The organism is Shewanella sp. MF05913 (assembly GCF_059758095.1).
The window spans coordinates 1-53,218 of the sequence record NZ_JCAYNT010000027.1 but is presented as its reverse complement, the minus strand read 5'-3'; the positions used below and the strand labels follow the sequence as shown (position 1 = coordinate 53,218).

Annotated in this window: 51 protein-coding genes and 4 pseudogenes; 21 read left to right on the top strand and 34 right to left on the bottom strand. The window is 40.5% G+C overall.

Annotated features, from left to right (window positions below; translation table 11 throughout):
* The first annotated feature begins 851 nt into the window (after positions 1-851).
* The 3 genes and pseudogenes from AC19MV_RS21210 to AC19MV_RS21200 all read left to right on the top strand — a co-directional run.
* Positions 852-1,971, top strand: a pseudogene (locus AC19MV_RS21210) (ISAs1 family transposase).
* 153 nt (positions 1,972-2,124) lie between these two features.
* A complete protein-coding gene (locus tag AC19MV_RS21205; RefSeq protein ID WP_223418812.1) occupies positions 2,125-2,511 on the top strand; it encodes a hypothetical protein in 387 nt (128 codons plus the stop codon).
* Between the two features lie 221 nt (positions 2,512-2,732).
* Positions 2,733-3,003 (top strand): annotated as a pseudogene (locus AC19MV_RS21200) (IS66 family transposase); the annotation flags it as partial.
* Between the two features lie 215 nt (positions 3,004-3,218).
* On the opposite strand, the gene AC19MV_RS21195 reads toward AC19MV_RS21200, so the two are convergent.
* Positions 3,219-4,445 (bottom strand): hypothetical protein, encoded by a 1,227-nt coding sequence (locus AC19MV_RS21195; RefSeq protein ID WP_432339151.1) that lies wholly within the window; start codon positions 4,443-4,445, stop codon positions 3,219-3,221.
* 8 nt (positions 4,446-4,453) lie between these two features.
* Positions 4,454-5,455 carry a DNA-processing protein DprA gene (locus AC19MV_RS21190; protein ID WP_432339150.1) on the bottom strand — a complete coding sequence of 334 codons (1,002 nt, stop codon included), beginning with the start codon at positions 5,453-5,455 and terminating at the stop codon, positions 4,454-4,456.
* Positions 5,456-5,704: 249 nt separating this feature from the next.
* Here AC19MV_RS21190 and AC19MV_RS21185 point away from each other — a divergent pair, with 249 nt between their 5' ends.
* Together AC19MV_RS21185 and AC19MV_RS21180 are read left to right on the top strand one after the other, a co-directional pair.
* Positions 5,705-6,301, top strand: coding sequence for a tyrosine-type recombinase/integrase (locus AC19MV_RS21185; protein WP_498309860.1), 597 nt, complete (start codon positions 5,705-5,707; stop codon positions 6,299-6,301).
* Positions 6,302-6,479: 178 nt separating this feature from the next.
* The gene (locus AC19MV_RS21180) at positions 6,480-6,692 is read left to right on the top strand and encodes a hypothetical protein (protein ID WP_432339148.1); all 213 of its coding nucleotides are present in this window, start codon (positions 6,480-6,482) and stop codon (positions 6,690-6,692) included.
* Positions 6,693-6,821: 129 nt separating this feature from the next.
* On the opposite strand, the gene AC19MV_RS21175 is transcribed toward AC19MV_RS21180, so the two are convergent.
* Entirely contained in the window at positions 6,822-7,514 is a 693-nt protein-coding gene (locus tag AC19MV_RS21175) for a hypothetical protein (protein ID WP_432339147.1), read from the bottom strand.
* 544 nt (positions 7,515-8,058) lie between these two features.
* Between AC19MV_RS21175 and AC19MV_RS21170 the strand changes: the two genes are divergently transcribed.
* From AC19MV_RS21170 to AC19MV_RS21150, 5 genes are all read left to right on the top strand, one after another.
* Positions 8,059-9,108, top strand: coding sequence for a DUF2971 domain-containing protein (locus AC19MV_RS21170; protein ID WP_432339146.1), 1,050 nt, complete (start codon positions 8,059-8,061; stop codon positions 9,106-9,108).
* Positions 9,109-9,150: 42 nt separating this feature from the next.
* Entirely contained in the window at positions 9,151-10,155 is a 1,005-nt protein-coding gene (locus AC19MV_RS21165; protein WP_432339145.1) for a PIN domain-containing protein, read from the top strand.
* A gap of 516 nt (positions 10,156-10,671) precedes the next feature.
* On the top strand, positions 10,672-11,007 hold the full coding sequence (locus tag AC19MV_RS21160; protein WP_182680734.1) for an IS66 family insertion sequence element accessory protein TnpB: 336 nt from the start codon (positions 10,672-10,674) through the stop codon (positions 11,005-11,007).
* A complete protein-coding gene (tnpB, locus tag AC19MV_RS21155; RefSeq protein ID WP_182680735.1) occupies positions 11,004-11,354 on the top strand; it encodes an IS66 family insertion sequence element accessory protein TnpB in 351 nt (116 codons plus the stop codon). Before AC19MV_RS21160 ends, tnpB begins: the two co-directional genes overlap by 4 nt.
* An 80-nt stretch (positions 11,355-11,434) precedes the next feature.
* The gene (locus tag AC19MV_RS21150) at positions 11,435-12,937 is read left to right on the top strand and encodes an IS66-like element ISShes9 family transposase (protein WP_498309859.1); all 1,503 of its coding nucleotides are present in this window, start codon (positions 11,435-11,437) and stop codon (positions 12,935-12,937) included.
* Between the two features lie 378 nt (positions 12,938-13,315).
* Here the strand turns inward: AC19MV_RS21150 and AC19MV_RS21145 are convergent, their stop codons facing one another.
* From AC19MV_RS21145 to AC19MV_RS21100, 10 genes are all read right to left on the bottom strand, one after another.
* Positions 13,316-13,696: a hypothetical protein gene (locus AC19MV_RS21145; protein ID WP_432339154.1), complete on the bottom strand. Its 381-nt coding sequence runs from the start codon at positions 13,694-13,696 to the stop codon at positions 13,316-13,318.
* Positions 13,697-13,869: 173 nt separating this feature from the next.
* Positions 13,870-14,367, bottom strand: coding sequence for a hypothetical protein (locus AC19MV_RS21140; RefSeq protein WP_498309858.1), 498 nt, complete (start codon positions 14,365-14,367; stop codon positions 13,870-13,872).
* A 459-nt stretch (positions 14,368-14,826) separates the two neighbouring features.
* On the bottom strand, positions 14,827-15,189 hold the full coding sequence (locus tag AC19MV_RS21135) for a DUF3085 domain-containing protein (RefSeq protein WP_432339156.1): 363 nt from the start codon (positions 15,187-15,189) through the stop codon (positions 14,827-14,829).
* Between the two features lie 77 nt (positions 15,190-15,266).
* Positions 15,267-15,596, bottom strand: a complete 330-nt coding sequence (locus tag AC19MV_RS21130) for a hypothetical protein (protein ID WP_432339157.1) — start codon at positions 15,594-15,596, stop codon at positions 15,267-15,269.
* A 2-nt stretch (positions 15,597-15,598) separates the two neighbouring features.
* Positions 15,599-15,784 carry a hypothetical protein gene (locus tag AC19MV_RS21125; protein ID WP_182771559.1) on the bottom strand — a complete coding sequence of 62 codons (186 nt, stop codon included), beginning with the start codon at positions 15,782-15,784 and terminating at the stop codon, positions 15,599-15,601.
* Positions 15,775-16,566, bottom strand: a complete 792-nt coding sequence (locus AC19MV_RS21120; protein ID WP_432339158.1) for a PRTRC system ThiF family protein — start codon at positions 16,564-16,566, stop codon at positions 15,775-15,777. The genes AC19MV_RS21125 and AC19MV_RS21120 overlap by 10 nt, the downstream gene beginning before the upstream one ends.
* Positions 16,567-16,632: 66 nt before the next feature.
* Complete coding sequence (locus AC19MV_RS21115; RefSeq protein ID WP_182771557.1) at positions 16,633-16,794, bottom strand: hypothetical protein; 162 nt, start codon at positions 16,792-16,794, stop codon at positions 16,633-16,635.
* A 29-nt stretch (positions 16,795-16,823) separates the two neighbouring features.
* A complete protein-coding gene (locus tag AC19MV_RS21110; protein WP_432339159.1) occupies positions 16,824-17,585 on the bottom strand; it encodes a hypothetical protein in 762 nt (253 codons plus the stop codon).
* Positions 17,586-17,633: 48 nt separating this feature from the next.
* Positions 17,634-19,439, bottom strand: coding sequence for a BRCT domain-containing protein (locus tag AC19MV_RS21105; RefSeq protein ID WP_498309857.1), 1,806 nt, complete (start codon positions 19,437-19,439; stop codon positions 17,634-17,636).
* Between the two features lie 174 nt (positions 19,440-19,613).
* The gene (locus AC19MV_RS21100; protein ID WP_223418185.1) at positions 19,614-20,738 is read right to left on the bottom strand and encodes an IS630 family transposase; all 1,125 of its coding nucleotides are present in this window, start codon (positions 20,736-20,738) and stop codon (positions 19,614-19,616) included.
* A gap of 52 nt (positions 20,739-20,790) precedes the next feature.
* Between AC19MV_RS21100 and AC19MV_RS21095 the strand changes: the two genes are divergently transcribed.
* The gene (locus AC19MV_RS21095) at positions 20,791-21,054 is read left to right on the top strand and encodes a LexA family protein (RefSeq protein ID WP_223418192.1); all 264 of its coding nucleotides are present in this window, start codon (positions 20,791-20,793) and stop codon (positions 21,052-21,054) included.
* A gap of 776 nt (positions 21,055-21,830) precedes the next feature.
* Here the strand turns inward: AC19MV_RS21095 and AC19MV_RS21090 are convergent.
* From AC19MV_RS21090 to AC19MV_RS21070, 5 genes and pseudogenes are all read right to left on the bottom strand, one after another.
* The gene (locus AC19MV_RS21090) at positions 21,831-23,150 is read right to left on the bottom strand and encodes a methyl-accepting chemotaxis protein (RefSeq protein WP_498309856.1); all 1,320 of its coding nucleotides are present in this window, start codon (positions 23,148-23,150) and stop codon (positions 21,831-21,833) included.
* Positions 23,151-23,200: 50 nt separating this feature from the next.
* The gene (locus tag AC19MV_RS21085) at positions 23,201-25,744 is read right to left on the bottom strand and encodes an EAL domain-containing protein (RefSeq protein WP_498309855.1); all 2,544 of its coding nucleotides are present in this window, start codon (positions 25,742-25,744) and stop codon (positions 23,201-23,203) included.
* Positions 25,745-25,877: 133 nt separating this feature from the next.
* Positions 25,878-26,624: an IS21-like element helper ATPase IstB gene (istB, locus tag AC19MV_RS21080; protein ID WP_498309854.1), complete on the bottom strand. Its 747-nt coding sequence runs from the start codon at positions 26,622-26,624 to the stop codon at positions 25,878-25,880.
* 10 nt (positions 26,625-26,634) lie between these two features.
* Positions 26,635-28,185, bottom strand: a complete 1,551-nt coding sequence (istA, locus tag AC19MV_RS21075) for an IS21 family transposase (RefSeq protein ID WP_248065740.1) — start codon at positions 28,183-28,185, stop codon at positions 26,635-26,637.
* Positions 28,186-28,511: 326 nt separating this feature from the next.
* Positions 28,512-29,783 (bottom strand): annotated as a pseudogene (locus tag AC19MV_RS21070) (IS4 family transposase).
* A gap of 102 nt (positions 29,784-29,885) precedes the next feature.
* On the opposite strand from AC19MV_RS21070, the gene AC19MV_RS21065 reads away from it, so the two are divergent.
* The 3 genes and pseudogenes from AC19MV_RS21065 to AC19MV_RS21055 all read left to right on the top strand — a co-directional run.
* Positions 29,886-31,466, top strand: coding sequence for a methyl-accepting chemotaxis protein (locus AC19MV_RS21065; RefSeq protein WP_263149244.1), 1,581 nt, complete (start codon positions 29,886-29,888; stop codon positions 31,464-31,466).
* Between the two features lie 304 nt (positions 31,467-31,770).
* Entirely contained in the window at positions 31,771-32,715 is a 945-nt protein-coding gene (locus tag AC19MV_RS21060) for a thioredoxin family protein (RefSeq protein WP_498309853.1), read from the top strand.
* A 2-nt stretch (positions 32,716-32,717) separates the two neighbouring features.
* Positions 32,718-33,827: pseudogene (locus tag AC19MV_RS21055) on the top strand (conjugal transfer protein TraH); the annotation flags it as partial.
* Positions 33,828-33,848: 21 nt separating this feature from the next.
* On the opposite strand, the gene AC19MV_RS21050 reads toward AC19MV_RS21055, so the two are convergent.
* Entirely contained in the window at positions 33,849-34,112 is a 264-nt protein-coding gene (locus tag AC19MV_RS21050) for a LexA family protein (protein WP_223418192.1), read from the bottom strand.
* Between the two features lie 52 nt (positions 34,113-34,164).
* Here AC19MV_RS21050 and AC19MV_RS21045 point away from each other — a divergent pair, with 52 nt between their 5' ends.
* Together AC19MV_RS21045 and AC19MV_RS21040 are read left to right on the top strand one after the other, a co-directional pair.
* Positions 34,165-35,289 carry an IS630 family transposase gene (locus AC19MV_RS21045; protein WP_498309852.1) on the top strand — a complete coding sequence of 375 codons (1,125 nt, stop codon included), beginning with the start codon at positions 34,165-34,167 and terminating at the stop codon, positions 35,287-35,289.
* 95 nt (positions 35,290-35,384) lie between these two features.
* Positions 35,385-35,714 (top strand): hypothetical protein, encoded by a 330-nt coding sequence (locus AC19MV_RS21040; RefSeq protein WP_432338931.1) that lies wholly within the window; start codon positions 35,385-35,387, stop codon positions 35,712-35,714.
* Between the two features lie 39 nt (positions 35,715-35,753).
* On the opposite strand, the gene AC19MV_RS21035 is transcribed toward AC19MV_RS21040, so the two are convergent.
* The 7 genes from AC19MV_RS21035 to AC19MV_RS21005 form a co-directional block, all read right to left on the bottom strand.
* Positions 35,754-36,077, bottom strand: coding sequence for a hypothetical protein (locus tag AC19MV_RS21035; protein ID WP_498309851.1), 324 nt, complete (start codon positions 36,075-36,077; stop codon positions 35,754-35,756).
* Positions 36,078-36,080: 3 nt separating this feature from the next.
* A complete protein-coding gene (locus AC19MV_RS21030) occupies positions 36,081-36,821 on the bottom strand; it encodes a hypothetical protein (RefSeq protein ID WP_432338929.1) in 741 nt (246 codons plus the stop codon).
* Positions 36,822-36,871: 50 nt separating this feature from the next.
* A complete protein-coding gene (locus AC19MV_RS21025) occupies positions 36,872-38,074 on the bottom strand; it encodes a hypothetical protein (protein WP_498309850.1) in 1,203 nt (400 codons plus the stop codon).
* A gap of 281 nt (positions 38,075-38,355) precedes the next feature.
* Complete coding sequence (locus AC19MV_RS21020; RefSeq protein WP_498309849.1) at positions 38,356-38,577, bottom strand: PRTRC system protein C; 222 nt, start codon at positions 38,575-38,577, stop codon at positions 38,356-38,358.
* A 14-nt stretch (positions 38,578-38,591) separates the two neighbouring features.
* Positions 38,592-38,942, bottom strand: a complete 351-nt coding sequence (locus AC19MV_RS21015) for a hypothetical protein (RefSeq protein ID WP_432338926.1) — start codon at positions 38,940-38,942, stop codon at positions 38,592-38,594.
* A gap of 89 nt (positions 38,943-39,031) precedes the next feature.
* Positions 39,032-40,750, bottom strand: a complete 1,719-nt coding sequence (locus AC19MV_RS21010; protein ID WP_432338925.1) for a PRTRC system ParB family protein — start codon at positions 40,748-40,750, stop codon at positions 39,032-39,034.
* A 310-nt stretch (positions 40,751-41,060) separates the two neighbouring features.
* On the bottom strand, positions 41,061-41,288 hold the full coding sequence (locus tag AC19MV_RS21005; protein ID WP_182772869.1) for a hypothetical protein: 228 nt from the start codon (positions 41,286-41,288) through the stop codon (positions 41,061-41,063).
* A 176-nt stretch (positions 41,289-41,464) separates the two neighbouring features.
* Between AC19MV_RS21005 and AC19MV_RS21000 the strand changes: the two genes are divergently transcribed.
* Both AC19MV_RS21000 and AC19MV_RS20995 read left to right on the top strand, forming a co-directional pair.
* Positions 41,465-42,790 carry an AAA family ATPase gene (locus AC19MV_RS21000; protein WP_432338924.1) on the top strand — a complete coding sequence of 442 codons (1,326 nt, stop codon included), beginning with the start codon at positions 41,465-41,467 and terminating at the stop codon, positions 42,788-42,790.
* Positions 42,780-43,715, top strand: coding sequence for a ParB/RepB/Spo0J family partition protein (locus tag AC19MV_RS20995; RefSeq protein WP_432338923.1), 936 nt, complete (start codon positions 42,780-42,782; stop codon positions 43,713-43,715). Before AC19MV_RS21000 ends, AC19MV_RS20995 begins: the two co-directional genes overlap by 11 nt.
* A gap of 27 nt (positions 43,716-43,742) precedes the next feature.
* Here the strand turns inward: AC19MV_RS20995 and AC19MV_RS20990 are convergent, their stop codons facing one another.
* Entirely contained in the window at positions 43,743-44,129 is a 387-nt protein-coding gene (locus tag AC19MV_RS20990; RefSeq protein ID WP_432338922.1) for a hypothetical protein, read from the bottom strand.
* A 98-nt stretch (positions 44,130-44,227) separates the two neighbouring features.
* Here AC19MV_RS20990 and AC19MV_RS20985 point away from each other — a divergent pair, with 98 nt between their 5' ends.
* Positions 44,228-44,446, top strand: a complete 219-nt coding sequence (locus AC19MV_RS20985; RefSeq protein ID WP_432338921.1) for a hypothetical protein — start codon at positions 44,228-44,230, stop codon at positions 44,444-44,446.
* Here the strand turns inward: AC19MV_RS20985 and AC19MV_RS20980 are convergent.
* The 7 genes from AC19MV_RS20980 to AC19MV_RS20950 form a co-directional block, all read right to left on the bottom strand.
* Entirely contained in the window at positions 44,443-44,727 is a 285-nt protein-coding gene (locus AC19MV_RS20980; RefSeq protein WP_432338920.1) for a hypothetical protein, read from the bottom strand. The two genes, AC19MV_RS20985 and AC19MV_RS20980, sit on opposite strands and share 4 nt — an antisense overlap.
* Before the next feature lie 292 nt (positions 44,728-45,019).
* Entirely contained in the window at positions 45,020-46,108 is a 1,089-nt protein-coding gene (gene dnaN, locus AC19MV_RS20975) for a DNA polymerase III subunit beta (protein ID WP_182772873.1), read from the bottom strand.
* 358 nt (positions 46,109-46,466) lie between these two features.
* Complete coding sequence (locus AC19MV_RS20970; protein ID WP_432338919.1) at positions 46,467-46,778, bottom strand: hypothetical protein; 312 nt, start codon at positions 46,776-46,778, stop codon at positions 46,467-46,469.
* A gap of 67 nt (positions 46,779-46,845) precedes the next feature.
* A complete protein-coding gene (locus AC19MV_RS20965) occupies positions 46,846-47,841 on the bottom strand; it encodes a hypothetical protein (RefSeq protein WP_498309848.1) in 996 nt (331 codons plus the stop codon).
* Positions 47,808-48,749, bottom strand: coding sequence for a hypothetical protein (locus AC19MV_RS20960; protein WP_432338917.1), 942 nt, complete (start codon positions 48,747-48,749; stop codon positions 47,808-47,810). Before AC19MV_RS20960 ends, AC19MV_RS20965 begins: the two co-directional genes overlap by 34 nt.
* 10 nt (positions 48,750-48,759) lie before the next feature.
* A complete protein-coding gene (locus AC19MV_RS20955; protein ID WP_182771271.1) occupies positions 48,760-49,458 on the bottom strand; it encodes a recombinase RecT in 699 nt (232 codons plus the stop codon).
* A gap of 52 nt (positions 49,459-49,510) precedes the next feature.
* Complete coding sequence (locus AC19MV_RS20950) at positions 49,511-50,686, bottom strand: PD-(D/E)XK nuclease-like domain-containing protein (RefSeq protein WP_498309847.1); 1,176 nt, start codon at positions 50,684-50,686, stop codon at positions 49,511-49,513.
* Between the two features lie 212 nt (positions 50,687-50,898).
* Here AC19MV_RS20950 and AC19MV_RS20945 point away from each other — a divergent pair, with 212 nt between their 5' ends.
* Both AC19MV_RS20945 and AC19MV_RS20940 read left to right on the top strand, forming a co-directional pair.
* The gene (locus tag AC19MV_RS20945) at positions 50,899-52,239 is read left to right on the top strand and encodes a hypothetical protein (RefSeq protein WP_188924292.1); all 1,341 of its coding nucleotides are present in this window, start codon (positions 50,899-50,901) and stop codon (positions 52,237-52,239) included.
* Between the two features lie 14 nt (positions 52,240-52,253).
* Entirely contained in the window at positions 52,254-53,003 is a 750-nt protein-coding gene (locus tag AC19MV_RS20940) for a hypothetical protein (protein WP_182771274.1), read from the top strand.
* Positions 53,004-53,218: the final 215 nt, after the last annotated feature.

Here is a 53,218-nt window from a genome sequence, read left to right as displayed (position 1 = left end):
TTTCAAGGAGCTTTCTAATGACGGCTTGCTTATGCTCTTCTGGATAATGCTTCATTCATAACAAACTTACCGCTCCCTGTTTTATTTTTATGAAAAACTGAGGCGACAACTATCCTGACACAGGGGGCAATCGAGATATCTTTATCATCACCGAGGAAGATCTTACTTTCCTTGAAAGAATAGACCCAGAAAGAAATTGGAGAGATATAAATGATAACTTTTGTGTTTCTCAGGAATGGCACTTTACTTCTCACCAATATAGACGCTCATTGGCTGTATACGCAGCTCAAAGTGGATTAGTATCAATGGGCTCTCTTCAGCAACAGCTAAAGCATTTACTCAAAGAGGTTACCTTTTACTATGCTAATGGTGCAGAAAACTCTTCAGGACTATTTAGCCTTGGTGATAAACATATTGCAAAAGTATAGGCACTTAATAAGCCTCTTGCCGATTTTACTGCTCAAGCAATCAATATCTTATTCGACAAAGAACCACTACTTGGGCCTCTCGGGTTATCTCTTGATAAAAAAGGAGAAAAAGGACATACAAAAGAAGAACAAAACTCTATTTTATTAGAGAATAGAGCGCAAACAATGAAGAAATTTAAAACAGGACAACTAGCATATAAAGAGACTGCATTAGGTGGTTGTGCATCAACCCACCCTTGTGACTCCTTTCTAACACGCAGTTTCATATCCTGCCTCACCTGTGAACAAGCAGCTATCAAACCTTCAAAATTGAAAGAGGGGTGAGATCGCGAACGTTTTTTAAACAAAATACGCTATCGATTAAATCTTATTTGACCTAATACAGCGTTCGTGATCTTATACTCTCTTTTCAGGAGTATAAGCATGTATATCGAAGCCTTCACAAGCCACTTTAGTCACATCATCGACCAGCGCCAAACGGCCAAGGTACCATCCTTTAGAGGATATCTTATTTGTGAGCTTATGTGCCGTCATCGCAGGCGCTGAGGGTTGGGCAGATATACATTGTTATGCTGATGGTCATCTAGCGTGGTTTCAAAAGCACGGTTACTTAAAGGAAGGTGTACCTGCTGATGATACGATTGCTCGAATTATTTCTCGTATTGACCCAGATGAGTTTAGTGCATGTTTCATGCAATGGATGCAAGCCGTCCATAGTGCAAGTGATGGCCAACTTATTGCGATAGATGGAAAAACGTTAAAGCGTTCTTATCATCGTAATGACCGTTTATCAACGATACACATGGTCAACGCATTTGCTTGCGAAAATAAGTTAGTGCTGGGTCAGTTAAAGACCAGTGACAAATCTAACGAAATCACCGCCATTCCTGATTTGCTGCAACTCTTAGATATAAGAGAAAAACTTGTTTCCATCGATGCAATGGGATGTCAGAAGTCAATCGCCGCACAAATAGTTAAGCAAGATGGTGATTATCTACTTGCTGTAAAATCGAATCAAAAATCATTGCATGACGCGATAATGTCGGCTTTTTCCTCAGTCCGCAAAGCCCCTTTATCACCGCTAGCTATCGAGAACAAACACGGTAGAGTTGAAGCGCGAGCTTATCATGTACTTAGTGCAAATGAGCTTGAAGGTGACTTTAGTGAATGGCAGGGTTTACATTCAATTGGCATGGCGATGAGCTATAGACATTGCAATGGTAAGGGGGCATTAACCTATCGATACTATATAAGTTCGGCAGAATTACCAGAGCAGAAATTTGCAGATGCAGTGCGCTCTCACTGGTTTATCGAAAACAGTTTACACTGGGTTTTGGATGCTTCAATGGGTGAAGACCATTGCCAGATTTATCAAAATCATGCAGCAGAGAATTGGTCATTATTACGCAAACTATCGTTAAATATGCTCCGCTCAGAATCATCTAAGGGAAGTATCCCGATGAAACAAAAACGAGCATGGATGAAACCTGAGTATTTAGAAGAAGTGTTAAGGGCAGGATTTACCAGTTTGCTTGAAATTTAATCACTCATGCGGTCGCCCTGGGGATTACCGGATTAGTATTTTACAAAGGGAGGCGGCGGAATTAAATCCAAACTCTATAGAATACTATTCAGAAAAAGCTGATTTAGATGCATTACTTAAATTTGCCCAAAAAAATAATGTGAGGTTAACCAAATGAGCGCATTAGATAACTATTATTCAGCACTAGAAAGGCTAATAAACAATAAACCAAATGTTTTGAAAAATGGAGAATACAAAATCACTCAAAACTCGGTATGTTTAGAAGCTGGTGTAGGAATAGGAGCAATTAAACCGTCAAGAGGAAAGCATTATCAAACGCTAATTAACGAAATAAAAAAATCTGCAAAAAAATATTCCCCTCCAATGAGCAGAATTCAAAAACTGGAGCAACAACTTAAGAATAAAAAAGAAAAATTAATCATGAGTGAGGCTCTTTATCATCAGGTGCTAAACAGAGAATTAATGTTAATTCAAAGAGTAAAAGAACTTGAATCTCGCCTTTCAGAATTAATTCCAGAAGTAGTAAAACCTATCAGGTAATTTGAACCACGAAAAAAGTTACTTTATATTAAGGTAGAATATCTTGACATCGCACTCTAGCGCTTCAGACAGTTTGTATATCTTTTCGAATGTAGTGGTTTAGCAAAATTGGCCACTACTTTGTCGTCAATTGATGTGTTTGGCATAGAATACGTTATCAGAAAGTTCAGCTGTACTTGTTCATCGTAACTCGGAATTGTCCATTTTCAAGTTAGCGTGGCCGTTATACAGAAAATAGCCAACTTAATATCGACAACAACCGTGCAGAGCGGGCTGTGAAACCGTTTGTGATAGGGCGCAAAAACTGACTGTTTAACCACAACCACCGTGGCGCAGAGGCGAGTGCTATTTTGTACAGTATCATAGAAACGGCCAAAGCGAATGAATTCACCCCCGTCCGATTACATCGAACACTGCTTAGAGCAACTATCAAACCCTAATTGTGACCTCAACAGCCTCTTACCCTGGCAGGTTAAACTAGGCAAGCCGTAGTTTGCCGGACGCTTACAAAGCATTGGAGGTATATCTCGGGCTGCTCAGCCTGAGTGCCAACCAAATCCTCCGGTAGGTTGCATTCTCGTTCTAGGCGGGCAAGTCATTGTCGAAGGATTCACACAAAAAATTGGTGGCAACCATGCTGAGGTTGAAGCGATTAGTGCTTATGATGCCACTACAAACAACTCAATGAGCGGCTTTAAGTTTTAGAATTACGGCCAATCCCAAGAGAGAAATCTCTTGAACTGCTCTCCTAACTCTCCAGATGCATGATGGTCAACTAGATGTTGATGGTAGCCATAAGTTTTACCAGGAGGGGCGACAGTAAAGTTATTTGCAACATATGGATTAAACAACCCTAAGTTACCAACGGTATCTATATCCGTATTAATCGTTTTCAACCATGTAACCATAACGGTCTTCGCACCTGTTCTAGCAATATATTTTCGAGCAGATTCTAAAGAGTATCCTTTGGTACAAATGTCATCTACCAATAAAACTGTTTTCCCACCTTTTACAGGAGTGTTCTTGTAAGTCGTTTTAAAGTTCTTAATTGGCAAAGCGTTTAGCTTTATAGTATTCAGTTGATTTAAATGGTCTAAAGCTACACCTTGATTTCGAGCAGTTTGAGATTTCAAAGAAGTAGTGTGACGTTCAATAAGGTTGTGCAAATATCCTTTTCGGAAACACTTACCAAATGTCATTAAATCATCATTCATCTTATCATTACCGACACCAGCCCCATGACCAGGGTAAGCAGCAATATAATCAATTTTTTTATGTATTCCAGTAAAATACATACTAGTTACTAAAGCAGAAAGCCAGAAATCTGGATGCCCTGAACCAAATTTGGCAGCAGCTCGAGCATCTTCAGAGTAAGGCTTATACTGTTGGAGATAAGTGCTAAAAGGTGCTAAGCAATAGTATTCGAAATCACCATCAATAATCTCATGACTCCAAAAGTGCTCTCGTAAACAAAGCGTGTCAATAAATCGAGCAATTTGCTTCGGTTCTGAAAACTCAAAACCATAATCAGTACCCTTGTTGTACCAAGCTGCTTTTAAAAATAAAAGACCACCATTCACCGCTGTTCGCATGTCATTTTCAGTACTACCGATGTAAAGTGCTTCGGCATCCCCCCAACCCATCTGCTTCATAACATAAGCAGTAGAAGCAGCCTGTGGCTTAGGTGGCACAGCGTTATCCAGATGACGACTAAACACCATTAACTCAGGGAATCTCCCTTTCAAAGCCGCAAACAAACACTGACCATCACCGATAGTCCACTTCTGATTAGAAAGTAAACAAGGAGTAATGCCCTTCAATTTGAAAAAGTTCATCATCAATTCAACTTGCGCAAAAATACCTTTATCGATAGTTCCTTTATTCAATAAAACATCTTCAATGCTTAAGATAACGCCTTTAAGTTTTACTGCCATACAGACTCCTAATCTAGGTCAAATGGTAACTGCTGGACAGATTCTTGGTTGACGAAGTGAAACTCATCCGAATTAAAGTTGCGTATTATGTCCATTAACACACTTCCCTCCTGTGGAATCATGAAAACTTTTCCTTTTTCATAGGATTGCACCAGAAGTAACTCGTCCTTGTTATTAGTGCTTTTAGGTAAATAGGGCATCAATAAATGACGTCCAAAATCTTTTGTATACTTGACTGTATGAGCTGTCCCGCTTTTTATTTTCCACTCGACGGGGATAACAGCATTAGCAAGACCAGCTTGTATTCTGTTGCGCCTGACAAAGTTTTCAGCGCTGTAGCTTTGCTTTAAGAGATACTCAGAAACAATAGTTCCACCTTTCTTCAAAATTTCAGCACGAACTTTATCGGAGCCTTTGGGATAATTACTATCCATACCTGTACCAAGAACCGCCACTGTAGGGACATCAAACCGCATAGATTCTACGTGAGCCTTCTGGTCTACACCTTCAGCTAAACCGCTTACAGTAACGACATCTGAGTCAGATAATGCAGATGCAATATATTTGGTAAGCCAAAGGCCATCATCAGAAGTATTTCGACTCCCAACTATAGCTACTGACGGTTTGTAGAGATTGTTGATATTTCCTTGAACAAAAAGCCACATCGGTGGATTTGTAATTGCTCTGAGTTGAGGGGGAAAAGTATCTTGTTGATTAAAAATAACACCAATCCCTTGCTTACCAATACTTGATGCCGTTTCCAAGCCTATTGACCAGTATGCGCTTTGCATACGCTCCCAACCTTCAGCCTCGCTAATATCTTCTTGAGAGTAGGTTATACCTAAGGACTGCTCAAAGTATTCAACATCTTTTGAAAACAAAAGGTCATGAAAGCTAATTCCAGCCTTGGCAAGATTATTCAGCGTATGAAAACCGACACCTTTGATTGACTGTAAAGCGTAAAACGCCACAGCCTCAACTTTCCAACGCTTATGGCTAAAATCAGTCATCTGACAAGCCTCCCATGTTTCAATCATCCTCGTAAGTTAACATACAACAGATACCGTAAAACACTAGATAATCAGATTTTTAAATCTTTTTTGTGACTAACTATCCATAAGGTTGAATTGAAAAAATTTATTAGGGTTAGGGTAAATTTTTTAAAAAGGCAAAGTGAAAAAGTTGTTTCCCCAACTTACTTTTGTCCAACCCCTACTAACTATAATCATGATGACCAAGCAACCAAAAAGTAGGTCATCATGGTCATATTAAACCGTGGGCAACGAAGTGGCGTCAAAAAGCCTTTTCGGCTTGAAGAAATTTGGCGTATTCGTACTAGACTTGAGATTGAGAGTAATTTGATGCAGTTGGCACTGCTCAATTTGGCTATTGATAGCAAACTTAGGGCGAGCGACTTATTACCTTTGAAAGTATGCGATATTGCTTCTCAAGACCGGATATTTAATCGAGTTAAGCATATCCAACAGAAGACTGACATTGAAGTTCAGTTTGAAATCACCTCAAGAACCCAACAAAGTCTGATTAAATGGATCTTGCTTGCATCGTTAAGCGCAAGCGATTTTGTTTTCCCCAGTCCTAGATTAAAGCAACAGTCGATTAGCTACTCATACTATAGATACATTGTTAGGAAATGGGCATCCGATCTGGGATTAGATCCAAACCTATATGGAACCCACTCTATGAGGCGAACCAAGGCTACTCTTGTCTATGCAAAAACAAAAAATATTCGAGCAGTTCAACTTTTACTAGGTCATTCAAAGGTAGACAATACGATAAGATATCTTGGTGTTGAATTAGAAGATGCTCTATTACTTTCAGAAAGTACAGATTGCTAATATAAAATGGCCCTACAACCTAGGGCTACTTTATCAGCAAAAGGCAACGGGTTTATTACTGGCAAATCTTTGCCCCATTATGTGTTTCAAGCCATGCTTTACATTATGGCTAGCAACTCACTATGCTATACATTACCTAATGTATTTTTAGTCGAGAAACGGTAAATGAGTAAAAAAGTTGTTGCCAGAAAAAGAGCAGGTTCAGGATACTTCCTCTTACACAGCAGAAGATTATAAACTGGGTATTGAGCTTTCAGAAGTTCAGTACAAAGCTGCATTGAAAAGAATTGAATCTATATTCGATTCAGAGCCTGGGACTCTGGAATGTAAAGAGCTTGAAAAGCTGATCTCATTTGTCGAAGCTTATGAAGACAAGTATTACCCCATCTGATTTGACTCAGCCTCCATTAAGAGTTGCTACTCGAGTGGTGTATCTAGCTTGATGATAGGTAGTTGACCAAATTTTAGTAATGCTAAATTTGACGACTTTGATAGTGCCAAGTCAGATTTTAGCAAAACGTTACTCTAATTCCCCTGGACCAATACATCCATTATCAAAGTTCGGCTCTGCAACCGCTGAGCAGCGATTAGAGTTGGCTCTTAATAAATTAAAAAGATCGTCAGCATTTAACTTAACAGATTGAATTATAAGATCTCCGTTAGATTGTACTAGCTCAAATCGAACTTCTGTCTTTGGAATTTCAGCCTTACTGAACCCGTAACCAAGCATCTCCATAGAGCCTTCATATGACTGTAGTTCAGATAACAAAGGAATAATGTCAAAAATAACAAGTTTGCTACCAGGTGGAATTAATGCGTCATTGTCATTGCGAAGACGAACTACCGTAGCCCCCGCCAAATACTCGCTATCCATCCATGATTTTGTTAATACGGCAGAAGCGTCACCTCTATTTAACACTGTTACTCTTAAAGTAGTTCCGTCAACAGATGACGTTGATATAGTTGCTTTTGATATTGGCTCATGAAACAGCCTGTACATTTCAGGTATAACAATTCCAGTGATTGATAGGATTGCAGCTATAAGGGCAAGTGATATTTGCGATCCTGAGATGTATCTGCGCCAATCTTGATACGAATTGCATTTTGAACACAGTAATGCATCTTTTGGAATCTCATGGCGACACTGACTACATAGATAAGTTTCAACATCTATCGACTGATTAATGTCAGATTTTAACTGCTTACCTTGCATTATAGCGTCCCTTCTTTTGCTGTTTTCGTGATTTTAGACAAAGATAAGCCCAAGATTTCGTTTTCATCAATGTGACATATAAGTGTTGTAAGTCAATGTATTATTAGCTATCCCCTCCAATATAGTAAAATTTAGATTTATCCTCAAATGAGTTTTAAGCCGGCTTATCGAAGTCAACCTTTGACGCCAATGAAAATTTAATTTAGTTTTTAAATTTAGTCTGGTCAGGGCAAACTTTTATAAAAAAAATCTTCCAACAGGCTTTTGTCCATTTTCAAGTTAGAGTGGCCAACACATTTCTGCCCAAAACCATTCAGAGTAAATACTCATTCATCATCAATAGTGTGAATTTGCCTTAGAAAAATTTAGTTGAAGGTGTGTAATTCGTTTCTATATCACTAAATGGTTCTACTGCATTCAAACACATGACGTTGTGATTTAATTGATGGTCTATGTAATTGCAAGAGCATGAACTATAGAGCATTATGTGTGTAAATGGTGACTCTATGTTGCATAGGTAGGCTTACACTAAAGGGCAGAATAAATGCTTGTTAAGTATTATGGTTTGGTTTTCGATAATGGAACTAATCGTTGGTCACCACGAGTAGAATTTATATCAAACGGTTTATTTCGTATGACCCAGCCTAAATATCTTAACGATAAGGGGAGTGAGGCGAGACTATGGCCGTATTTTAATCAGTTTTCACCAGCGGATTATGCATGGGCCAAAAAAGAAGATGATAAAATGCAAACCGATTCTTCCTATGTCCCATCAAATGAAGAATTAGAAAACTTCTTTCTAAAACCGTGTGGCTCTCGATATGGAGACCATTTCCCGCATATGCTAGCTCAAGAAGGCTACAATTCAATGGAAGATTATGATCGGGAGCAACTGACTCAAGCGGCTGAAAGAATCAACTCATTTTTGGTTGAGGCACTAAGTTGTCAGTTAGGGGTTTTATCTCTGTCAAAGTCGGACACAAATGAACTTATGTGGACACATTACGCTAGTGAAGGGAAAGGACTAGCTGTTACTTTCAATGAGAATCATGCGTTTTTTAATCAATTTCCCCCGAAAGATGTTAGTTACACTCCAGATAAAAGAGCTTCTCTTACATATTACAAAGGTATGATGAGAATAAATGGTGTTCCGTTGAAAAATCTCCAGGTTCCGGACTTTGTTAATCCATTAGCAGTTATGCAATCTATTAGTAGCAATGGTATTGATGTAATTAATTTTTCGGAACGGCTACTATATTCGAAAGCCAAACAATGGTCTTCTGAAGATGAAACTCGAATTGTATGCCCTCTAATATTCTGTGACGAAAAAAAAGGACCAGTTATACAACCAGACTTTGGAGTTGAATTACCTAATGAACTCTCCCTTATGCTCCAAAGTTACTCTGAAATAAACCTCAAACGAATACCGTTTGATGCCTTTGAATCTATCATTTTTGGTTACAGTATGAATGAATTTGATAAATCAACTATCAGTGAGCTGGTAAGGAAAAATGAAAACTTGTCTCACTTGAAATTGCGCGTTGCAAAACACAATATTTATGGCGACATTGAGATCAGTGATCTTGCAGTGTAACAAGATACTTTAACAGCGGAAATTCATCATATTTGAGGTATTATGTTTTATTTATTTCTTGATACTTGTGTGCTTCTCGATATTTCAACGAAAAAACAAGATCTTCCTTTAGTTTCAGCATTGGAGGAACTGGTTGCAGCAGGCATGGCAAAATTGGTTGTAACAGATCTAGTAGCTGAAGAGTACGAAAGAAATAAAGAAGATGTTGCAAATAAGACAGCAAGACGACTTTCTCAAGAGTTCAAACAAGTTAAAGATGTTGTAAGAGAGTTTGCTGGCGAGAATCAGGAGCAAACTATTGAGGTATTAAATGATATTAATGCTCGACTTCCTCTCCTGACCGATGCGAACTACACCACAATTAACAGAGTAGAAAAGCTAATAAAGTCGGCGGAACGAATTGGTATTAGTGAGCGTTCAAAAATTGCAGCAGTTCAAAGAGGTTTAGATAAAAAAGCTCCATTCCATATCAGTAAAAATTCTGTAGCTGACGCTGTAATTATTGAGCAATTTCATGAGTTTTCACTGGGTATAGAATCAACTGATAGCAGTTATTTTATCACTCATAATCACAATGACTTTTCCGCCAAAGATCATAGAAAGCCTCATGCAGACTTTGACAGAATATTTAGTGAAGAAAACGTCTGTTACTTCAACAATCTGATATCAGCAATAAATTCGATCAACGAAGATATTTTAGCAGGTCTTAAGTTTGAGTATGACTATACCGAGGAGACAAGAGGTTTACGTGAAATCCTTGATGTAATGGACGAGTTAGTAGACAAAGTTTGGTATAACCGTCATCAGAACCGAATGTGGAAAATAGAGCATGGAGAAATCGAGGTAGTTCCAGAAGGTACTGAATGCTATGGAAATGATGTGATCCACGAGCATATCCTCGATGGAGCAATAAGAGCAGCTCAAAAAGTCGAAGATAGGTACGAGGATACAGGTCCTTGGTCAGACTTCGAGTGGGGAATGATTAATGGAAAGCTATCTGCATTACGTTGGATGCTAGGTGATGAGTGGGATATGTTAGACACTTAAGTTAGGCTGCAGAGTTAACAAAGTATTTAAGGTTTCAAAATACTTTTTCTAATCTGATAGAAATGATTTAGGACAATCCCCTAAATCGTTTTTGTCCATTTTCAAGTTAGCATGGTCAGCACATTTCTGCCCCATTCGGTGTTAGAAAAATCCAATTTAAACTTTGTTTGAACATCGTTACCGCTAACTTATGAAAACACCATCTTGAGGTAAATCTATTTACGATTAACATCAAAAATTTTTTCGATGTTTCGATACCAAACTGTTTTTTTGTACAGTTATAATTCATATTCGTTAAAAAAACAGTGTTGTTTCTCGTTATGTAATTGCGAAAACCCTCGGATGTACCTAAAGAATAATGTTGTGGAGCGATTTTTTGGTAGTTTGAAACACGATTGGTTATTAAAAGTACCACAGCCAACTCGTCAACATATGGTAACCGTCTAGCGAACCACACCTCGCATCGTTAATCTGCCTATTTGAAAATACCTGCTCAATGATAATTTGGAGTAGGTGATGAAAACATACAGAACTGCGGCACAGTGGCTAGGGTTACTTCAGCAGCGTAGCAATTTCAAAGGCACTAATGTTGAATTCTGCCAACATCATAATGTCTCGATTACCACTTATTATAAACAACGTACTTTACAGGCTGAGAACCAGCAAAAAACAACCTTGCCAACGCGCGCTACATCATCACGCTTTATTCAACTAAAACAAACCACCACTGACGTCTGCGAGCACACTCATCAAAATACACTGCAGTTTGATACCCGCACCGGCCAACTCACCCTACCTGCAGATTTAGCAACGACCGATATCGTTGCCATTATTAAAGGGCTAATGGCATGAAGATGTTTGTTGATGTGCCCACCGTTTATTTATGTGCCGATGTGGTCGATTTTCGAAAATCGATTAATGGGTTAGCCGCCTTAGTGGAAGCTGAGCTTGAACTCCCAGTGCTCAGTGGTGCGCTATTTGTCTTTTGTAATAAAGGCCGTGACAAGCTCAAACTGCTTTATTGGGATAATACCGGCTTTGCGCTGTGGTATAAGCGATTAGATAAACATAAGTTCAAATGGCCAAAACTCATGTCACCCTCCATGACATTAACCGAGCAACAATTACACTGGTTATTGTCGGGTTATGATGTCATTGGTCACAGCAAAATTGATGTCGCAGGTAAGCAACTACTTTAATATTTGCGATCGATTGATGATCATCAAAGGATGTTCATTTAGCACTGGAAACCCGCTGGTTACGCCTTAAAATAGGCGTCATGAAAAATGTACTCGCCCTTCAACAGCGCATTGCTGAACTGGAAAAACTGCTCGAAAATGAGCGGCAATTATCTTTACAAAAAGATGCTCAAATCGCTGCGCTAGAAGAACGCTGGCGCCTGGCCCAACAAAAACAATTCGGCAAAAGTGCTGAAGGCTTTGTAGGGCAAGGCGAGTTATTCAATGAAGTAGAAGAGATTGTTGAAGCCGTTGAGGCTGAGCAACAATCCATTAGCTATACCCGCAAAAAACCGGTGCGTAAGCCACTGCCAAAAGACTTATCCCGTGAGCAAGTTATCCACGACATTGAAGATAAAACCTGTGATTTCTGTGGCGGTGAGCTACATAAAATGGGTGAAGATAAGTCAGAAAAGCTTGAGTTTATCCCAGCGCAAATAAAAGTCATTGAGCACATTCGGCCTAAATACGCGTGCCGTCACTGTGATAAATCCTCGACGAATACGCCAATAAAACAAGCACCAATGCCTGCAATGCCGATTAATAAAGGTATCGCGACGAGCAGTTTGCTCAGTCAGCTTATCACCAGTAAATACCAATACGGGTTACCGCTTTATCGCCAGGAAGCGATGTTCAAGCAATACGGTATTGAGCTCAGTCGCCAGACCATGAGCAGCTGGATAGACAAATCCGCCGCACTCTTCGCGCCACTAGTTGAGCGACTTAAAGCCGAGCTGTTAAAGCAGCCCACGCTGTTTGCCGATGAAACGCCATTAAAGGTGGTGAAATCCGATAAAGTGAACAGCTACATGTGGGTGTATTGCTCAGGTCGAGATTCACCAGACCCGAATAATCCTATCCCTAATATCGTGCTTTACGATTTTCACAATAGTCGCGCGGCCGCGTGCGTGGTTAATTATCTTGATGGATATCAAGGGTACTTGCACGTAGATGGTTATCAAGCTTATGAAAAAACACAGGCAACCTTAACTGGCTGCTGGGCGCATGCGCGTCGTAAATTTATTGAAGCCAAAAAGCTGCAAGGTAAAAATAAAACCGGCAAAGCGGATGTGGTATTGAGCCTTATCCAAAAACTGTACGGCGTTGAGTCACGCGTTAAAGATAAAAGTGCGGATGATAAATACACGACAAGACAAGCAGTCAGTGTGCCTATACTGGACAAGCTAAAAGCATGGCTTGAGCAAAACCAACCGAATTTAGTGGGTAATACCAAACTGATAGAGGCGGCTAATTACCTGGCTAATCAATGGCACAAACTCATTCGTTATGTTGATGATGGCAGACTGAGTATTGATAATAATCGTGCAGAGCGAGCGGTAAAACCGTTTGTGATAGGCCGCAAAAATTGGTTATTCAGTCAGACAGCTAATGGGGCTCATGCTAGTGCCACGCTTTACAGCATTGTAGAAACCGCAAAGGTTAATGGCTTATTACCATTTGATTACATCATGGCTTGTCTTAATGAACTGTGCCAACCAGCACCGGATATAGACAGCCTGTTACCATGGAATTTTAAAAGGTAGGTGTAGTTGCCCGGACGCTTACAACATATGCGTGATGATGTGGCGAAATATATGAGATATTACAATGTAGAACGGCTGCACTCCGCAAATGCTGATCAGTCACCGATTGATTTAGAAATTTCTTTTAGAAAAGTGTCCGGTTGGACTTGACCAGAACATCTTTATAACCATAAGTGGACAAATTCAAAATAAACCAAAGCCTGTAAATATTTCGTATTGACATATTCTCAAAAACATAAACAACATTGTCATACATTATATCGATATTCGCCTTAGAATACCGGCTGCTAAATAGTAAATAAATGGACATAATGATTAAAACAACCTGATTTAACCTTATGATTTATATAGAAAGCTAGTGTCTACGATATATTTAACTTATATGTAACACCAGATATACTCCACAATGGGTTGGGACGACAATGAGGGCTTAATTTCATGACACTGAATAGGTAAACCGTGTGCATCACCATAAGCAATTAAATCTTCGTGCAAAGTCAACATGTAATCATGTAGAACGATATTTTCCAAGGTCGTGTTTGTTGTGACAATATGTAACGGGCCAACATCTTCTCTTTGTTGCTTAGCTCGTCGTAAGCCTTCTACAAGACAAATAGAAGCAGCGCCTGAATCCTTACCGCTCAGGCCAAGCGTGACTATCCAGCCATCTAAAAATAGCTTTTGCGCTCTAGCTACTGCCATTTCAAAGCCATCATGGGTGTTATTTTCAATGTATTGGAAGTCGATTGCTGTGTTCATGTTGATACCTTGTATTTCGCTGGTAAAAACATGATCGCTTGAAAGTCATTTCGCGCAACTACGCATAAATGCGGCCGATAACCAATAAAGTAAACTGAAAGATGTATGTCAGGCTTGCAGCTTTAACATATTAGTTTGGATGCAGGTTGTTTTTTGAGGTGTACTCTCTAACATTAAAAGTCATTGAAGCTGCTAAAGCTATCATCAAACTCAACAAAACTATTTCCAAAACCATCATCAATATCGGGAATGTCATTATTTGTAGAAAGTAAATCAGAGTGCATATCCATAGAATAATCAAAACCGTATGGGTTACCAGCAACATCGATAGAATTATCAATCATTGGTAGCCCTGTGGATGGATTTATCTCAATTTCAAGTCCGGAATATTCTGTTATCTCATCTACGTCATTAGTAACGCTTGTTTCATGAAATTTAATGTCATTAGAAATGGTTGTATCATAAAATTCGCTTGCGATAATGCCAGCAACTCCAGCAGCTCCAGCAGCGGTTAAATTTGGGGTGCTGTTACAAGAAGGGTCGCGCCTATTGTAATTTATTGACTTGCCTCGCGTAGTTGCAACTTCTTCACCACGAAGACCTCTCCATATTGTTTTAATAAGCGACAAAATGAAAAAGGTAAAAATAATAGATAGCATAATTTTAAGCATATGATCACCTCAATTCAGTTGGTTAATATTGATAGGGTTAAATACTATTTGCAAACATTTAACCATACTGAGGTGAAAGTCAAAAAAATCAATCGGATTATTCGATTATACGTTGGTATTCGTAACCTCCATGGATCGAACGCTTCCGTTTAAAATTAGGATTTATACTGCCTAATTGAGTATCGAAAGCCATTCTAAGTTCTTTTTCAGCCTTTTGAATATTATCAGTATTGCCGAACGCTCGTGTTTCTCTTACGCACCTGGGGTTAATAATCTGACCATGTGCCAGATGATTTGAGATATGTTTAACAAAAGCCGAGTAGTTAAAACTGCCGCTTCTATTGATAAAGTTAGTCATTTCCACCTCTCGACTCTAATTTTGTAATTGAAAAGTTTATTAATCCTAAAAACAGCCATGCCGAATTCAATCGTTCGACACGGCATGAGGTTAAACTTACATTAACAAATCAGTGAGACAGAAGATTTGTTAACTCTAATGCTAAAGTTGCGCTTTTTACTTAATGTTTCATCGGTAAAAAATGCTTTCAACCATGATGTTGGCAAATGAATGCCGAAGTCATCACCACCAAATTTATCATGAGCATTGTCGTACCAATCACCCTCTTTTTCTTCATCTTGGTCGGGATTACACCCTTTTATATAATGAATAGAGTTGGAAAAATTGCCTGCGTTATTGCTGCCAGCTGTTGCGCCAAAATATGCGCCATGGTCTTTAGCTATAAACCATTCATCAAGATTGTTTTTAGTGCAAAATTCATAGAGTGCTTTCGCTTGTTCACGTGTAATTGATGCCGTAGTCATAAATTGGTTTCCTTTTGTGGTTGAGTCTTAATTACTATTAACCACTATCAGAAAGCCGCAACTACAAGATGAATGCACTATCCATTTATAAGCTTGTTAATATCCAACACAGTTTCAAAAACATAGTGATAGATAAAATCGCTATACATTTCATCATCGTCACCCAAAAAGTGGGTTATAGGTGTTTTGAGTGTTATTCTGGATATTTGTTCTACCCTGCCGTTGATCAATTTAAGTGATTCAACAGACCTTATCTCATTAACATCAATTAGAATTGGGGTGGGCGAACTCAAACCCAAATCATCCGTTACGTTAAGCAATACTTTTGACCTAAGTTTCTGTTTTTGCTGTGGTTTGGTTTCTTCTTCCACGTTTTCATTTTCCCCAACTAGCTTTTTTTTAAACATATTTAATCTCTTCTTTTTAAATTTGGTGATAAATCGTAGAAAAAAGCACCATCAAATGCGCTTCTGGCAATTTGCTTATCGTGTTCATTATCACTGTTATTGAGTTCGTTAAAGCTAGAATACCCTAGACTTGCAGCCGCTTTTTCAGCGGCTATGTGAGCATTCTTTATATGTTCATTTATGCACATTTTTGTGTTTCATAACCGTATACTGCCCACACTTGTGGGTCAATTTTTAAAGGTTGTACAACTGCATTCGCAATATCAACAAATGCGCCATGATGTGAAATTTTTGCATAACGAACAAGTTGCCATATCAACTGTGTTGCCTGCCCTGCTACTGCTCGGTTCGAACCAAAATCTTGTTTTGTTAATGCAGCCTCAGTAGAGCATGAGGGCGTATCTTCCTTTTCATCATCTATTTCTTTTAGCATATCGCCATACAAATCAAAGACGTTTGGTAATCGCACACCATCACTTCGAATAACGGTATTCGCATGACCTAAGACCACCTGACCTGTGTTCGCTCCATTTCCAAGGTCAAGCCAAAGCAAATCACTGTGAGAATGGGTGTTTTTGAAAAACTGACCTAGCTCAACCCTGAACTGTGCTTTATCAACGGCAGTAATAACAAAATCAAATTGGCTAAAGTTAATGTCTTTAGGCGAACAGTATTTTGGAATTGATTTCCAGTTTGTACCGCCAAAATTATTAAAACGATTAACAAGCACATCAGCTTTGTTGCACCCGATATCGCCAAGGTAGTAACCCTGTCTACCCACGTTGAATATTGAAACAGTGTCACCATCAACAATCGTTAAGTCGATATACACTGATTGTTGTGAAAGTTGTCTGAGCAAGGAATCCATCTGAAATAATTCAGTGGCAATCTGACTACCGCTACCGCCAGCGCCAATAAGCAAAATTCTAAGCGGTTTGTTTAAGAGGTGTTGAGGAATGTGAAAATCCATATTTGCTTGCCTTGTGAGGTATTCGTTAAAACCAGAATACCCCGCAATCATAACTCGGCAACTGAGTTATAACTGCTCTAGTAAAACGGCAGTAAAACACCAAAAGAACACCGGCACAATCATAACCAATAATGCGGGCAATGCCTGTTGATTAAAAATGAATAACAACGCTAAAAATACAGCGATACATTGGGAAATAATTGAAATTTTTTTAAGTGCAATTTCCATATCAACGTCCTTTTGATTTACGCCTATTTTTATCTATTTTGTTTAATAATATTTAACTTTTCCCAGGTTTTTTTAGATAGACGCCAGAATTTTAGGGTATTTTTGAAATCTTTTTGTGTGAAAGTAAGCCAGTAACCAAGCCTTACTATTCGGCGTGGTGAATAGGGTGCGCATTGCTTCACAATAAAAAACCTTTCACCAGACAAATTATTAGCACAATCAATACATTCGTCTACACGTTTTCTAAATTTATCGTTAGATAATATCGGGGATTTGAGTTCAATCACATAAACGTTTTCATTTGTTAAAACATGATTTAACAATAATTTGATTGATTTAAATGCTGGCCGAAAATTCTTCTTTGTCCCTGAAAAGTGCAAAACCATTTTTCGCTCATGAGGATCGTATGAGAATGTCAATTTCGAGTTTGGCTTGAACAACGTTAAGCACCAGCCGTTTCGATAAAAAACAATGCATAGTAATATAGATCCAAAGTAACCAACAGCTGCAATGACAAGTGATGGAAATTCTAAATAGTAATAAAGTTCTACGCTATGCCAATGAGTGTGGATAACCAAGCTCCACGCGCAGATGACAGACAGCATCAACGACAGCACAATTAATTTATATCGTTTAGAGGGTACATCAGAGACTTTAAGTAGCCATAATTTGCAGATAAAAACAAATGGAATAACAATACTATAGCTTATCGCTATGATGTCGTTATTTAACGCTTGGGATATTGCAAGTGGCAAAAGTAACAGCAGAAATAATGAGATAAATTTTTTCATGTAGATTCCTTTTGCGCCGATATTTCGGCGCGTTTGTAGGTTTTTCTTTTATAGAGCGGATATCATTTGTGTGTATTCTGCTTCGGATATAATTTCTACACCTTTGGCTTTTGCAGCGTTAATTTTAGTTGCGCCCACATTTTCACCGATCACGAGATATGTTGTCGTTTTTGTAACGCCAGATTGCACCACTGCACCTAAGCTTTCAGCTTCTGAGGTCATATCACTTCTTGATTGCGTCATTTTTCCCGTAAACACGATGCTGAGACGATTCAATGGCAATTCAACATCGGAACGCTTCGCTATCATCGGAGTCCGAATAACATTTAAAATCGAGATAAGATATGAAATCTGTTCAAACCGTTCTGTAATAGCGGAAGTAATACTAGAAGCGGTTAGTTCACCGAATCCATCAATTGAATTAAGCTGGTTAGCAGACAATTCATTAAGTTCATCAATTTCGATGTGCTTTAAAAGCTTTTTACTTGAACCTTTTCCAAGGGCGTGAATACCCAATGATGCCAAGATTAAATAATCATTTATCGGGCGGTTAGTAGTTTTATTAATTTCATCTAGCAAGTTTTTAGCTTGGACTTCGCCAAAGCCGCACGAAAGCAATTGTTCGTAAGTGATGCTGTATACTGAAGATAATGAGGTGTAACCATTGGCAACCATACGTCTCACCGTTTGCCGTCCGAACAGATCTGCTTTTAACACTGCAAAATGGTATTCGATTGCGCTCACTTGTCGTTCTGAACATCCATCAAACGTACAAGTAATCGCATCATTAACCCATTGAACTGGTTGGTTGCAACATGGGCAATTTGTGGGAATAGAAGGTGCCACAGATTCTATTGCGCCTATAATTTTAGGAATGATCTCACCGCTTCGAGTTATTGAAATTAAAGCCCCCTCGCCCAATCCAAGGGATTTTACATTTCCTGCGTGATGTGCAGTTACCCTTTTTATGAGTGCTCCAGATAACCATGTTGGCTCTAACAACAAAACTGGCGTTATCTTATTACGCCCTACAGCCCATTCAACGCCTTGAACTCGTACATCTGCAATTTCACCAACTGACTTTTTAGCAATTTGCCAATGGTTGTGTCGTTCATTATGGCTCATGTATGATTTAACTTTATCGTTAATCACCTCGATAACTGTACCATCCGTAACATAAGGCAAAGAGTGTTTAGCTTGTTCACATAAATCGTCTAAATTATCCAGCAGCTGCTTACCATTGACGCAAGGACATTCAATGTTCTTAAAAAACACTAGATGAACAGCGCCTGCTTTTAGTGCCATTTTGCCAGCGTCACTTAGGTTGATTGAGTTTGCCAGTCCTGCAACAAAATTTCGTGGATGAGCGAACTGCTCTTTTAGCATCGAATTAAAGTAATCCTGTTGTACAACAATCTCGCCCACAGCATCTTTATCAGCGTTACCGATTATCGTTAAGCCATTGGCATACAAATGACTTATATCGTTGCCGTATTTTCCATCACCGCGAGTATAAATTTTCTTGTCAATCGCTATGTAAGAAGCAGCAAGCCCGTCAAGTTTTGGTGATACTCTAAATAATAAGTCGTCATTAATGCCAAGCTCACTAGCGGCTTTTTGGCATCGAAGAATGAATGATTCAATATCACTGTGTTCATATGCTTTGTTAGTTGAAAGCATGGCCTGTTTGTGTTCATAACGGGTGTTAAGTGCGTTAATTGACTCTGGCTGCACTTTTGTTAATAAAGGGTGGTTGGGTATACGCTTTTTTAAGATAGGTGTGTATATCAAATCAAATGCAGCATCGCTAATTACTGGAGTGCCAACTCGGTATTGGTCATTAAAGTATTGCATAAGCTGCGACAACTGCTCATTGCTTAACAAGTCTGTTGGGGTGTTCACATATTGTTGCATAGTAAGAACCTCTATTTATTTGATGTCCTTTAAGTGTCTCACCAGATCATAAAGCCGCAACAAGCCGCAAGTAGGTATTTAAAATTCTTAAATATCATCTAGTACTAATTCCATTTAATTCTGACTGTTTAAAAACTTATAAGCTCGGTTGAGTTTCGACCGGGCGTTATCTACATCAAACATCCAATTAATACTAGCCTTCTCGTTATTCCTGGTTGTTTCCCAAGCCTTAAGAGAAAGCCGCAGATCATTCCACGTGCCAATTCGTCTATCCAAACATTGTCTGTTCATCACGCCTATCTCAATTTCTACCATATTTAACCAACTGGCATGTTTTGGGGTGTAGTGAAATTCAATTTTCTTCAAGATACGCCGAGCTTCTGCTGCTGGATAAGCTTTGTATAAAGAGCCTGGGGAGTGCGTTGTGTAGTTGTCTAAAACCAAGTGGATTTTATCGGCATCAGGATAATGAACATCAACCAAATCCCGCATACACGCTGCAAAGTCTTCTCGTTTCTTGGTTGCTGTTGCTTTAGCATGTCGCCAGCCTCTATGCCTATCGTACATCAGATAGATATTGGCCACATCTTCACGCCGGTACTCGTAATCTTCTTTAGCTAAGTGTCCTGGCGAAGCTAATTTGGGCGGTTTCACATGTGACACCAGTTGTTTCATTGCTTCATCAAAATTAACCACAGGATGTTTTTCATCCGCAGGCATTGCATAAATATCAAGTACCTCTTCCATCTGCGCAATGAAGTCGCTATCTAACTCGCCAATACACCACATCTTCTTTTGCCATGGTTTTAATTCATTGTTTTTAAGCCGTTGACGGACGGTTTCCAGCGATACGCTTTCAAGCTCTGTCAGCGTAATTAATCTGTCTGCGATGAGTGATAATGTCCAGCGAGCGCGGCCATCTGGTGGCTCGCTACAAGCAATGCTAACTAATGTTGCATCATCATTAGCTGAGAGTAATTTGGGTTGCCCTGTTCGTTTTCCTTCGGCGAGTGCGACCTTCAGTCCTTCTTCTACGAAGCGTTTTTTGGTTCGGTAAATAGTAGAGGTACTGGTATTGAGTAACTGGCTGATATCTTTATCACTGTGTTGATGTTGGTTTGCAAGCAACAGTATGTTGGCTCGTTTTAACAAGCGAGCATTGTGTAGGCCCTTGCTTAATAAAGTCTTTAAGGTGTGCAGTTCTTCTTGGGTCAACTCTACAAGGTAAGTGATATTCATGGCATGATACTCTCATCTATCAAAGACGATAATTGATCACAAAGCCTTAAAAATGTCGATCCCCACAGAGAAAAAAATTAATTCCGCATTTAGTGTGAAGCAAGGCCAATACCTTGCTTTCATTTATTATTACAGCAAAGTGAATGGGTATCCGCCAGCTCAGGCTGATATCCAGAAGTACTTTGGTGTTTCAGCCCCAACAGTTCATCAGACAATTTTGAAGTTAGAAACAGACAAATTGATCAGCCGAACTCCGAGAGAAAGTCGTTCTTTGAAAGTATTAATAAAGACCGATGAGCTACCATTGGAATGGTAGCTCAATCGATCATAACTAAATTGAAATGGTACTAGGTACTCGCTACCAAAGGTTTGAGATTGATGAATTTTTACGTTAGCGTTGCAGTATTTTAAAAACTCAAAAGGGTTGTCCCTGCTTAAAAGCGTGGTTTTTCCTTTTGATGAAATTGTTAGCAGTAAAGAGGTTCTGATGGACTTAGCTAAGAAATTTTATTTTGCTTGGTGTGATAAAGTAAATGCACGTAAGAAAGAGCTTGAAAATACCTGGAGAAACTCTAAAGCCTATACAAAGACAATTATCCATTCAAACAGCTTTGTGCACCTTATCTGGAGCTAAATATTCTCCATAGATTTCATTCGAGCAAAAATCATGGGTTTTATTTAGGTAAACTGCCTCGCTGATAATGACTATCATGACAGTCAAAAACACACTTAATTTTAGTTCAGTTTTGTAAAGCATAAACTACCTATAAAGACTGGTACAGATAATGCTCTTATTTGGAATACTGTGGTGGCTAGTTAGGTAAATATGAATTCTGCTTTATGTTTAGTCAGGTTCTGATGTGCTTTGACATTTATTGAACCTATATCCGGCGCAGCTCGAAAGATTGGGTGGCCATCAGTGATCACTTTCTCCCTTCCTGCCAGAAGAAAAAGGCTAACACTGACGGCCTGAACGCATTCATTGAATTATAAACTAACGCTGTTTTATCTGTTACTTTTTCAAAGATTTTAAGGCTAAATGTTGTCCGTAATCCTACCTCCAAAGAAAGGATAGCACGAGGAATGGAGCGGTTATGGATCTAAGTGATTGGTAAATTGCCCTACAGCACTAACAACCTTCTTAGCCCCATCCTGGATCTCAACCATCACCGAACCCGATTGAGCGGAGAGTTCTAGCGCATGATGAGCCTGCACCTTTCCTTGTTCGATAATCTTTACCGCTTGTTCAGCTAGTTTTTGGTTTTGGAGTACGACATCAATAATCTCTACTGTCGCTTTAGTCGTGCGAGATGCCAGATGGCGCACTTCATCTGCCACCACCGCAAAACCGCGTCCCTGCTCACCCGCTCTTGCTGCTTCAATCGATGCATTTAATGCCAGCAAATTGGTTTGGTCGGCAATACCACTGATACTTTTGATTATGGTACCTATAATTTGCGATTGTTTATCTAACGCGGCAATACCGGCGGACGCGTCTTCCATTTGCTCAGAAAGCTCCTGCATCACAGTAACCGTTTCCTTTAACACTTCGCTGCCACGAACTGATGCTGCATCGGTATGTTGCGAAATTTCATAAGCAACATCTGCCGCTTGTGCTACTGCTAACTCGCGATCAACTTGTTCGGTAATGACGGTCGCAAATTTCACAATCTTATAGAGCCTTCCATGTGAATCGGATATGGGATTGTAAGACGCTTCAAGCCATACGATATCACCACGGCTGTCCAGACGCTGAAAGCGCTCGGCGACAAATTCTCCTCGGTTTAATTTCGCCCAGAATGACCGATAACGATCAGAGTTATACTCCTGCTCTGTACAAAATAGACGGTGATGTTTACCCACGATCTGTGCCAGACCATAGCCCATAGCGTTGAGAAAACGATTATTGGCGGTAATAACATGACCGTTGAGGTCAAACTCAATCACGGCTGTAGAACGCTGTAATGCTTCAATAAGGTTCTCATGCTCCTTGGATGCTTCAATTGTCCTAGTCAGGTCACTGGCATAGATGGAGACATGCAGAACTTTACCTTTCGTATCTTGTACTGGTTGCAAAATCACTCTTAACCAGGCTTCTTCACCATTACCACGGTACACTTGAGCGGCACCAGCCCAATGCTTACCTTGTTGGAGCGCTTCTTTCATTCGCCGGAAATGATCAGTTTTTTGCGCATAAGGAGGTACAAGCTCAAGCCACGATCTACCCATCAACTGACTACCGCTGTATATCATTTCTTGTTCAAAGTTTGAGTTAACCGCTGTTATGCTTCCTTTTGGGTCCATAATTACGGACAACATTTCACTATCTAAGCTCCTTTGAACTTGCTGCAGAGAAGACAATTCTTCTTGTAGCTGCAGAACTTGTTCCTTTAACTTTTTATTTAAAAACATTTCGAACTCCCGTCGACACAATGCACTTCAATAGCAAATAGTATGAACATTTAGACTGTTTTTGCATTTTGGATCCATTGCTCCAAGTCAATGGAGCTTAGCGGTTTTGATAGTAAGTATCCTTGAGCAACATGGTAACCTTGCTCCTTCAAAATCTGATACTGACCTTCCTCTTCAACACCTTCTGCGACCACCTTTAATTGCAAACTTTCACCAATCCGCAAGACTGCATCGCTCAGAGCACGGCTGGTTGCATCATTTTCTAAATCCAGTACAAAACTTCGGTCTAACTTTAATTCATGGATTGGTAATCTGCGTAAGTAGCTTAAACTCGAATAACCGGTACCGAAATCATCCATTGCCAAGCGTATCCCTTGAGCGTGAACCTCATTGAGCACTTTCATTGTGCTGGGATTTGTGTCGAGTAAAACACTTTCTGTCAGCTCTAATGTTAAATCGCTCGCTTGCAGGTTATGTTGAGTTAGTGTTTGCGTTATCATTCCGCACAAGTCTAAGTTATGGAAATTACTAGGCGACAAATTCACGGAGATTGCAGGAATGTTGATCCCTTTTCTTCTCCAGATCGCCATTTGCTGACAGGCTTCTTTAATAGCCCAGTGGCCCAGAACTCCAATTAACCCGCATTCTTCTGCAAGTGGGATGAAGCGAGCTGGAGATACTGTTCCAAACTTAGGATGTTCCCAGCGAGCCAACGCTTCAACGCCATATAATCTACCTTCAGACATGCTTATTTGAGGTAGAAAGTGTAGTTTTAGTTCGTTATTTTCTATCGCTTCTCGCAAAGCATTTTCGAGCTCCTGGCGCTCTTGAGCCAACTGATTCAGTTCATGACTAAAAAAGCTAAATTGGCCTCGACCAGTGCTCTTCGCCTGATACATGGCCATATCTGCACGATGGATAAGTGAGCCTATGTCATGGCCATCTTGTGGGTATAAACTAATCCCTATGCTGGCAGAAGGTGACAAGGTAGAGCCTCCGATCTTGCAAGGCTGCGAAATATTGAGCTTTATTTCCTCAATAATTTCGGTGACATTACTCACTTCACATCCTGGTAAGACGACGACAAACTCATCACCGGACAAACGACTAACAATGTCGGTTTGTCTACGCTGAAAGCTCAAACGCTCTGCAAATTGTTGGAGTAATGCATCACCGGCGGGATGACCAAGTGAATCATTCACCTGCTTAAACCGATCAATATCTATAAAGAGAACAGCTAAAGTCGTCTTGCTTCGTTTGGCTTCAATAAGCGCATGCTCAGCCTTTGCGTGTAACAAGCTGCGATTTGGAAGCTCCGTTAAACTGTCATAGAACGCTAACTGACGTATATTCTGACGGCTTTCTTCTCGCTCCATCGCCAAAGTGCACAATGGAACGATGGCTTCAACTAATCGCTGATGAAATGCTGATGGTTGGCGCTTCTCTTTGTAATAAAATGCCAGGGTTCCAACACATAACCCTTTGCTGTTTTTAATGGGGGTAGCCCAGCAACTTTTGATGCCTAGAGGAAGAATGTCCGCTCGAAGGTCCATCCATAACGGATCGGTTTCAATATCACTTACTACAACCGTTTCTCCGCGAAACGCCGCCGTGCCGGAGGTTCCTACACACTCGCCTATTGGCATTCCTTCGAGCACGTTTTTATAAGCCTGTTCCAGGCTAGGTGCTGCTAGAGGGTGTAACTTATTTTCATCATCAACCTGAAGCACCGCTGCTATAATTTCAGGAGCTATACGCTCAATTTCTCGACACGCAATTTCCATCAAGTTCTCAAGAGGCTCTTCTCTGGCCATCGCATCGAGAATGCAATGTTGCATAACTTCATGCATTTTCGCGCCTGTGATATCAGAAAGAATACTCACCGTATGCGTCAAGCTATTATGATCATCAAGAATGGGATTGACAGTGATGCTGCTCCAGATCCGCTCGCCACTCTTTACATATGTCAACTCTTCCGACTTAACGGGCAGCCCATTAAGCAATTTTTCATGCACTTTGGCTATTGAGGTCTGAGATAAATTCGGAGTAAGTAAAGCCGTAGGATGAAGTCCTTCAACCTCTTTTGCCGTGTAGCCGAACACTTTTTCAAATCCAGCGTTTACATAAATAATCTTCCATTGTCCGTCAGTGATAATAATTGCACTGTCCGTTTGGTCTGTCACCAGAGATAAAAGCCGTAACTTTTCTTTTTCGTAATACTGCTGAGTTACGTCTTTAATAAAGGCTGTATAGAGAATTTGCCCCTCGCTCTCTACCTTCGAGATAGACATTGCACCCCAGCGACAACCGCCATCTTCACGGTGAATTGGTACATCTCGACTAGTCCCTACAATTTTGTTAATTCCGGTTGTTCTATTTGCATTGATGTAACTGTCATGTTCTGGTCGGATATGCAGAGGTACCAAAATTTTTACGTTTTCCCCAATCACTTCATCCCTGGAATACCCCCACAACTTTTCAGCAGCTGCGTTGAACAGGACTATACAGTTTTGAGAGTCAATGACGACGACACTGTCTATAGCCTGCTCAAGAGTTTGAATAAATATGTCTGACAGATTACGTGCAATTAGCATTTTATTTCCTTACAAAGCTATCAGTTAAAAACTTTTTTTGCAAAAAGACCATCATGTGCGTATTTCGGTTTGTCCGGCCAGCTGTTTCGGTATCGTCCGGCCATCTGATCTTTTCTTCGTAACCCCTCACTTTTTAACGTACTTCCGCTGGTTTAGCCAGACTTTTTTTCCGTTGCGATTCTCCTGTTAATTCCAGTCGATGGGCGTTGTGGATCAATCGGTCTAACAGCGCATCTGCTACCGTCGGATTTTCCATGAGTCCATACCATTCACTGACCGGTAATTGGCTAACGATCACTGTGCTGCGTTGCTCGTATCTGTCTTCAATCACATCCAGCAGATCGCTGATTTGTTTACCCTTAAATCCTTCTAACCCCCAGTCGTCCAGGATCAATAGGTCCAGCTTTTGCAACTGGCTTAATTGCTTTAAATAACTGCCATCGGCATGCCCCAGTTTCAACGCTTCCATCAGGCGACCCAGTCGGTAGTACCTCACCTTTTTATTCTGTCTGCACGCTTGTTCTCCCAACGCACAGGCCAAATAGGTTTTGCCGCAGCCTGTTGCTCCCGTGATGAGTACGTTTTGGCCGTAGTTCAGGTGATGCCCTTGCAGCAGGGGGGTCAGTTGCTCTGGTCGTATGCCGCGTCGTGCCGGGTATTTCAGCTCCTCCGGACTGGCCCGAAGTCGCAGCCCAGCATCTTTGCGCAGCCTCATCAGGCGGGTGTTGTCGCGTGAGAACTGCTCTTGCTCCACCAATAAGCCCAATCGTTCTTCGAAGCTCAAGCCGTTGTAGTTATGCGGATTTTGCCGTTGCAGCTCCAGAGCTTTGGCCATCGCCGCCATTTTCAGCTGGCGTAATTGTGTCATGATCAGATCCATTATTCTGTCCTTATTGGTAGTGGTGAGGACCACGTAAGTTGGTGTGTATAAGTGCTGGGGCGCTACTTTCGGTGTCAGGTTGAGTTTGATCGAAGCCGTTTTTCAGCAAGTTTTTAATAAAGCCGGTGAACGTCGCCTGTTGTTGCAGTGCCATGCCGCAGGCGCGTTCCAGCCGTTTGCTGCCATAACTTTTTTGCAGGCCAAGCAGTGCCAGACAGGTGCGCTGTGCCAAGACCGGATGAGCTTTACGCTTCTCTATCGCCAGCACCACGCCTAGCGTATCCGGCCCTATTTTCTCTGCCCATTGCCTTAATCGCTCTGGCCCCCATTCCTGATGCGCGGCGTGGGCTGGTGGCAAGTGTGATAACTCCGAGGTTTGACCGAAGGCTTTGCTACTTCGCACATGCTGCGCCACACACTGGCCTTTGTGATGCACCCAGATCATGGTGGCAGTGGCCTGTATTTCCAGCCGCTCACCGCACAAGGCATGCGGTACCGAGTAGTAATGTTTATCGAACTGCAGGTGGTAATCCGGTCCCACTTTGGCCACTTTGTATTCGGTGTATTCATACGGGAATGCAGGCAGCGCTTTGAGCGCAGGCTGGTCAATTTGTTGGAACAAGTCTTTACGGCTTAATCCGTTATAAGCTTTCATTGGCCGCTCGTTTAGCTGGTGATTCAGCAATCGGATCGCCTGATTCAGTGCCTCCAGCGAGTAAAAGATCTGGTGGCGAAGCCGCGCTAATACCCAGCGCTCAACAATCAGCACAGCACCTTCTACTTTGCTTTTATCCTTTGGTTTATAAGGACGCGCAGGCATGACGGTGCATCGGTAATGTCGCGCCAGTGCCTGGTAATCACTGTTGATGGTCGGCTCAAACTTGTCAGCTTTGGCCACAGCAGCCTTGAGATTATCCGGCACCAATAAGGTCGGCACACCGCCTAAAAAGCTCAGGCAACGGCTGTTGGCCATCAGCCAGGACTGCTGATCCTGCCCGGCACAGGCTTCGATATAGGTGTAATTGGATGCACCTAAGGTGGCCACGAAGATGGCGGCTTTGCGGATTTCGCCAGTGCGCGGGTCGACAATGGGCACCGTGGGGCCACAGAAATCGATAAAGAGTTTCTCGCCTGCATAATGCTGTTGGCGCATCGAACGGCGCTGCGAGCCTTTCCAGCGGCGATAATGTTCGCAGAATTGGGTATATCCCAGCGCTGCGCGGCCATGTTCAGCTTGGTACTCCTGCCACAATAACTGCTTGGTTAGCTTCGGATCTTTTAACTCCAAATCGATACGTAACCAGTCGGGCAAGACCCGTTTGGTCTGGTAATCACGTCCTGGCAACAGAGCCTGATCAAGGGTATTTAAGGACACCTCTGGGGCGAGAGGCCATGCAAGGTTGAGGTTATTAAAGCGGGCAATTAAATCAGTCACAGTCGAGCGGCCAATGCCCAGGGCAAGGGCAATTTGGCGGTGGGACAGCTGATCGTCAAAACACAGCCGGAACACTTCCAGATAAGTTCTCATATCGGTTCTCATCAATTTCTTTTTGCGTGTCATACAAGCTCCGGCTGACAGGGAAACCCCAGTTATGCCGCAGCACCTGAAACGAAGAAAGAAAAAGATGGCCGGATGATACCGAAACGACTGACCGGATCACACCGAAAGAGGTGGCCGGACGATACCGAAACTACTGGCCGGTTCACACCGAAACAGGTGGCCGGACGATACCGAAATGACTGGCCGGTTCACACCGAAATGAGTGGCCGGACGACCCCGAAATTCGCAATTTGGTTCCTGAGTATCCAGAGGCTTACTACTTAACGGATCTTCGTATCGCGTTTGAGCATGAAAATGATTTTGCTCATACGTATGTCCTTAAGAGCTTAAGCTGCTGATATATTTAGATTAGTTAGCATTTTAAACACCCCGTTTTTTTGATCCCTCTTCAAATTCTGACGCTGGCAACGTTGTGCTAAAAATGCCAATGCTTCATTTATGGCCGTCACTAAATCTGCGCCATGGCTTCTGGCAATATCTAAACAAAAGGGTAAACCACCAGATATGGGCTGATTTTGCACCGGTAAACAGTGAAATCACCCGGTTATACTTTTGTTGTGCCGCGTTGATAAGCCACCGTTTTAAGGTTGCCACAAGCAAGCTTCCCCAGATCAGCGTTTCGACTATTGTTGGATGATATGTGTCGAATTTATTCAAATTATTCATCGACTTCCATTCTTTGAATAGCAGTTCAATCTGCCAGCGGACACGGTAGAGGTCGCCGACAACTTCTGCGGGAAACGGTTGCCGATCAAGGTTGGTGCACACCAAAACATGTCTTTTTTTGTGATCTAATGCGGCAAATGCCACACAACGATAAATTGGACCATCCGGCCAATGCACGTCTAAATCCAACGCACCTGTACCGGGTAATTCTTTTAGCCATGATTTCAGCGGTTTTGCCTGCTGGCTTTTGTTGCAACCGGCCATTGGATTCACGCTGTTGCTCATGCGGATGATGAAAAAAGCGCTGGCGTCTTGCAATTCCTGGACATAAGCCTTTGAAAAATAACCCGCATCTGCCATAAATAAGCAACCAGCTAAGGATGAGGCTGATGGCAAATACTCCCGCTCTGGCGCAATATCTTCGGTCAGGCTTACGCGCTGTGGTTGTTCTTTGAACACATCATAGGTGACATGCAACTCAACCGCAGCAGGGTTGTGTACGTTAAAACGGCCTGGAAAATAGTGCATTAAGTCGCCATGCACCGCGAAACTGGTGCCATCTTGCAAAATAATACGTTCAAAAACGTCTTTATACTTCTCTCGCAGAGTAAGCATATCTGGAAGATGCACAGCCAGTGCTTTTTCAAACACTTCACGCATAAACTCAGGCGCAGCCATTTTAACCAACTGTTTATGAAAAGGTTTTAGCTGTATGTTGGTGAAGTGCATATGATTAAATTGACGGTGGATATCGGTAATAGAATTCGTAGTCCCAGAGCCAAGGGCGCTGACCAACGCCATGCAGAACTTATGCGGCGTGACCTGGCGACGACGTTTCATAAATCCGGTTTTTGCCCAAGCGTATCAAGCTCATCTGGAGAAAAAAGTCGTTCAAAAGCGTTTAAGAATGGGCTATCTTGTTCGTGCTTCATTCGTTTTGCCTGCAAAGGTGATCTTTTTTATTCGCAAAATCAATTAGATCACGAATGAAGCACCTTTTCAAATCCTAAAGATCATACGTAGGTGGACCCAATATGAAACAGAATTTACCGGTCACCGGCGTGGAGCAGCGTTTTTCTGCACAAGCCAATATTCTATCGACCACTAATCTTGATGGCAAAATCACTTATATTAACAAAGACTTTATTGATATCAGCGGCTTCAGCAAAGAAGAGCTAAAAGGTCAGAACCACCACATTGTCCGCCACCCTGATATGCCACCCGCCGTATTTAAAATGTTTTGGGCTGATTTACGCGCCGAAAAATCCTGGATGGGTATTGTCAAAAATCGCTGTAAAAACGGTGACCATTACTGGGTTGATGCTTATGCAACGCCGATTAAAAAGAATGGCAGAACCGAGGAATATCAATCGGTAAGGCGTAAAGCAAAGCCTGAATTTATTACTCGGGCAGAAGAAGTTTACGCCGCCATCCAGGCTGGAAAATCTTTACGCAAGCTGGGCGATTCACTATCGCTGCCCGCCAAAATATTGATTACACTCTTTGCCGGCTTACTATTGCCGGTACTGGTTTATCTCTTAAACTACTCCGCCTTACTCGTACTATTAGCCACAATTTTTAGTACCTTTGTTGTCAGCGCCGCAGTCTTCGTCTTTAGCCAACCTTTACTGCTCGCATTAACGAAACTCAAAACCATTTCTGAAGATAAGGTCGCGCGCTACGTCTACACCGGTCGAAATGATGAAGCCGGGACTTTGTTACTGGCGGTTAAAAAACTTGAGTCTGAGAACGCGGCATTAATTGGCCGCATCAATGATATGTCGTCAACCTTAAGTGAAAATGCCCAAAGTTTAAGTGCTGCCGTAACACAATCTGAAAATGGCACCTTACGTCAGTTTGAACAAACAGAGCAGGTTGCAACGGCAATGGAACAGATGGCCGTGAGTATCCAAAGCGTATCCATCAACGCAGCCGAAACTTCTACCGCCTCTGCTGACGGACTGGCAATTGCCAACTCCGGCAAACAGGTTGTTGATGAAAATGCCAGCACCATTAATGAATTGAAACGTCTCATTCACTCGGCGTCGCAGGTCATCAATAACGTTGCCATAAGCAGCAATGAAATTGAAAAAATCCTCGACGTTATTCTCGCCATTGCCGACCAGACTAATTTGTTGGCGTTAAACGCAGCCATTGAAGCTGCACGAGCAGGTGAGCTTGGCCGGGGCTTCGCGGTTGTTGCCGATGAAGTGCGCTCTTTGGCCAATCGCACCCAAGAATCCACTAAAGAGATCCGCGGCGTCATTGAGCAATTACAAAGTGGTGTCCGACAAGCCGTCAGTGCCATGCGTTCCGGTGAAGCGGCAGCGGAACAGAGTGTGGCAAAAAGCCATGCCACGGCGCAGGCTCTGGAAAATATCCTGAATGCGATTAGCACGATTTCCCGCATGAGCGAGCAAATTGCGCGGGCAGTAAATGAACAAACGTCGGTGGTAAACTCGGTCAGTGAAAGCGTGCTTATTATAAAAAGTAATGCGCAGGAAAACCTCGATGCCGTTAAATTAAGCGGAAAGGTTGCCGAAAAGACGGTCAATATCACCAGAAGATTGGATCAGCTAACCAATCAGTTCTGGGCGATACAGCAAGGGATCTAGCCATGCGCACCCTAAACCTGATTTATCGCTCGGAACAGGAGCTGCAGGCATACTTATCCGAGCACAGGCTGACTGAATGTCAGGTTTCAAGACAAAGCCGAGATTCGTTTTTTCGTGAGCGCATGTTGTGAGCGTCCGCAACTCGCTCAAAGCGGTCCAATCATAAATTTGGCTCGTTAAAACTAGCTGTTGTTACTGGTCACACAGCTAGTCAGAAAAACACACGATTCATTCATCTATCTGGCCAATCGCTCTTACCGGGATCATTAGCATGTTAGCTCTATGAAATTTTCTGGAGCTGACAATGAGAACGCCTTTGTTACCTTGGTTTATCCTATGGGTGACCATCCCAATCTTTATTTTCTTTCTATTCATCATGCCCGCCCATGCCAGTGATGGGCCATTCTATCAGCGTGGTCAGGAAGGCTGGTTTTGGTATCAGGTCATTCCTGAACCTGAGCAGCCTGATGAGCTGATAGAGCCGGAAACTGGTGTCGTGGAGTCCAGTCAGAGCGAACTAAAGCCCTTCTGTGCCGCATGGTTCCGAGAGCATATGCAATCGTTTATGGACAAGGCAATTGATGAGCCAACGAGTGAGAATGTCAGAGCCTATCTTTATCTTCAGCGCGTCATGATGGATAAGGGCTCACTATTTGCTGATGTTAGTCAGCAGGTGGTCATGGGCGATCCTGTTTTGGATGAAATCAGTCGCAGACCCTTGGCGACCTATGCTGCCAATCGGATGGATCGAGAAGCTGGCGCTCAACGCGATGTAGCTTTAGGTGAAGTAGCAAAACGGGCTGGCTTGTTCTTCTTCTATCGTTCGGATTGCCCTTATTGCCATGCTCAAGCGCCTATCATTGAATCTATGGCCTTGAACTATGGGTTCGAGGTGTTTGCTATTTCCGTTGATGGTCTGCCTTTACCCGGAGGAGAGTTTCCTCATTACAAAGTTGACTCAGGACAAGCTCAATCCTTGTCCGTTACGACTGTCCCTGCCGTGTTCTTAGTTGATCCGCCTAATGTCATCACTCCAATTGGGCAAGGCGCAATGAGCCTTGATGAGCTCAATAATCGAATCATTCTCGCAGCCCATCAAGCCGGTTGGATTGACGATCAAACTTACTATGCCACCAGACCTGTTCAACCCGGCGTGTCACTCGCGATGTCAGCCCAAGAGCTTAACGAGAAGATATTACAGGACCCTGAGTTCCTTGTTCGCTATCTGCGTGCACAAGGAGGCTTATAACGATGAAAAAAGTATTCCAAGTATCACTAATCGCCTGTGCGATTGGTTTTTCGTCTATGAGCCAAGCAAGCTTGCAACAGGAGATGAACCAGTTATTTGGTTCAATGACCAACACCACTGCGCCTGGTGTATTCGAGAGTCAGCGGCGTGGCGTTATATCTGGAGGAAGTGTTGTTGTTCGTAACAGGATCATGAACGAGAACCTCGTCTCTATGGTGCCACCGTCATTCCAAGCCGGTTGTGGCGGCATTGATATGTTCGCTGGAAGTTTGTCATTTGTTAACGCGGATCAGTTTGTTCAATTACTTCGCTCTGTTGCTGCAAACGCCAAGGGATATGCATTCCAATTGGCGCTCAGTGCTATGTGTGAGAAATGTTCCCAGCACATGGAGACTCTGCAAAAGAAAATCCAGCAGTTGAACGAGTATTTTGGCAATTCCTGTCAAATGGCTCAGGGAGTCGTGAACGATACCCTGGCTGCTTTTGGTAAAAAGGGGCAAACAGAAGCCAGCATGTTGAGCTCACTTAAAGGGGCTGGAGACATTTTTACCAGTTGGAGTGAATCCAACGGTAAGAACCCTTACGAGAATGCTTCAAGTGTCGCGGCATCTGATGTGAACAAAACGATTAAAGGTAACTTGGTCTGGCGAGCACTGAAACGTCACTCGGCATCAAGCTGGTTTGCATCTGGGGATGATCGTTTTCTTGAAGCGGTTATGTCGGTGACTGGTTCGATCATCGTTGGTGATTTGGCTAATGCGGCTGATGGTCAAGGTAAAGCCCCAAAACTGACCCGACTGAATGGCAATAAAGTGACTATTGAACATCTAATTCATGGCGGTAACGTCGCTATGTACCGATGTGACACAGTGACACAAGACGGCTGTCTAAATCCGACAATCACTAACGTGACCCTGACCGGGTTATCAACCCAAGTAGAAAATTTACTTCTTGGTACAGGTTCTAGTAACGGCATTATTTTTAAGTTTGCTCGAAATACAGGGGCTGCTAGCACCACCGAAAAGGCTTTTATGACCTCGGCTCCCGCGAGCATTGGCGGCATGATTCGAACACTTTCTGCTTTAAATGAAGGGGCTGCTAGTACCATTTCAATTTAGTTATGATCGATTGAGCTACCATTCCAATGGTAGCTCATCGGTCTTTATTAATACTTTCAAAGAACGACTTTCTCTCGGCGTTCGGCTGATCAATTTGTCTGTTTCTAACTTCAAAATTGTCTGATGAACTGTTGGGGCTGAAACACCAAAGTACTTCTGGATATCAGCCTGAGCTGGCGGATACCCATTCACTTTGCTGTAATAATAAATGAAAGCAAGGTATTGGCCTTGCTTCACACTAAATGCGGAATTAATTTTTTTCTCTGTGGGGATCGACATTTTTAAGGCTTTGTGATCAATTATCGTCTTTGATAGATGAGAGTATCATGCCATGAATATCACTTACCTTGTAGAGTTGACCCAAGAAGAACTGCACACCTTAAAGACTTTATTAAGCAAGGGCCTACACAATGCCCGCTTGTTAAAACGAGCCAACATTCTGTTGCTTGCAAACCACAATCAACACAGTGATAAAGATATCAGTCAGTTACTCAATACCAGTACCTCAACTATTTACCGAACCAAAAAACGCTTCGTAGAAGAAGGACTGAAGGTCGCACTCGCCGAAGGAAAACGAACAGGGCAACCCAAATTACTCTCAGCTAATGATGATGCAACATTAGTTAGCATTGCTTGTAGCGAGCCACCAGATGGTCGCGCTCGCTGGACATTATCACTCATCGCAGACAGATTAATTACGCTGACAGAGCTTGAAAGCGTATCGCTGGAAACCGTCCGTCAACGGCTGAAAAACAATGAATTAAAACCATGGCAAAAGAAGATGTGGTGTATTGGCGAGTTAGATAGCGACTTCATTGCGCAGATGGAAGAGGTACTTGATATTTATGCAATGCCTGCGGATGAAAAACATCCTGTGGTTAATTTTGATGAAGCAATGAAACAACTGGTGTCACATGTAAAACCGCCCAAATTAGCTTCGCCAGGACACTTAGCTAAAGAAGATTACGAATACCGGCGTGAAGATGTGGCCAATATCTATCTGATGTACGATAGGCATAGAGGCTGGCGACATGCTAAAGCAACAGCAACCAAGAAACGAGAAGACTTTGCAGCGTGTATGCGGGATTTGGTTGATGTTCATTATCCTGATGCCGATAAAATCCACTTGGTTTTAGACAACTACACAACGCACTCCCCAGGCTCTTTATACAAAGCTTATCCAGCAGCAGAAGCTCGGCGTATCTTGAAGAAAATTGAATTTCACTACACCCCAAAACATGCCAGTTGGTTAAATATGGTAGAAATTGAGATAGGCGTGATGAACAGACAATGTTTGGATAGACGAATTGGCACGTGGAATGATCTGCGGTTTTCTCTTAAGACTTGGGAAACAACCAGGAATAACGAGAAGGCTAGTATTAATTGGATGTTTGATGTAGATAACGCCCGGTCGAAACTCAACCGAGCTTATAAGTTTTTAAACAGTCAGAATTAAATGGAATTAGTACTAGATAATTAAAACTAAATATTGCTTAGTCTACAGCTGAGTTTTTTTTCATACAATCTACTTTTTGAAGAATGGAGAGTGACATGATAGATGTGGATGAACAGGCTTTTGTAGAATGGTTTGATAGCATACAAACGGATTTAGCTCATGCACTCGTTACAGTGCAACAGAACAGAGAGAACCGTGAGAATAAGCGGATTAGGTTATTTATTGACTTTAATCTCAAAGAATACAGCCTATATTGTTTAGGCGAAGATTTTGGTTTTCATAGCACAGAGACGGGTGAAATGATCACTAAAGACACCTGCACACACTCTAGCTATATTAGAGACTTTAATGCGTTAAAACTTACTGAAGGTTGGGAGTTCGAAGCAGCTAAAAGCCTTTACCAATGGATGCAGTTTGAAGAATAAATTTAACAACATTGAAAAAATAAAAATAGTTAAGTTATTTTAGTTTTGATGTGCAGCCCTAGCCTTTCTCAAGCTCGATTTTAGCTGATTCAACCAGCAAAGCGTTTGAGTGTGGGCTGGCGCTCTAGTCCATTCTGATACTGTCATGTTAGCATACACAGGATGCACTCTTTCTCTGCGAGCTAATGACGACAGATGATAAAGCGATTCAACAATTTGATACTCTAATGCATCGGTGAACCATAGCTCACAAACTTGTCTATACGCAAATTCAAGTTGTATATAACGAAAAGCCAGATTGGAGACTTTCAAGTTTTCAATATTTTCACCAATGTTTAATATATCTCGCTCTAAGTTCATCACGCCCTACCCCAATATATCTAGTAATGTTTTTTTTGTTGGCATAAGCTCGGAGGTCATAATTCGTTGACCAGATTTTTGCTTCATTTTGTAAAATTTAACAATATCCATTTTTTGACGTGTTAAGTCTGAATGGTTTGGGTGTGTAAAACGTGAACCAAAAAACTCACTTTCCACCAATGTAATGGTCTTGTCGTCAATCACTCTTGGTAGCTTCATGTTACCTAAGCATAAGCGTCCATCACTATAAATGTTCATTAATGGAGCATGGTAAAGCTTCGATTTAAGGTTAGGGCGTTTGTTCGCAGCTAAGGCAAAGACTCTAAGAGAAGCCGCCTCGTTCGATTTAGGTGTGCGAAAGATGTATAAGAGTGGTGGTATTTCTAAATTGATAGCTTCGTTAGTTAGATAAAGCGTTCTTGTTTGTCTTGGCCTATGCCAAGCAATAACACTAGAATCTTTCACAAGTATGTTTTCTTCATTGTACGATTTAAACCAATTGGATTTAGCTTGTTTGATATTGCTTTCTATAGCATTTATTGTCGCAGCAACATCTTCAACTGAGATAATATTTCCAATTCCCAACCTACCGTTTACAATATCGTGCCTTGTAATACACGATATTGATCCAGAATTATTGGAATGTACTACAAGGGCAAGTCTGCTTAATATTTCTTTTTCATCAGCAACAGTTGATTCAATAAAATCTTCTACAAGTTTATTTGCTGAAACGGTTTCAATGTTCATAGTGAAAACTCCATGTGATTTAACAGTTACATAAATCGTAATACAGACCACTATTCTCGCAACTGTAGTAAAGCCATTATTAAGCTAACTAAGCAGTTAGTAATGGCGAAGTTTTCAAAAAACTCGTAAATATTTTCATCTTCAAATCGAATATTCATGGCCGCACTTTCCCCTGAATTAAAGTAACGTTCGCCAGCTTCATGAATACAGGCTTGTTCTTCTTGCATACCGAATGAGTATATGAGTTGTTCAGATACATCAATATCAGAGCCAGAATCAAAAGGAAACGTGATGGGTTTTATTTGTTTAGAAAAATATTCATAGACACTGAGTAGGGGAGTTAAGTCAGCGAATTTAACAGCCAGTTTTGCTAATGACTTCTCAATATCAATATCTGGGTCTTTATAAAATGCATTAATTCGGTCACTAAGCTTATCCATGAGCCAGTAGTCGTAAATGCCGTCAACACCATAATCATCAATTGTTGTTCTTGTTTCTTCATCAATATTTAATTCATTACATAAATCATCTAGCTCATACGAACCGTTTGAATCATGGATATACTGACCGATACGATTAACATCATCAGAACTGAACACCTCACCATACAGCCATTCATTTGAATAGTTGTTTAGGTCAAGAGTGCTGCATTCGAATTGAAAGGGCATAATTGTCTGTATTATTTTACAAACCACAGATAATTGACGTTGGTCAAAGTTGAGTTTTGAAACATCAAACTCAGTTATATAAGCATCTGAAAATGTTATTCTTGCAGCGAATGAATTTAAATGCCAATCTCCAAAGTCACCGTTACTATTAATCGAAAGAGACAGTGTTGAAATCTCGGCTCGATTTTTAAGAATATTATCGTATTCTTCGGCTATTCTGTTTTGCGTTTCAGGCAAGCCTTTTAAAGCATTAATGATTAGTTGTCTTATCTTGGTTTCATGCTCACACATGATGCTAGATATTTTTGTGGTAAACGGTTTCCAGCATTTTTCAGCAATCAGATCTGACACTAAATTAATTTGAGTTAGACGGTCTTTTTCAGCAATGGCGTTAGCGACTTGATCTTGGCTAATAAACCCCTGTTTAAGCCCAAACATTAGCATTGGGGATATAGCTTTTAGGTTCTCGTCATACAAAGGATAAGAACAGGTTAAGCTCTCAAGTTTATTCTTCAAATCAGGCACTTCTGCATTGTTCATGCTTGCATACCAAATTTTATGTAACTTCTGTGGGTTAATGCTCATGTAAATTCTGCCCTTTATGCTTGATGTAAATACAATAACCCAACACTCAGAACGCGCTACTCGCATGAGAAAAACATACGAATAACAAAAAGGCACTTAGGGCGCCTTTTTATGCTTGTGGTAAATATTTACCCAATAGGGGGCATATCTTTAGATTGTACAAAGTGAACGTTAGTTCGAATTGCCTTAACTTCTTTTATTAGGTTTGTCGAATTTCGCTTGGGGTTTTTATTTACATCATCAACCCAATGTTTAAGCTTAGACACAATATCATCCATGATTTACCCTTTTACCTTTACAGGGATCAAAGGAAACTCGTAGATGATTTCGGTTGCAGTATCATTCAATACACCATCCTCGATATAAATTCGTGTGTGCCTAAGCATCGGGTACTGTTGCGTTAATATGCGCTGCACTTCGTCCAAGTCGGATTGAGGTGCTGGATCTGAAATAATGGCCGCACCAATTTTAAATTTTCTAACAATTGCATTCATGTTCAACATAGCTTGGTACTCTCTTAAAGTGATTCATCGTCAAAATCATCATCCAATTCATCAACATCTAAATTGTCATCTTGAACGTTTGTAGCTTCGGCTACCTGACTTGGTTTTGAGACTTCATTGTTTTGAACGTTGGCAACTTGTTCAGACAGGTTAAACAGTTCATTGGTTAACATATTATCAATATCGACAAGGCTGCCCGTCAGCACGATAGGGGTTCTTAGTAAATCTGCTAGTTCACCCTGAGCATTTGACTCTACTTGAGTAGTAAGCACTACTCTTGCTTTATTTAAAGGTAAAAATTGGATTGAGAAATTGATGCGTTCAGCACCACCAATCGTTTTGAGTTGAGAAAGTTGATTTAACATTGAAACCTCTTTTGCTGTATGTGTTTTAATACCGATATAGTGCGTCAAAATTGCAAACGGGCAACTGTGTACCCGTTTGCTTATATTGGTTATTTAATCAATGCTTGGTATTCATCAGGGGCAAAGCTAGACCAATCAAATGAAGTATTTAAAATTGAGTCGATAAACTTGCCTTTGCCGCTATTTGTGGCTTTAGCAAAGCTACCTGACTCTTTTTCTTCCATTACTTTGTCGAGGCCAGCTTTGACACATAAAGCTGATAATGAGCCAATGGTGTAATCAGATAAGACTTCTTTTGTTGGCATCCATTTATTTACTGCCACATTTCGATAATCTTCTGCAAAATCGAGATTACTAATCATTATGTCGGTCATATTGATAGTTTGGTCATCTTGTTTTGTGGCAAGGTGTTTTGTGACGTTAAAGATTTCAACTTTTAACTTGTCTACATTCACACGTAGAGCAGCTTTAATCGTTGCATCAAAGCCTGTAACGCTTGATAACTCATTATTAATCGACTTATAGCCAGTACATAATCGTTTGAGTGCGGCATAACTCATTGCTAACTGGAAGTGTTCCTGTGGCATGAGTAGAGAAGCCGAAGTTTCGCGCAATATAGCCTTGTTGGTTTCAATTACTTTTTTGGGTACAACACAACTGACAGGTTTATCCGTTGCCGTTTTTTTCGATTTGTTGGTTGGTTTGCTTTCGGGCATTGTTTCATCAGCAATACCAGCAACATCAGCAATATCTGCAACATCCGAAACATTGTCATCAATATTGTGAACTTCCAATTCAGGCTCATTAGATGCCACGCACTTATTGAAACAGATTGCATCAATACATTGGTTTTCAAAGGTAGTGCCTAACGTGCGTCCTAATCTATCATCAATCAAAACCACACGTTTCTGGCAAGCCTGACAGCCTGTAGCAAATTGGTTTTCACCAACCACTTGAGCATCTACTGTGTTTCTGTCTGTTTCATTAATCTGTTGTACTAACAAGACAGTGCCGTATTTTTCAGAAAGTTCTTCTTTTCTGGCTTCAAGCCATAAATTCGTTTTATCTTTAAAACAGCTAAGGTTAGAGCAGGCGGCTTTATGATCATCAAGACCAAACAAGCCTGATTGTGCAGCACTGTTATGAGGGCAAGTATTACACTCAGCCGTATCGAATTTCGCTAAGTTAAGATATTGCTGGCCTTTGGATGCACGTTGACGTAAATAACTGACAGTCCACTTCTCAGTAATTATTTTTTTGAGCGTACCTTGCTGTAATTTGACTGAGAACGGAGCCAATAAAAGCGCGTGTCCAACAGTAATAGAACCCGTAGTTACGGCATCAAGCACTTCTTCACAACATTTCAAAACCTCAACACGCTCATTCACTTTTTTAAGCGTCCAAGCCATGCGGTCTGCAATCGCTTGGCGATCACCATTATAAAAAGCACTGAGTTGTTGAACTGCCTTACATTCATCAATAAGGCTTAATGATTCACGATTAAGATTTTCTTCCATTTGATGCTCTAACGCTTCTGCATCAGACAGAGGCTTTATAAGAACAGGAATATCGGAAAGCCCTAATTCTCGACTGGCGGTAAGGCGACCATAGCCTGCAACAATCTCAAAGCGATCTGCGGCAGGGCGAACCAATACAGGTTGAATAACGCCACGCTTTAAAATACTGGCTTTTAATTCACTGTATTTCGATTCATCGCGTGTTCGTCTGGTGTTACCAAATGGCAGCGCATCAATCATGCTAATTGGTAGCTTTGTATTGTTTGTTGATAAATGATGTGTCTGTTCCATGTAAATCACCTCAAAGTCGGTTGTGGTCGTTTTGTTGGATTAACTTTCTCATAGACTCATAAAGCCGCAACCGAACCTAAAACGGCAATAACAATGCCCGATACTTGATTAAGGTGATTAAGGAATTTCGCTCGAATATACAGAAAAACAATAAAAACCGATTTTTCGAATTAATTTTTATTGTATTAAACACAGGCTTATTTTTTGTTTGAGGTCATTCTAGATTTTTCGCGCAAGCAGGGGAGGGGATTATTTTTACTATGGGTAATAGCAAATATTTGCTATTACCCATAACGAATTAAATGTCACGTTAAGCAGGTTTTCTCAGCTCATCCTCTAGAATAAAGTAGTTCATTTTTAACTTGAACGTTATCGCATTAATATTTTTTATTTCTTTATTTATGGTGAGTTTTTCGGCTAAGGTTGACGCATTCACAGCAGAAGAACGTAACTTTTTAGCTTTCCGTGATAATCGTTCTATCGCGCTATCGATATCGATAACGGTGTTAAAGTTTAACGTGAGTTGTTCGTAGGTCATAAGTTTCACTCTTTGGTAGAAAAGTTACTCTGAAAGTGACACAAAGTTTTAAACTGGCAACTCTATTTTGATTGTCTTATTCTTCAGGAATAATTTCAGGATTATTAATTCAATTCAATAGTTTAGTGTGGTTTTGCTGTTGTCCAAAAATTCAGGATATATTTTAATATTTGCTAGTGGGTAGCATTGATTTAAGTGTAAAAGCAAAAAACAACGCTTGTATCATTGATTTAAGTGTACATGTGGATTATTCTAGCTTTATTGGTTTTGTGCAAAGCGTTTTCAGAGAGGGTTTTATGGATTTATCAAATTATTTACGAACAGGCACTTATGCCAGACAAGCGTTACAGCAACTTTCTGATAACGAGGCAAAACACAAAATTGAGTTTGGTTATAATGATTTCCATATCCGTTACAACAAAGCCGCTATAACTCGTTTATCTGAGCTATCAAGAGCTATCGTAGACAAGGCGATGGCAGAAATGGAAGCCGAAGGATATGTATTCAATAAAAAGAATGCTGGCACTGTTGAAAGTTACGATTTACCTATTGAGCAAGTCATAGATATCTACGCACATAGAAGTATCGCTAAATTACGAGACACTCATAAAGAAGCGGTTGTGTTGTTTCTTGCAAATTTAAAAGGTGGAGTAACCAAATCCGTCACAGCTAGCACGATGGCCCAAGCATTACGAACTCACCCTCAACTATTAAAATATGATTTACGTCTTTTGGTGATAGATATAGATCCTCAAGCATCATCTACCATGATGTTAAATCATCAGTATTCTATTGGTGATGTAAACTACACCAGCGCACAAGCAATGTTGCAGAATCCATCTAGAGAAGAAATATTAGAGCACTTTATTGTGGAATCTAAGGTAAAAAATGTATCAGTCATGCCTGCGTCGATTGCTGATGGTTTTATTGCATCAAACTGGGAAGCTTTATGCCATGAACATTTGCCAGGGCAAAACCCTTTTATGGTCTTGAAAGAAAACGTCATTGATAAAATTAAGGGCGATTTTGATTGGATAATTATTGATACCGGACCGCATTTAGATGCTTTTTTAAATAATGGGATCACAGCATCAGACGTATTAGCGACTCCGTTACCACCATCACAAGTCGATTTACATTCAACATTGCAGTACGTTGGTCGTCTACCCTCCATCATGGAGCAACTGTTAGCCGGCGGTGCGACTCATTTACCTAAAAATCATTTTGCATTTATGACAAAATTTTCAAAGTCAGTGCAAGATAAGGATGCGTTATCAATAGCAAAGGCGGTTTTTCGCGAGGAAATGTTGGATTGCAATATACCGAATTTAATCGCTTTTCAGCGTTGCGCTGAAACATTTGATACCGTTATATCAGTAAATCCGAAAGAATATCCCGGTCATGTCGCATCATTAAAAACGGCTAAAGAAGCCATAGAAGATTTCGCTTTATCAGTATTTCAACACATTCAATTATATTTGAGAGCAAACCATGGAAGCTAAGAACAATCGAAAACCGCCCATAGGCCGAAGCATAGGCATTCTCGGTGAAGTCAATCTTAATAAAAACATGGTAAACGACGAAGAAGTTTACACATTACATAATGGACGCCAAGTTACATTTAAGCGTACAACGGTACCGGCAAACGATGTCGGATCGTTGACTTATGCTCATCCGATGAACAAGCGTATTGCTGAAGAATTAACGAGGTCGTCATTAGCTGATGTGATTAGTTCTATTTCAAGGCAACAATATCAGCCGGTGATAGCACAGCTCATAGATGGAAAGTACGCCACTCTAGATGGTAGTCGTCGTCGCAAAGCCGCATTATTTGCCAATGTTGGTTTGAATATTCTTTATTGTGAGGAAGCGTTATCAAGGGCAGAAGTCAAAGCGTTATCTAAAGAGCTTCAAAGCGCCAAAGAGCATTCAATTAGAGATAACGGCAGAGCATTTGCACTTCTTTTACAAGAAGAACCACAAAAAACGCAAGCCGACATTGCTGAGCAAGAAGGCTTTACGCAAGGGTATGTATCTAAGGCATTAAACGCTTGGGCAATCCCACAAGAATTAATCAATTTATTTGAGTATCCAAGCGATTTAACGCTTCAGCAATTTTCTGAAATAACAAAAATTTACAACCATATTCTAGATGCAAAATTTCCTTTAGAAGAAGTGGTTGAGCTAACTGAGGTGTTACCGGGAACGTTGAATGATGAAGTGATTGAGTTTCTTAAAGATGCCGCTGAATTTACGAAACCCAAAAAAGCAGCACCTAAAGAGACAAAATTTCTCGATGTTAATGCTAAAAAGTGGGCAAAGAGTAAGCGCGTAAAAGATAAAACGACTATTACTTTGAGTCGAGCAACAGAAGATGAATATGCAAAAATTGAAGCATACATCATGAAAGTAATGAAAGGCGAGTAAGCTAAAAAAATGAAACGACGAACATGTTCAACCGCCAAGTAGCGCATGTTCGCCGTCAAACCAACACAATAAATTTTTAAGGAGAGTTATTATGCCGATTAAGACAATGCTATCAGTTGCTGAAGCAATTGCAAATGGCCAGAAAGTAAAAATGCCAGCAATGAGGTTTTCTGATTGGGATTTGTTTTGCCGATGTTTGAAAGAGGCTAAGAGCGAAAACAAGTAAAGCAAAATAAATGTCGATACAATCATATGATATTTACGACCATAAATTGATATTTTATCCAACCATAACTTGATATTTACGACCATAACTTGATATTTACGACCATAAATTGATATTTTATCCAACCATAACTTGATATTTACGACCATAAATTGATATTTACGACCATAAATTGATATTTTATCCAACCATAACTTGATATTTTATCCAACCATAACTTGATGCTGCCTCTTTTTTGACCATACTTAAGTAAGTTTACTACATATGGTTAAAGAGGCAATATTTAATGGAAGCGTATTTATCCTCTTCAGAAGTTGTAAAAGAAGCGCTTGAAAGTGCTTTTTATGAGCCTGCCAGAAACTTAACTAAGTCCCGTGGGAAAAATATACACAGGTATGCAAGTACTAAGATGGGACAAAGGATTTCAGTTGAATCCACATTAGAGTTCGATGCTTGTTTTCATTTTGACTTTGATAAAAGTATCAAAAGGTTTGACGTGGTTTAATTGCTACTAAGTTTTTTAAAAATGTGGCTTCCAGGATAAAGCGTAAAGGGATCACTAAATTCATTCAGTTTTCCTGATTTATGAAGTTTTGTTATCGCTATCTTGTATAGCGGGTTCAGCTTCTCTATTGGCCAATTGTCTGAAACACCCATGCCACAGTAGTAACCCAGATGATAAGAACCATCATCTTGAGATATTAGTAGGCTTGGCGACTGATTGTTCCCCTTGGACCATTCTCTAATATTTTCGACTACTTCCTCTTGGGTTATTTGCTGACTCATTGTCTACTCCAAAGATATTATTTAATACTATTCGGATTTTAAGGGGAGGTTACAGCCTGTTTTGTATGAAACTTTCTTACATAAAAATATACTAAAAAAAGCTATTTCACAAAAATATCAATTTATGGTTATATTTGGCGATATCAGCTTATGGTTGCTTTTCTGCTAACTCCTTGATTATATTTGAAAGTAAAATTTATAAAATGGTTATTTCAACAATAAAAAAACGGTCTAAAGTTACTGTATATAACTAAAGACCGTTTTTTATCAGTTAAATTTCAACATCTTAAAGTTACACTCGGATAGGCATAACCAGTGTAATAAGTTCACTAACTTCACATTCAATTAAAATCGCTGTTTTTTGATTGAAATAGATAGTCACTTTTTCACCCGACTGCTTTGCGAGCGCATCAGCCAAATAGGTTGGATTTACGCCAACGGTAAAATGTTCCACGCTTTGGTTTTCAGCTTCTATGATTTCAGAGAACTCATTTGATTTATCACTACTTGAAACAGACATTTGCACTTCTGAATTAATATCAAATTTAAGAATTGGGATCTTTTCTAATGAAGCCACAGCATGAAAGCGCTTAACAGTATTTTTAAGCTCATTGAGGTTAAATGTAACGCCATTTTCGTTGCGTGAAGGTATTACACGGTTTACATCGGGGAACCTTCCATCACCAAGAACAGACACAATAGATGTATCACCGCTGGTTATTGACGCCTTTTTTTCGTCAAATTCTATTGTTACGGGTTCGCCTCCATCTAAATTTTGAGATAGCAATGCTGACATAAGCGAAAGTGGAACAAGGTAGCTTCCTTCGCCACTGCATGTTAAGTCAGAGTGTTCGAGTTGACTCAATCGGTGGCCGTCAGTTGCACATACAACCACCAGTTGTCCGATTATTCTTAAGTTCACATGACAAAGATAGCTTCGCACATCGTTTTTTGCCACAGCATAACTTGCTGAATTAAATAGTGCTGCAAGCTGTGATATTGTGCATTGTATGGTGGAAATAGGGCTGACGATTGCAGGTGCAGACGGGTATTCCGAGGCATTAAAAATAGGCGATTTTAGCTTGCTCTTACCGCTAGTCATAAACAAGCTTTCACCTTTGACTTCGAATTTCGCTGTTTCTGCTGACAAAGCGTTTAATACAGCGCTTAAACGCTTTGCTGACAAGGTAAACGAGATATTCTCACTCACTTGCGCGGGTAACGTCAAAGAGTTGAATTGAGCGCCATTTGATGCGCTAAAACGAACTTGATTGTTTTCTGCTTCAATTAATACCATTTCATAAACGGGATTAATTCTACTGTTGGCATGACTACAAATTGTTTGGATGCGGTTTTTGTTAGCTAAACTGAGAGTGAACATATTGATGGCCTTTTTGTGTTCGGTGAATTAATAATCTCACCGTTTTGATAAGCCGCAACCATAGTGTGATGTGATGTTGAATACAGATATTTTATCTAACCATAAAATGATATTGCCTCTTTTCACAAAATATCAAATTATGGTAATTTTTCTGCTAATTCTCTGATTCTATTTGAAAGTGAAATTTATAACTTAGTTATTTCAACAAGATACAAGGAAAATGATTTTTCGAAAAGAGTCGAGCAGTAAGCGTCCTCGAAAAGATACCTATCGGGGACGTTTAATGAAGTAGATGATAAATTGATTTAATGATCGGTATAAGTCAGAAAAAGCGCCTCTGTCACATCATTAACAAAGATTACTTCCAACCATCCGAGTTTTGATATTTCTTGTTCAGAGGCTGTGTTGTGTTCATATTCTCAAGTTTTGAGATTTCCAACAAATAAGCTTTGTCAATTTGGGCCTGCTCATCCTCAGTAACGGGCATGAGTGAGACACCACAGTAACGACATTTTTTAGCTTCTACTTTTATGTCTTCTGCACACTCTGGGCAAACACGACATTTTTGAATTGCCGATTTTGCGCGCTGCAGTTCGGCTTTAGCCTTATTCTTCGAAACGGCATTAATGGCTAAAAAAATGACGATGAACAATATAATCCAAAACAACATATAAAACCCCTTAAAAATATCAATGAATTACAAATAAAATAACATAAAAACTTACTATATCTGGTTGTTAATTATGTAGGTAAAACACCTTTTCATTAGAAATTGTTACGTGAAAGCCAAGTGACCGAACAAATGTTACGTTAGAGATTTGATTTTCAACGTGAGTGAATAATATTTCTGCATTACAAGAGCGGTCTACCTCATTAAGCTTAACATCCGTTAAGACCTCCCTATAAACGCCAGAATCCATGCAGTAAACTTTAAAACTGGTCATGTGAGGATGCTTTTCTAAGAACACGTTTGCAGACATCCATTTTGAAGATAAATGATATGTGAGCGAATCGTTGCTTAATACAGCACAACTTTCGCTGAGCGTGTCATTGCTTATAACAGAATTTTGTACTGTGCAGTCAGTAACGACAAACACCATTGGATCTGTTGTGGCCATCTTAGCCAGATAGTTAAACCCATGTTTAGGCTTAGGTTTAGAGTGATAGTCTAGCATTAGCACTTTTATTTCACTCTTCGACCAAACAGACACCATCGTGAAAGGTAAAAATTCGATTGTTTTTCTTAAGGCGTTAAAAAAAGCAATCAAATCTTCATCTACAATCTCAGTGTTATAGCGTAAGTCTCGAATTGAAAGCTTGTGAAAGCTACAATCAACAAAAATAGGCACGTCAGTAGGTTCGATTGACACAGCTTTGTCACCGGCATTAATCGATTTTTTTGAATAAAAAAATTCAGGTATTGTGCCGATATTATTGTGCTGGAGTGATATTTCGGTCATAACATCGAACCCTTTATCTTCATAGTCTGATATGCGCCGAGCCAGCTCTAATTTAACGTTGTAGGCAGAGTGCCATAATTTTTTGTTATAAAAATGGCGAACCTTGCCTTTATTAACGATTGAACGTTGCAGACCATAAGTTTGCTGCCCGTCATGTTCAATCATTAAACGAATAAGATCTTTTGAGTCCGGGTGCTGCATGACGACTAGCTTTTCAATGTATTTATATGACTTCATACTTAAAACCCTACACCGAGCGTATCTGAGTTCCAAGCTTGCATTCCTTCATCATAAAACTCGGTTAGCAATTTGGTTTGCGGCGCTCCTGTCTTAGTTGTTTTTTCTGTCTGAATAGAATTTGAGTTGAATGGAATAACCACGCTACCCTGTTCTGCTTTAAACATTAGGTCTATTGTGCTCGGTTGCTTTGAACAACCTCGAAACTTGTAACTGTTGATTGGCATGACTTTACGCAGTGCTTTGGCTTTATTAAATTGACGGTCATGTAAATTTAATAAAGTGGCCACTAACGCTAAATCACCACAGTTATTAAAAGCTGAAATAGTTTTAAGGCCACGACGTAAGCAAGAGGCTTTATAGAACATCAACTTTTTTGAGTTGGTTGAATATGGATTGACGCCATTCAATCTATCGTTCGTGTTGGCCCACATCGCTTGTTTGGCCTCATCAGCTGACATCTGCGATAAGAAAGATTGGCCATTGTCTAAATCAATTATGCAGTAAAGGCCATGTAGTTCACTTGGTTCATTTGATACCTCATGATTAATTTGTTGGTTAGCATGATCAATAACTAATGTGTCATTTTCGTATACAGCGTTTATCTGTATGTTCGAAATGGATGTTTGCTCAATTAATATGTCAATCAAACCACTTAACGTGTGGCTAATTTCAAATTCAAAGCTAAATTTTGATTCGTTATATCTTGCTTCTAACTCAACTAATTGGTTATTTACCTCCAATCCAGAATCAACATATGGCGCTACGGCATCAACAAGCGATGTAGGAATAACATCTTTCATCGTGTAAAACTCGTGACCAAATTGAAAGCGCGTGTTTAACGAATCGTTCACCAGCTGCGTAATAGCATCGTGTTGTTGTGTGTCCAAAGGTGTTGCAAATGCATCAGCAAAATTAGTTAGAGTAGCTTTTATTGTGTTCATGACTGGAATCCTAATATTCTGTTGATAATAATGCGTACTTAGTTTCATTAGAGGCGGTGATCATGTTTCGCCAATCTTTAGCTGCGCGTCGGTATAGAGCTACTCGGCGCATTTCTGAACGCCAAATTGAGTTCCATGGCGTATTTCCCATATTCATTTCGATTTGATTTTGAGCAATTGCATCTAATTCTTCGATACTCATATACGCAACATGCACACTTCCATCCGTTAATACGCTTCGGCAATAACCACCAGAACAGGCACCTCTTACATTGGGATCTAATGACAATGATGTCACAAAATGCTCAACGTCATTCGTTGCCACCTGGACTTTGAATTGGTCCTTCTCGTATACCAATGTAGACATGGTGTTTTGAATAATTTTAAAATTCGTCGCAATAGCTATTTCACCGCGATATCCTGGGTAAAGCTTTAGCGCCATTTCACCCGTTTCGACATAACGAGGAAGCACATAGGCAAGCTTTTTCTCCGGGTTAAGAGATAACCCTAAACGAGCTAAATTCAACAACAAGTCAAATACAGACCAGTCAGCGGCCATGGACATAGGGGCTGTTGTTGATTGAGAGTTAAATATTATTTGATTTAAATAACTGATTTCTTCATTTAAATTAAATGAGCTATCAAAAGCTTGAGAGCTTAAGTAAGCAAAGTGTTGAGAGAAAACATGTTGGAATGGAATTGTGTTCATAGAAAGCTCCTTAGCAATATAACTAATTTAATTCAGGTTTTAAAACAGGCAACTAGACATCGATAACCCAAGTAGAACGGCTTTTATCATGTCCATACCAATTACCCGTCGTTAACGCTTCATTAAATTCTTCCAAATATTGAAACAGGTCTTCTTTCGACTCTTCCACTTTTCGTTGAGATAGTTCGAACGTTTCACAGTTGTCAGCATCCTTGTATTCTGTTGCAACAAATGCAAAGACGTTGACTGGTACTCCCGCCAAATTTGCCACATAGCAGTAAAAAACCTGCTGCAAGTCATATCGCAAGTCTCTAACCTGATAACCAAATTTAGTTGGGTTGGTCGAAAGCGTGGTTTTTAAATCCACAGCAATAGCGTCATTGCGAAGCCAATCAAAACGTATCTTTAAAAGCAAACCCGTTTTCGGGCAGCGAGCGATAATAGATAGTTCTGGATAGCCATCACTCAACAACCAATCAGCTTTCGGGTGAGCACGTGTGCTTTTTTGAACCCTAAAAGCATCATCCCAAACGATATGGTTAATGACATGTGTCGCAATAAGCTTTTCCCAGATAGGTTGTGTTGGACTAATTTCTACGATCGCATTTATTTTTGCTTCTCTGTTTAACGAGACATCTATGCCATAAAATTTTGCCATATCATCGAGTTCAGCATCAGTACGAAGGTAATTTTTATAGCGTTGATCTAAAAACTCGCAAATCATTTTTTCGCGTAGCTTTTCAAAAATCGGTAACGTTGGGTCGCTTTCATATAATCGTTCAATTAATGCCGCTTTAGCACCAGACACGGCCAATCCACGACTTGCTAGCGCCTCTTTTAATTGAGGGATAGAGTCTATTAGCTCAATGTCAGGAAAGTCTTCAGGAACAGGGTTTCTCATGTAGTTACCATGGAAATTATGGGGTTCCAATACAAGCATGTGTCCGTAAGTACCCGCATCAAAGGTGAATTCCTGTTGCTTGGTTCTAAGGCGGCATATATTCGAGAGATATTGACGAAAGTAATGGTGACGTCCTTTAGCGAAAGTCTTAATGCCTGTTGAGCTGTGAGCATCTAAAGCATGATAAACCTCGTTAGGCATATCGGTATAAATCCCTTCAAGCACTTCACCTTGACTATTAAGGAAGTTTGGCTTGCCGTTATCGTCATACGCTGGCTGTATATAATCATGCCAAGAAGATGTTTGTGATTTCACCGCAGTATTCATAGCTAACCTCAGATTGCTTTATTTAATCAAATCATCCCACGGATCAATAAACTCGCAACTGCCATAAAATTCAATTGCTTAGTATGCGGTTGCGCGTTTTAGTTTGGGTGGGAGAATAGGTTTAAAAATTAGCGCGTACTGAATAGACGCTGAAAAAATCGGTGGATAGTAAAAATGTTGGTATATAGGTTCAATAAGTTAAGGGGGCGTCAATGATTAGATGTTTCATTTTCTTGCTGGTGGTCTGTTTTCAGTTACAAGCGTCCAGTGAAGATATTTATGAGTACAAAGCATTATCAGTGTCAGTGTATTTGAATGACGATGAAACCATGGATGAAGCGATTCGCAGAGCAGAATCAATGTTACAGATAAACGCTGTAACGATGACACCTAAATTTGTGAGTCACAATACTCATTACGATAGCCGAACAGACGAAATCGTAGAAAAAGGCTTGATAGCACAAGGGGCGAACGTGCGTGTTTTCAATGCCAAGCACTTACGAAGTGTTGAAGGTGATCGAATTATATTGAGAGTTACAGCAGATGTATCAGTAGATGTATCTGCAATGAAGGCCAAGCTTGGGAGTGAAAAGCGCGAAAGGTTACTGGAATCGACAATAAATGAACTATCAGATGAATACAAAAAATTATCGAGTGTGTTAGAGAAGATGAAACATAACATCACGTTAAGCAATCTTGATTCTATTGTTGTGACCGACTACTACGCGGCTTTGAATAACTCGATGAGTGTAATTGATGGTGACGTAATCAAGCAGCGTTTACGAGCTCATAAAGAAGGCACGACAAATCAGGCAAAGCTCAGTGCTGAAATTAAGGCTGCATATGAAATGTTTGTTTTCCCGTTTATGGCCAATCCGATTATTAATTACCAAGTTATTGATATCATTCCACATGATTACTCAGTTGCGGAGTTTAAGGTCCGGGTTAGCATAGATCGCAAAGGTGATATGACCGACGCTTGGTTTCCATCGGTTCAATCAAGAGAATCATTGAATCTGTGTCAAAAATTCTTTTACGGATGCGAAGCTTTTGAATTAAGTCATTCGCAAAAAAAGGCAGTTAAAGAGTTATTAAGGCCTAAATATTGTGGAGATTCGTTGTTTGAGTTTTTGCCTTATTACAGACCAGGAGCGAGAGCCTTTATCAATGACACTGATGACATCGAATGCGGTAGATCGGTTAAATATGCATATAAGAACATGGCGTTTTATCAAACGGGGTATACAAATAAAAAACCTATGGCAATGGTTCCAGATAACTCAGACGTTTTTACGACCGCCTTTAAAGAGCTTTCCAATACAGCATTTTGGTTAAGGATCAACATAGGCAGTGAAAAATTCAAACTTAATATAAGCAACATTTTAACTGAAGACATAACGCTATCGGCATACATGCCAGAAAAGGCTGTGGGGAATGGGGTGAAAGTGTCATTTAGTGTTGAGCGGGAGGAGTTCAATCCTAATACATACCAATGGAAAGATATGTCAGGGAAGCTTTTGCGGTACCAAAGCAGAGAAATTGAATTTTATTAATTTAAGGATTAACAATGAATAAATTAACACTTTTATGTATTGCTGTAATTATGACAGGTTGCGCCTCAGATCCAGTGGAAAAATATGTAGAACTCCAAAAGGACATGCAAGAAAAAGCGGTATCTGATGCTGAAGCAAAGTTAGATAGTGTGCCTGAGTGGTATTTAAATCCGCCTAAAAATGATGGCATGGGAATAGTGGGTGTTGGTGCGGCATCATCAAAAGATATGCATCACGCGTTGAAGAAGGCGCGTTTACAGGCAGAGTTTGAATTAGCGAAAAACTATCGACAAGAGCTTTCAGGCTCAGAGCGAATTTATGAACGTGAAAATGGCATGGGCACACTGGTGCAAACTAGCCAATTTCTAATCGATAAATTGGTGGATTCTGTACCTATTGTCGGTTACGACATGATAGATCAAAAAATCCAAGTGTTACCAGATGGTCAGTTTCAGGCTTATAGCTTGTTAAAGCTGCCATATGATGAATTTAATAAAGTGCTTCAAAGCATGAAGTTAGATTCACAAGATACACGTGAATCAGAGGCGTTTAATGACTTAGAACGTCGTTTAGAAGCTAAACGCAATCGTAAAGCTAAAGATGATGACCGAGACCATGAGCGAAAACTAGAGTTGATGCAACAGCAGAACATGATTTTATCGGATGTGACGGTGCCAGTGGCTCAAGCAACACAATCTTCAACTGTGCCGGTTGAGACGCCAAAAGCTGATATTAAATCAGCGTTGCTGGATATGGTTAATTAGCGATGATGTTTCGCAATCACTTAATTGTGACAGCTGCGGTGGCAATTTTCACAGTGAAATATGTGAACTTTGCCATGCCGTTGTGGGTCAGGGGCTGATCATACTCGATCGCTTTTCATACATCCTTTTTAAAAACAAAGAGATAAAAAATAGCTTGATTGATCTCGCCAGTGTGATCAAATAGCGCTCTTTTTCTTTGTCTTTATACTTAATAT

Excerpts from the sequence above, each read along its gene's own strand:
- AC19MV_RS21015 (WP_432338926.1), bottom strand. The coding sequence starts at position 38,942 with ATGTTAAATCAACTTTCTCAACTCAAAACGATTGGTGGTGCTGAACGC.
- AC19MV_RS21040 (WP_432338931.1), top strand. The coding sequence starts at position 35,385 with ATGATAGATGTGGATGAACAGGCTTTTGTAGAATGGTTTGATAGCATA.
- AC19MV_RS21125 (WP_182771559.1), bottom strand. The coding sequence starts at position 15,784 with ATGTGCATAAATGAACATATAAAGAATGCTCACATAGCCGCTGAAAAA.
- AC19MV_RS20995 (WP_432338923.1), top strand. The coding sequence starts at position 42,780 with ATGGAAGCTAAGAACAATCGAAAACCGCCCATAGGCCGAAGCATAGGC.
- istB (WP_498309854.1), bottom strand. The coding sequence starts at position 26,624 with ATGGATCTGATCATGACACAATTACGCCAGCTGAAAATGGCGGCGATG.
- AC19MV_RS21010 (WP_432338925.1), bottom strand. The coding sequence starts at position 40,750 with ATGGAACAGACACATCATTTATCAACAAACAATACAAAGCTACCAATT.
- AC19MV_RS21045 (WP_498309852.1), top strand. The coding sequence starts at position 34,165 with ATGAATATCACTTACCTTGTAGAGTTGACCCAAGAAGAACTGCACACC.
- dnaN (WP_182772873.1), bottom strand. The coding sequence starts at position 46,108 with ATGTTCACTCTCAGTTTAGCTAACAAAAACCGCATCCAAACAATTTGT.
- AC19MV_RS21165 (WP_432339145.1), top strand. The coding sequence starts at position 9,151 with ATGTTTTATTTATTTCTTGATACTTGTGTGCTTCTCGATATTTCAACG.
- AC19MV_RS21005 (WP_182772869.1), bottom strand. The coding sequence starts at position 41,288 with ATGACCTACGAACAACTCACGTTAAACTTTAACACCGTTATCGATATC.
- AC19MV_RS21060 (WP_498309853.1), top strand. The coding sequence starts at position 31,771 with ATGAGAACGCCTTTGTTACCTTGGTTTATCCTATGGGTGACCATCCCA.
- AC19MV_RS21170 (WP_432339146.1), top strand. The coding sequence starts at position 8,059 with ATGCTTGTTAAGTATTATGGTTTGGTTTTCGATAATGGAACTAATCGT.
- AC19MV_RS20945 (WP_188924292.1), top strand. The coding sequence starts at position 50,899 with ATGATTAGATGTTTCATTTTCTTGCTGGTGGTCTGTTTTCAGTTACAA.
- istA (WP_248065740.1), bottom strand. The coding sequence starts at position 28,185 with ATGACACGCAAAAAGAAATTGATGAGAACCGATATGAGAACTTATCTG.
- AC19MV_RS21030 (WP_432338929.1), bottom strand. The coding sequence starts at position 36,821 with ATGAACATTGAAACCGTTTCAGCAAATAAACTTGTAGAAGATTTTATT.
- AC19MV_RS21175 (WP_432339147.1), bottom strand. The coding sequence starts at position 7,514 with ATGCAAGGTAAGCAGTTAAAATCTGACATTAATCAGTCGATAGATGTT.
- AC19MV_RS21205 (WP_223418812.1), top strand. The coding sequence starts at position 2,125 with ATGAGCGCATTAGATAACTATTATTCAGCACTAGAAAGGCTAATAAAC.
- AC19MV_RS21185 (WP_498309860.1), top strand. The coding sequence starts at position 5,705 with ATGGTCATATTAAACCGTGGGCAACGAAGTGGCGTCAAAAAGCCTTTT.
- AC19MV_RS20960 (WP_432338917.1), bottom strand. The coding sequence starts at position 48,749 with ATGAACACAATAAAAGCTACTCTAACTAATTTTGCTGATGCATTTGCA.
- AC19MV_RS21145 (WP_432339154.1), bottom strand. The coding sequence starts at position 13,696 with ATGAACACAGCAATCGACTTCCAATACATTGAAAATAACACCCATGAT.
- AC19MV_RS21025 (WP_498309850.1), bottom strand. The coding sequence starts at position 38,074 with ATGAGCATTAACCCACAGAAGTTACATAAAATTTGGTATGCAAGCATG.
- AC19MV_RS21100 (WP_223418185.1), bottom strand. The coding sequence starts at position 20,738 with ATGAATATCACTTACCTTGTAGAGTTGACCCAAGAAGAACTGCACACC.
- AC19MV_RS21115 (WP_182771557.1), bottom strand. The coding sequence starts at position 16,794 with ATGGAAATTGCACTTAAAAAAATTTCAATTATTTCCCAATGTATCGCT.
- tnpB (WP_182680735.1), top strand. The coding sequence starts at position 11,004 with ATGAAGATGTTTGTTGATGTGCCCACCGTTTATTTATGTGCCGATGTG.
- AC19MV_RS20955 (WP_182771271.1), bottom strand. The coding sequence starts at position 49,458 with ATGAACACAATTCCATTCCAACATGTTTTCTCTCAACACTTTGCTTAC.
- AC19MV_RS21120 (WP_432339158.1), bottom strand. The coding sequence starts at position 16,566 with ATGGATTTTCACATTCCTCAACACCTCTTAAACAAACCGCTTAGAATT.
- AC19MV_RS20940 (WP_182771274.1), top strand. The coding sequence starts at position 52,254 with ATGAATAAATTAACACTTTTATGTATTGCTGTAATTATGACAGGTTGC.
- AC19MV_RS20985 (WP_432338921.1), top strand. The coding sequence starts at position 44,228 with ATGGAAGCGTATTTATCCTCTTCAGAAGTTGTAAAAGAAGCGCTTGAA.
- AC19MV_RS21140 (WP_498309858.1), bottom strand. The coding sequence starts at position 14,367 with ATGCTTAAAATTATGCTATCTATTATTTTTACCTTTTTCATTTTGTCG.
- AC19MV_RS21150 (WP_498309859.1), top strand. The coding sequence starts at position 11,435 with ATGAAAAATGTACTCGCCCTTCAACAGCGCATTGCTGAACTGGAAAAA.
- AC19MV_RS21020 (WP_498309849.1), bottom strand. The coding sequence starts at position 38,577 with ATGTTGAACATGAATGCAATTGTTAGAAAATTTAAAATTGGTGCGGCC.
- AC19MV_RS20950 (WP_498309847.1), bottom strand. The coding sequence starts at position 50,686 with ATGAATACTGCGGTGAAATCACAAACATCTTCTTGGCATGATTATATA.
- AC19MV_RS20980 (WP_432338920.1), bottom strand. The coding sequence starts at position 44,727 with ATGAGTCAGCAAATAACCCAAGAGGAAGTAGTCGAAAATATTAGAGAA.
- AC19MV_RS21105 (WP_498309857.1), bottom strand. The coding sequence starts at position 19,439 with ATGCAATACTTTAATGACCAATACCGAGTTGGCACTCCAGTAATTAGC.
- AC19MV_RS21190 (WP_432339150.1), bottom strand. The coding sequence starts at position 5,455 with ATGACTGATTTTAGCCATAAGCGTTGGAAAGTTGAGGCTGTGGCGTTT.
- AC19MV_RS21135 (WP_432339156.1), bottom strand. The coding sequence starts at position 15,189 with ATGACTACGGCATCAATTACACGTGAACAAGCGAAAGCACTCTATGAA.
- AC19MV_RS21065 (WP_263149244.1), top strand. The coding sequence starts at position 29,886 with ATGAAACAGAATTTACCGGTCACCGGCGTGGAGCAGCGTTTTTCTGCA.
- AC19MV_RS20970 (WP_432338919.1), bottom strand. The coding sequence starts at position 46,778 with ATGTTGTTTTGGATTATATTGTTCATCGTCATTTTTTTAGCCATTAAT.
- AC19MV_RS21130 (WP_432339157.1), bottom strand. The coding sequence starts at position 15,596 with ATGTTTAAAAAAAAGCTAGTTGGGGAAAATGAAAACGTGGAAGAAGAA.
- AC19MV_RS21085 (WP_498309855.1), bottom strand. The coding sequence starts at position 25,744 with ATGCTAATTGCACGTAATCTGTCAGACATATTTATTCAAACTCTTGAG.
- AC19MV_RS21090 (WP_498309856.1), bottom strand. The coding sequence starts at position 23,150 with ATGTTTTTAAATAAAAAGTTAAAGGAACAAGTTCTGCAGCTACAAGAA.
- AC19MV_RS21095 (WP_223418192.1), top strand. The coding sequence starts at position 20,791 with ATGTCGATCCCCACAGAGAAAAAAATTAATTCCGCATTTAGTGTGAAG.
- AC19MV_RS21160 (WP_182680734.1), top strand. The coding sequence starts at position 10,672 with ATGAAAACATACAGAACTGCGGCACAGTGGCTAGGGTTACTTCAGCAG.
- AC19MV_RS21195 (WP_432339151.1), bottom strand. The coding sequence starts at position 4,445 with ATGGCAGTAAAACTTAAAGGCGTTATCTTAAGCATTGAAGATGTTTTA.
- AC19MV_RS21110 (WP_432339159.1), bottom strand. The coding sequence starts at position 17,585 with ATGAAAAAATTTATCTCATTATTTCTGCTGTTACTTTTGCCACTTGCA.
- AC19MV_RS21050 (WP_223418192.1), bottom strand. The coding sequence starts at position 34,112 with ATGTCGATCCCCACAGAGAAAAAAATTAATTCCGCATTTAGTGTGAAG.